This is a genomic window from Mycobacterium asiaticum DSM 44297 (assembly GCF_000613245.1).
GTDB classification, from domain to species: Bacteria; Actinomycetota; Actinomycetes; order Mycobacteriales; family Mycobacteriaceae; genus Mycobacterium; species Mycobacterium asiaticum.
The window spans coordinates 754,906-812,576 of sequence record NZ_HG964937.1 but is presented as its reverse complement, the minus strand read 5'-3'; the positions used below and the strand labels follow the sequence as shown (position 1 = coordinate 812,576).

The 57,671-nt window shown below is 63.1% G+C and carries 54 protein-coding genes and 1 tRNA gene (2 of these 55 only partly in view); 27 read left to right on the top strand and 28 right to left on the bottom strand.

The features are described 5' to 3' along the window. The 3 genes from BN972_RS14160 to BN972_RS14150 form a co-directional block, all read right to left on the bottom strand. Positions 1 to 1,359, bottom strand: the 5' portion of a protein-coding gene (locus tag BN972_RS14160; protein ID WP_036358935.1) for an aldehyde dehydrogenase family protein. It extends 165 nt beyond the left edge of the window; the window shows 1,359 of its 1,524 coding nt (coding positions 1–1,359); it begins with the start codon at positions 1,357 to 1,359; its stop codon lies off the left edge, out of view. A 15-nt stretch (positions 1,360 to 1,374) separates the two neighbouring features. Beyond that, positions 1,375 to 2,580, bottom strand: coding sequence for an amidohydrolase family protein (locus BN972_RS14155; protein ID WP_036358932.1), 1,206 nt, complete (start codon positions 2,578 to 2,580; stop codon positions 1,375 to 1,377). Positions 2,581 to 2,645: 65 nt separating this feature from the next. Continuing rightward, the gene (locus BN972_RS14150; RefSeq protein ID WP_200869731.1) at positions 2,646 to 3,866 is read right to left on the bottom strand and encodes a cytochrome P450; all 1,221 of its coding nucleotides are present in this window, start codon (positions 3,864 to 3,866) and stop codon (positions 2,646 to 2,648) included. A gap of 298 nt (positions 3,867 to 4,164) precedes the next feature. On the opposite strand from BN972_RS14150, the gene BN972_RS14145 reads away from it, so the two are divergent. The 4 genes from BN972_RS14145 to BN972_RS14130 all read left to right on the top strand — a co-directional run bounded on the left by BN972_RS14145 (position 4,165) and on the right by BN972_RS14130 (position 8,732). Continuing rightward, entirely contained in the window at positions 4,165 to 4,854 is a 690-nt protein-coding gene (locus tag BN972_RS14145) for a TetR/AcrR family transcriptional regulator (protein WP_036358929.1), read from the top strand. A 211-nt stretch (positions 4,855 to 5,065) separates the two neighbouring features. After that, positions 5,066 to 7,414 carry a CaiB/BaiF CoA transferase family protein gene (locus tag BN972_RS14140; RefSeq protein ID WP_036358926.1) on the top strand — a complete coding sequence of 783 codons (2,349 nt, stop codon included), beginning with the start codon at positions 5,066 to 5,068 and terminating at the stop codon, positions 7,412 to 7,414. Between the two features lie 5 nt (positions 7,415 to 7,419). Then, entirely contained in the window at positions 7,420 to 7,620 is a 201-nt protein-coding gene (locus BN972_RS14135; RefSeq protein WP_036358924.1) for a ferredoxin, read from the top strand. Continuing rightward, the gene (locus tag BN972_RS14130) at positions 7,617 to 8,732 is read left to right on the top strand and encodes an NDMA-dependent alcohol dehydrogenase (RefSeq protein WP_036358921.1); all 1,116 of its coding nucleotides are present in this window, start codon (positions 7,617 to 7,619) and stop codon (positions 8,730 to 8,732) included. Before BN972_RS14135 ends, BN972_RS14130 begins: the two co-directional genes overlap by 4 nt. A gap of 168 nt (positions 8,733 to 8,900) precedes the next feature. On the opposite strand, the gene BN972_RS14125 is transcribed toward BN972_RS14130, so the two are convergent. Then, complete coding sequence (locus BN972_RS14125; RefSeq protein ID WP_036358918.1) at positions 8,901 to 9,908, bottom strand: acrylyl-CoA reductase family protein; 1,008 nt, start codon at positions 9,906 to 9,908, stop codon at positions 8,901 to 8,903. Positions 9,909 to 10,350: 442 nt separating this feature from the next. On the opposite strand from BN972_RS14125, the gene BN972_RS14120 reads away from it, so the two are divergent. Continuing rightward, complete coding sequence (locus tag BN972_RS14120) at positions 10,351 to 10,926, top strand: TetR/AcrR family transcriptional regulator (RefSeq protein ID WP_051545448.1); 576 nt, start codon at positions 10,351 to 10,353, stop codon at positions 10,924 to 10,926. Positions 10,927 to 10,964: 38 nt separating this feature from the next. On the opposite strand, the gene BN972_RS14115 is transcribed toward BN972_RS14120, so the two are convergent. Both BN972_RS14115 and BN972_RS14110 read right to left on the bottom strand, forming a co-directional pair. Next, a complete protein-coding gene (locus BN972_RS14115) occupies positions 10,965 to 12,569 on the bottom strand; it encodes a class I adenylate-forming enzyme family protein (protein WP_235192451.1) in 1,605 nt (534 codons plus the stop codon). 127 nt (positions 12,570 to 12,696) lie between these two features. Then, positions 12,697 to 13,905 (bottom strand): MaoC family dehydratase, encoded by a 1,209-nt coding sequence (locus BN972_RS14110; protein ID WP_036358912.1) that lies wholly within the window; start codon positions 13,903 to 13,905, stop codon positions 12,697 to 12,699. 263 nt (positions 13,906 to 14,168) lie between these two features. Here BN972_RS14110 and BN972_RS14105 point away from each other — a divergent pair, with 263 nt between their 5' ends. The 7 genes from BN972_RS14105 (at position 14,169) to BN972_RS14075 (ending at position 22,449) form a co-directional block, all read left to right on the top strand. Continuing rightward, positions 14,169 to 15,167: an acyl-CoA dehydrogenase family protein gene (locus tag BN972_RS14105; RefSeq protein WP_036358909.1), complete on the top strand. Its 999-nt coding sequence runs from the start codon at positions 14,169 to 14,171 to the stop codon at positions 15,165 to 15,167. Beyond that, the gene (locus BN972_RS14100) at positions 15,151 to 16,323 is read left to right on the top strand and encodes an acyl-CoA dehydrogenase family protein (protein ID WP_036360837.1); all 1,173 of its coding nucleotides are present in this window, start codon (positions 15,151 to 15,153) and stop codon (positions 16,321 to 16,323) included. The genes BN972_RS14105 and BN972_RS14100 overlap by 17 nt, the downstream gene beginning before the upstream one ends. Positions 16,324 to 16,349: 26 nt before the next feature. Further along, positions 16,350 to 17,204: an enoyl-CoA hydratase/isomerase family protein gene (locus BN972_RS14095; protein ID WP_142277065.1), complete on the top strand. Its 855-nt coding sequence runs from the start codon at positions 16,350 to 16,352 to the stop codon at positions 17,202 to 17,204. Between the two features lie 56 nt (positions 17,205 to 17,260). Continuing rightward, positions 17,261 to 17,629, top strand: coding sequence for a nuclear transport factor 2 family protein (locus BN972_RS14090; protein WP_036358904.1), 369 nt, complete (start codon positions 17,261 to 17,263; stop codon positions 17,627 to 17,629). Further along, positions 17,626 to 19,281, top strand: coding sequence for an AMP-binding protein (locus BN972_RS14085; protein ID WP_051545446.1), 1,656 nt, complete (start codon positions 17,626 to 17,628; stop codon positions 19,279 to 19,281). The genes BN972_RS14090 and BN972_RS14085 overlap by 4 nt, the downstream gene beginning before the upstream one ends. A 61-nt stretch (positions 19,282 to 19,342) precedes the next feature. Further along, the gene (locus BN972_RS14080; RefSeq protein ID WP_158497695.1) at positions 19,343 to 20,596 is read left to right on the top strand and encodes a cytochrome P450; all 1,254 of its coding nucleotides are present in this window, start codon (positions 19,343 to 19,345) and stop codon (positions 20,594 to 20,596) included. Beyond that, the gene (locus BN972_RS14075; protein ID WP_036358901.1) at positions 20,593 to 22,449 is read left to right on the top strand and encodes a flavin-containing monooxygenase; all 1,857 of its coding nucleotides are present in this window, start codon (positions 20,593 to 20,595) and stop codon (positions 22,447 to 22,449) included. The genes BN972_RS14080 and BN972_RS14075 overlap by 4 nt, the downstream gene beginning before the upstream one ends. 119 nt (positions 22,450 to 22,568) lie before the next feature. Here the strand turns inward: BN972_RS14075 and BN972_RS14070 are convergent, their stop codons facing one another. The 5 genes from BN972_RS14070 to BN972_RS14050 form a co-directional block, all read right to left on the bottom strand. After that, on the bottom strand, positions 22,569 to 23,378 hold the full coding sequence (locus BN972_RS14070) for a mycofactocin-coupled SDR family oxidoreductase (protein ID WP_036360833.1): 810 nt from the start codon (positions 23,376 to 23,378) through the stop codon (positions 22,569 to 22,571). A 229-nt stretch (positions 23,379 to 23,607) separates the two neighbouring features. Then, entirely contained in the window at positions 23,608 to 24,039 is a 432-nt protein-coding gene (locus BN972_RS14065; protein WP_036358899.1) for a hypothetical protein, read from the bottom strand. Positions 24,040 to 24,060: 21 nt separating this feature from the next. Further along, the gene (locus BN972_RS14060) at positions 24,061 to 24,801 is read right to left on the bottom strand and encodes a hypothetical protein (protein WP_390176213.1); all 741 of its coding nucleotides are present in this window, start codon (positions 24,799 to 24,801) and stop codon (positions 24,061 to 24,063) included. Continuing rightward, positions 24,798 to 24,929: a hypothetical protein gene (locus tag BN972_RS30840; protein ID WP_036358893.1), complete on the bottom strand. Its 132-nt coding sequence runs from the start codon at positions 24,927 to 24,929 to the stop codon at positions 24,798 to 24,800. The genes BN972_RS14060 and BN972_RS30840 overlap by 4 nt, the downstream gene beginning before the upstream one ends. 294 nt (positions 24,930 to 25,223) lie before the next feature. Next, positions 25,224 to 26,441 (bottom strand): cytochrome P450, encoded by a 1,218-nt coding sequence (locus tag BN972_RS14050; RefSeq protein WP_036358890.1) that lies wholly within the window; start codon positions 26,439 to 26,441, stop codon positions 25,224 to 25,226. 471 nt (positions 26,442 to 26,912) lie between these two features. Between BN972_RS14050 and BN972_RS14045 the strand changes: the two genes are divergently transcribed. The 8 genes from BN972_RS14045 to BN972_RS14010 all read left to right on the top strand — a co-directional run bounded on the left by BN972_RS14045 (position 26,913) and on the right by BN972_RS14010 (position 35,799). Next, on the top strand, positions 26,913 to 28,025 hold the full coding sequence (locus BN972_RS14045) for an ABC transporter substrate-binding protein (RefSeq protein WP_036358887.1): 1,113 nt from the start codon (positions 26,913 to 26,915) through the stop codon (positions 28,023 to 28,025). A 4-nt stretch (positions 28,026 to 28,029) separates the two neighbouring features. Beyond that, positions 28,030 to 29,175: a spirocyclase AveC family protein gene (locus BN972_RS14040; RefSeq protein ID WP_036358884.1), complete on the top strand. Its 1,146-nt coding sequence runs from the start codon at positions 28,030 to 28,032 to the stop codon at positions 29,173 to 29,175. Next, entirely contained in the window at positions 29,168 to 30,181 is a 1,014-nt protein-coding gene (locus BN972_RS14035; protein WP_036358881.1) for an SDR family oxidoreductase, read from the top strand. Before BN972_RS14040 ends, BN972_RS14035 begins: the two co-directional genes overlap by 8 nt. Next, positions 30,174 to 31,658 carry an aldehyde dehydrogenase family protein gene (locus BN972_RS14030; RefSeq protein WP_036360832.1) on the top strand — a complete coding sequence of 495 codons (1,485 nt, stop codon included), beginning with the start codon at positions 30,174 to 30,176 and terminating at the stop codon, positions 31,656 to 31,658. Before BN972_RS14035 ends, BN972_RS14030 begins: the two co-directional genes overlap by 8 nt. Before the next feature lie 10 nt (positions 31,659 to 31,668). Beyond that, positions 31,669 to 32,883, top strand: a complete 1,215-nt coding sequence (locus tag BN972_RS14025; protein WP_036360830.1) for a cytochrome P450 — start codon at positions 31,669 to 31,671, stop codon at positions 32,881 to 32,883. A gap of 84 nt (positions 32,884 to 32,967) precedes the next feature. Next, entirely contained in the window at positions 32,968 to 34,233 is a 1,266-nt protein-coding gene (locus tag BN972_RS14020) for a cytochrome P450 (protein WP_036358878.1), read from the top strand. A gap of 12 nt (positions 34,234 to 34,245) precedes the next feature. Continuing rightward, on the top strand, positions 34,246 to 35,316 hold the full coding sequence (locus tag BN972_RS14015; RefSeq protein WP_036358875.1) for an NAD-dependent epimerase/dehydratase family protein: 1,071 nt from the start codon (positions 34,246 to 34,248) through the stop codon (positions 35,314 to 35,316). Between the two features lie 87 nt (positions 35,317 to 35,403). Then, the gene (locus tag BN972_RS14010) at positions 35,404 to 35,799 is read left to right on the top strand and encodes a nitroreductase family deazaflavin-dependent oxidoreductase (protein ID WP_036358873.1); all 396 of its coding nucleotides are present in this window, start codon (positions 35,404 to 35,406) and stop codon (positions 35,797 to 35,799) included. Between the two features lie 67 nt (positions 35,800 to 35,866). Here BN972_RS14010 and BN972_RS31210 read toward each other — a convergent pair whose 3' ends face one another. Next, positions 35,867 to 36,187 carry a hypothetical protein gene (locus tag BN972_RS31210; protein WP_342351924.1) on the bottom strand — a complete coding sequence of 107 codons (321 nt, stop codon included), beginning with the start codon at positions 36,185 to 36,187 and terminating at the stop codon, positions 35,867 to 35,869. 56 nt (positions 36,188 to 36,243) lie between these two features. On the opposite strand from BN972_RS31210, the gene BN972_RS14005 reads away from it, so the two are divergent. Continuing rightward, positions 36,244 to 36,807, top strand: coding sequence for an MFS transporter (locus BN972_RS14005; protein ID WP_036358869.1), 564 nt, complete (start codon positions 36,244 to 36,246; stop codon positions 36,805 to 36,807). Between the two features lie 75 nt (positions 36,808 to 36,882). On the opposite strand, the gene BN972_RS14000 is transcribed toward BN972_RS14005, so the two are convergent. Then, a complete protein-coding gene (locus BN972_RS14000; protein WP_200869730.1) occupies positions 36,883 to 37,509 on the bottom strand; it encodes a TetR/AcrR family transcriptional regulator in 627 nt (208 codons plus the stop codon). A 109-nt stretch (positions 37,510 to 37,618) separates the two neighbouring features. Between BN972_RS14000 and BN972_RS13995 the strand changes: the two genes are divergently transcribed. After that, positions 37,619 to 38,032, top strand: a complete 414-nt coding sequence (locus BN972_RS13995; RefSeq protein WP_036358866.1) for a limonene-1,2-epoxide hydrolase family protein — start codon at positions 37,619 to 37,621, stop codon at positions 38,030 to 38,032. Positions 38,033 to 38,125: 93 nt separating this feature from the next. Beyond that, the gene (locus BN972_RS13990) at positions 38,126 to 38,845 is read left to right on the top strand and encodes a hypothetical protein (RefSeq protein ID WP_036358863.1); all 720 of its coding nucleotides are present in this window, start codon (positions 38,126 to 38,128) and stop codon (positions 38,843 to 38,845) included. A gap of 242 nt (positions 38,846 to 39,087) precedes the next feature. On the opposite strand, the gene BN972_RS13985 is transcribed toward BN972_RS13990, so the two are convergent. From BN972_RS13985 to BN972_RS13940, 10 genes are all read right to left on the bottom strand, one after another. Further along, positions 39,088 to 41,256 carry a xanthine dehydrogenase family protein molybdopterin-binding subunit gene (locus BN972_RS13985; protein ID WP_036358859.1) on the bottom strand — a complete coding sequence of 723 codons (2,169 nt, stop codon included), beginning with the start codon at positions 41,254 to 41,256 and terminating at the stop codon, positions 39,088 to 39,090. Further along, positions 41,253 to 42,230: an FAD binding domain-containing protein gene (locus tag BN972_RS13980; protein ID WP_036358857.1), complete on the bottom strand. Its 978-nt coding sequence runs from the start codon at positions 42,228 to 42,230 to the stop codon at positions 41,253 to 41,255. Before BN972_RS13980 ends, BN972_RS13985 begins: the two co-directional genes overlap by 4 nt. Positions 42,231 to 42,233: 3 nt before the next feature. Next, positions 42,234 to 42,815 (bottom strand): (2Fe-2S)-binding protein, encoded by a 582-nt coding sequence (locus BN972_RS13975; protein ID WP_235192450.1) that lies wholly within the window; start codon positions 42,813 to 42,815, stop codon positions 42,234 to 42,236. 304 nt (positions 42,816 to 43,119) lie between these two features. Then, positions 43,120 to 43,193, bottom strand: a tRNA-Ile gene (locus tag BN972_RS13970). 62 nt (positions 43,194 to 43,255) lie between these two features. Beyond that, positions 43,256 to 44,014, bottom strand: a complete 759-nt coding sequence (locus tag BN972_RS29550) for a hypothetical protein (RefSeq protein ID WP_158086309.1) — start codon at positions 44,012 to 44,014, stop codon at positions 43,256 to 43,258. Between the two features lie 117 nt (positions 44,015 to 44,131). Next, a complete protein-coding gene (locus tag BN972_RS13960; protein ID WP_235192449.1) occupies positions 44,132 to 44,644 on the bottom strand; it encodes a nitroreductase family deazaflavin-dependent oxidoreductase in 513 nt (170 codons plus the stop codon). Positions 44,645 to 44,906: 262 nt separating this feature from the next. Continuing rightward, a complete protein-coding gene (locus tag BN972_RS13955; protein WP_235192448.1) occupies positions 44,907 to 45,659 on the bottom strand; it encodes a hypothetical protein in 753 nt (250 codons plus the stop codon). Beyond that, positions 45,631 to 46,401, bottom strand: coding sequence for a carboxymuconolactone decarboxylase family protein (locus BN972_RS13950; RefSeq protein ID WP_235192505.1), 771 nt, complete (start codon positions 46,399 to 46,401; stop codon positions 45,631 to 45,633). Before BN972_RS13950 ends, BN972_RS13955 begins: the two co-directional genes overlap by 29 nt. 88 nt (positions 46,402 to 46,489) lie before the next feature. Then, positions 46,490 to 47,863 carry a TldD/PmbA family protein gene (locus tag BN972_RS13945; RefSeq protein WP_036358849.1) on the bottom strand — a complete coding sequence of 458 codons (1,374 nt, stop codon included), beginning with the start codon at positions 47,861 to 47,863 and terminating at the stop codon, positions 46,490 to 46,492. Then, positions 47,860 to 49,377, bottom strand: coding sequence for a TldD/PmbA family protein (locus BN972_RS13940; protein WP_036358846.1), 1,518 nt, complete (start codon positions 49,375 to 49,377; stop codon positions 47,860 to 47,862). The genes BN972_RS13945 and BN972_RS13940 overlap by 4 nt, the downstream gene beginning before the upstream one ends. A 33-nt stretch (positions 49,378 to 49,410) precedes the next feature. On the opposite strand from BN972_RS13940, the gene BN972_RS13935 reads away from it, so the two are divergent. Genes BN972_RS13935 through BN972_RS13925 form a run of 3 tightly spaced genes read left to right on the top strand, consistent with a single transcriptional unit; the run spans position 49,411 to position 52,395 of the window. Next, complete coding sequence (locus tag BN972_RS13935) at positions 49,411 to 50,283, top strand: carbohydrate ABC transporter permease (RefSeq protein ID WP_036358843.1); 873 nt, start codon at positions 49,411 to 49,413, stop codon at positions 50,281 to 50,283. Continuing rightward, entirely contained in the window at positions 50,270 to 51,082 is an 813-nt protein-coding gene (locus BN972_RS13930) for a carbohydrate ABC transporter permease (protein ID WP_036358840.1), read from the top strand. The genes BN972_RS13935 and BN972_RS13930 overlap by 14 nt, the downstream gene beginning before the upstream one ends. Then, positions 51,079 to 52,395, top strand: coding sequence for an ABC transporter substrate-binding protein (locus BN972_RS13925; protein ID WP_036358836.1), 1,317 nt, complete (start codon positions 51,079 to 51,081; stop codon positions 52,393 to 52,395). The genes BN972_RS13930 and BN972_RS13925 overlap by 4 nt, the downstream gene beginning before the upstream one ends. A 95-nt stretch (positions 52,396 to 52,490) precedes the next feature. On the opposite strand, the gene BN972_RS13920 is transcribed toward BN972_RS13925, so the two are convergent. Genes BN972_RS13920 through ddaH form a run of 4 tightly spaced genes read right to left on the bottom strand, consistent with a single transcriptional unit; the run spans position 52,491 to position 56,886 of the window. Further along, entirely contained in the window at positions 52,491 to 53,369 is an 879-nt protein-coding gene (locus BN972_RS13920) for a universal stress protein (protein WP_036358833.1), read from the bottom strand. Then, on the bottom strand, positions 53,366 to 54,787 hold the full coding sequence (locus tag BN972_RS13915) for an amino acid permease (RefSeq protein WP_036358830.1): 1,422 nt from the start codon (positions 54,785 to 54,787) through the stop codon (positions 53,366 to 53,368). Before BN972_RS13915 ends, BN972_RS13920 begins: the two co-directional genes overlap by 4 nt. Positions 54,788 to 54,811: 24 nt before the next feature. Beyond that, positions 54,812 to 56,035 carry an ornithine--oxo-acid transaminase gene (rocD, locus tag BN972_RS13910; RefSeq protein ID WP_036358827.1) on the bottom strand — a complete coding sequence of 408 codons (1,224 nt, stop codon included), beginning with the start codon at positions 56,033 to 56,035 and terminating at the stop codon, positions 54,812 to 54,814. Then, entirely contained in the window at positions 56,032 to 56,886 is an 855-nt protein-coding gene (ddaH, locus tag BN972_RS13905; protein WP_036358825.1) for a dimethylargininase, read from the bottom strand. Before ddaH ends, rocD begins: the two co-directional genes overlap by 4 nt. A 124-nt stretch (positions 56,887 to 57,010) precedes the next feature. Between ddaH and BN972_RS13900 the strand changes: the two genes are divergently transcribed. Then, positions 57,011 to 57,457, top strand: a complete 447-nt coding sequence (locus tag BN972_RS13900; protein ID WP_036358822.1) for an Lrp/AsnC family transcriptional regulator — start codon at positions 57,011 to 57,013, stop codon at positions 57,455 to 57,457. A gap of 3 nt (positions 57,458 to 57,460) precedes the next feature. On the opposite strand, the gene BN972_RS13895 is transcribed toward BN972_RS13900, so the two are convergent. Further along, positions 57,461 to 57,671, bottom strand: the 3' end of a protein-coding gene (locus BN972_RS13895) for an energy-coupling factor transporter transmembrane component T family protein (RefSeq protein ID WP_036358819.1). It continues 638 nt past the right edge of the window; only the last 211 of its 849 coding nucleotides appear in the window; its start codon lies beyond the right edge, outside the window; its stop codon occupies positions 57,461 to 57,463.

Here is a 57,671-nt window from a genome sequence, read left to right as displayed (position 1 = left end):
TCCTAGATCGATACCGGGTGCGACAGTCTGCACCATGATGGTGCCGGTTCTGACCTGCCTCGCGACGTTGAATCCCTTCGCGGCGTTGCGAGTCATTACCAGACCCGCCAAACCGTAGATGGAGTCGTTCGCGATGCGGATGGCTTCGTCTTCGGAGCGATAGGTCATCACCGCCAGCACAGGCCCGAACACCTCCTCCTGACATAAGGACATGTCGCTGCGACAGTCGACAAATGCCGTTGGCTCGTAGTAGAAGCCACGTTCGAGATGTTCGGGACGTTTGCCACCGACCACCAGCCGCGCGCCGTCCTGCAGGCCCGCCGCTACGAAGGATTCAACTCGCCGACGCTGCTGATCCCTGATCAACGGACCAACAACAGTCGTGGGATCACGCGGGTCCCCGACCGTGATCATCGGAGCCATGGCTTTGAGGCCCTCGACATAGGCGTCGAGCAGATGCTCGGGCAACAGAAGTCGCGACGTGACGGTACATGCCTGTCCTGCATGCATCAGCACCTGCCCGAATCCTATTCCCGCGACGTCACTTTCGGTGAGATCGTCGAGGACGATGTGCGCGCTCTTGCCGCCTAGTTCCAGCTGTGCGCGTTTCATCGTTGCCGCCGATAGTTCACGAATCCGCCGCCCGGTCGCCGTCGAACCGGTGAACCCAATCATGTCAACGCCTTTGTGGGTACACAGCTCCTCTCCCACTTCCGCACCGCCGACAACCACATTGAACACACCGGGCGGAAGGCCGGCTTCCTCACTGACCTTGGCCAACTCCAGGGCGTTCATCGGAGTCCACGGGTGAGGCTTGAGCACCACAGTGCAGCCGACGGCCAAGGCAGCCAAGCACTTCTGAATGTTGATGGAGAAGGGAAAGTTGAACGGTGTGATGACGCCGACCACCCCGACCGGTTCACGAACCACCGTCACGCCGCCCAGGCCGGTCGGCGTAACTATAGGTCCGCCCGGTGTCTCCACCCACGCCACATCGTGTTCGACGAACTCGCCGTAGTAGTGGGCGGCCTCGATGGCACCGCCAACCTGAATCAGGTCCGTGATGAAGCCGGTCGAACCGATCTCGGCGACGACTAGCTGCCTTAGCTCCGCTTTGCGGTCATCGAGAATCTCAGCGAACCGCTTGATGATCTTCCCCCGCTCCCGCACGGGCATCCACGGCCACGGACCTTCGTCGAATGCTCGCCGGGCAGCCTCGATCGCCATCGCCGCCTGCTTTGGTCCACCGTCGACGACTCGGCCGATCACCTCTTCATTGGACGGATCGATAACATCGATGAGGCCGAGGGCGTTGTCGCTCAACCACTTACCGTCGATGAAGCTCTGGTACTCCCGCATCAAACGAGCCGTTGGCTACTTCAGCGTCGGATATGGGGCGGGCTCAAAGTCGAACACCCGGCGAGCATTACCCTGCAGCACCTTGTACTTGTCGAGGTCGGACCGGCCGTCGAGCGCCTTGTGAGCGGCCAGAAGGGAGTTGGGCCAGAGGCTGTCAGTGTGCGGATAATCCGTTTCAATCATCACATTGTCGACACCGATGGCGTCGAGGTTAGCTGCCCCGAAGTCATCCTCAATGAAGCAGCCGTACATGTGGTCGCGGAAGAGCTGGCGCGGTGACTCCGGAAAAACCTCGGGGTCGGTGGGCACCGGGGTCAAGCGCATCGTGGCCGGATCCACCGCCCAGTTGTTGGCGCGCAGATACTGGTAGTCGGTGGCGACATGCTCGGCACGCTCGATGAGGTAGGGGATCCAGCCGATACCGCCCTCGGCCAGCACGATCTTCAGGTCGGGATACTTCTGCAGCTTGCCCGAGAACAACCAATCCGTGGTCGAGTTCGCGAGATTGAGGTTGATGTTGACCGCCTGAACCCCAAAAGGTGCGTCAGGCGACGTAGTGGGGCTAACCGACGACGAGCCGATGTGTGTGCACAGCGGCATCTTCGTCTCGTTCACCGCCGCGAAGAAGTCGTCCCATGCCCCCGAGTGGATGGACGGAAATCCCAGCGGGTGCAGGTTTTCCGAGAAGGCAATAGCTTTGGCGCCCTTGCCGGCGCACCGTAGCGTCTCCTCGACGGCCAAACGGGTATCCCACAACGGAATGATGATCATGGGGATATAGCGACCGGGCGCCGCCGCGCACCACTCGTCGATGACGAAGTCGTTGTACGCACGCACGCATTTGAGACCTAGGTCGCGGTCACCGAGGTGGGCGAACATCTGACCACAGAACCTTGGGAAGAACGGAAAGTTCAGCCCCGCAATCACGTGATCCTCGTTCATGTCAGGGATGCGGGCAACCGGGTCGAAGTAGGCACGGGGCATCTCGTCGTAATTCACTGGCAACGGGGAGTACTCGGCCGGCCTCTGGTGAGCCGCGACCAAGATGCCCAAAACCGACGCGCGCGCTTGGTCGTATATCCACGTATCGATGCCGTCGATGCGCTCCACGCGCGGCACTCGATCGCGGTCGGCAGCCGACGCGCGGTCGACCCACAGGTTCGGGGGCTCGATGATATGGTCATCGACGGAGATCATCCATTGAAGATCTTGTTTGTCCACGGGTTCCTCCCTGATTTCGCTATTACGTTGGCTGCGAAAACGATTCGGCGGTCGCCTGCCGCCTCTCACCGGCCGATGCGGGCGCCCGGCGTGAAGACGACAGGCAGAGCGCGGTAGCCCCGAGTGACCGAATTCCCGTGGAAATCAACCTTTGCCCCTGGGGGGATGGAGTAGTCGGGTATGCGACGCAGGGTCTGTTCGACGCCCACCCGAAACTCGAGTCGGGCGAGATTGGACCCCAGACAGCGATGGACGCCGGCTCCGAACCCGAGGTGGCGATTTGTCTGTCGATCGAGAATGCACTTGTCCGGCTCGTCGAACTCGCGGGCGTCGCGGTTGGCGGCCGCATAGTTCACGACGACCGTCTCCCCGGGGCAGAACTTCTGGCCGCTTAGTTCAACCTCTTCCGCGACTGAGCGATGCAGTCCGTGGACCGAACCTGCGAACCGGATGAATTCTTCTATCGCTGTAGGCATCAACTCGGCTTCGCGTACGAGTCGGTCGCGCTCCGAAGCATGGGTGCCCAGATAGAAAAAGGCGAACGACATTGCACTAGAAGTTGTTTCAAGCCCCGCTTGCACCAGCAGAAGCGCATTCGCGACAGCGTCGTCGAAGCTCAACTTCTCGCCGTCGATCTCGGCGGCGAGCAAAACATCGATCAGGTCGTCACGGGGCGGTTCACTACGACGTTTGTCCATCTCGTCGCGCACGCGATGGTAGAGATTCGTCATCGCACCGATTCGGACCTCTTCGCTCTCACCATTGATTCCGAGGTCAGCCGCCTCGATGTAGAGCGGCACGTCCTCAACGGGCATGCCTAGCAAATGCCGGAAGAACACTATCCCGGGTTGCTGCCATGCGACGTGGGCGAGGTCGCCACGGCCCGATTCGATGAAGTTGTCGATCAACCCATCGGTGATCGCGCGCACCTGGGGCTCCAGGTCCTTCATCCGGCCCGGGGAAAAATATGGGTTGAGAACTTTGCGAAGCTGCTGCTGTCGTGGTGGATCCAAGTTGATCACGATGTCGCCAAACGACGTCGGGTTGCCCCCGACTGGCTTGCTGGAGAAGCTGCGCCAATCGCGCAAGATCTCGTAGCAGTCGTCGTAGCGGGTGGCGACCCACGCGCCCCCCGGAGTCTGTCCCAGGAAAGGGACATCCTGGTGACTGAACGGTCCGTTCTCGCGCATCACCGCGTAGACCTCGTAGAGGAATTCTTGGTCGTCGAAGTCTTCGTGACGAAGATCGAAGTTCCGCGCGTGCTCCTCCGGTGATTTGCTCACCATGGGTAGTCCTTTCCGCCCCCGCCGACCTCGATACACCGCCAGCGGTCAGCCTGGCTCGACAGCCAGCACCGAGGGACCGCCACATTCCAGGCACGCTGCATTGCGCCGGCCCTCGGATTTCTCGCACACGCCGAAATTTGCTTTGGCAGCACAGTAAATCGTCGACTGCGAGGAGTCAAGTCACACTCGATAACTACCGGAAAGCACTTGAGATCAACGGGCCCGCGCAGTGCGCGCGAACGCGCGGCACACATGCAGGCTTCCCCTCCGCCCACGGCTGCTCGCTAAAGTGTGTGTGATGACTGCAAGCGCGCGGCGACGAGTTCGCGACAAGGACGGCAAACAGCGAGCCCTCCTTGAAGCGGCTGCTGAGGTCTTTGCCGAAGCGGGATACGCGGCCGCGGCGACAAAGGAGATCGCCCGTCGCGCCGACTGCTCGGAGGCAATGCTGTTCCACTACTTCGGGGACAAGCAAGGCATTTTCGAGCAGGTTGTTTCCCGACAGATTGCGGACCTCGTCAGCGAGGCCGAGGAGCAGGTTGTGGCGGCCCTGCCTGCGCGCTTCGAGGACTATATCGAGCAGCTTTTCTTTGCGAGACTCAGGATCGATGACCGGGACACCGGTGTTCCCGGCTGGGACATTTCGGGTCGGGCGCTATCAGATCCGGACTTCTCGCTGCGCGTGCTGCAACCCAATCACGCACGCCGTACGGCCGTTATTGCCGAAGGTGTTCGCCACTACCAAGCCGCGGGGCAAATCAGGGCCGACGTCGACGCCGACCTGTTCGCCGAGCTGCTGGCCAATTTCATCATCTTCACAACGAGTCTCGGACCACGCTGGTTTGGTACCGGCGAATCAGATATCCGCGCGCAAATCGAACTGGGTTCGCAAATCCTCGCCAAAGGGGTAACCACGTCGACTGCGAAGCCACCCGCCAAACGCAGCGGGCGGGTCCAACGGTCCCCCCAAGTGCGTGCGGCCGACTGAAAGCCCCAACGACTCAACCCAGCCGGGCTTATCGAGTCGCACTTGACGCCTCAGCTTTCCCGTCGCTAGCGTCGTTGCCAAGCAAGCCGCCATTGCGCGGATGCAGAACACCCTGCTCGATCGGCACGAGCGTGAGGACAGGAAGTGGCATGTGTGCACTCATCGGGGCGGGTAACTCACTTCAGCAGACATTGACACGGAAAGCCGCACGATGATCGCTCTGCGTGGGGTTCGTGTCGTTGAGTGGGCGACGGAAATTTCGGGTCCGTACTGCACCAAGTTGTTCGCCGACCTCGGAGCGGATGTCATCAAAATTGAGAATCCGGACGGAGATCCTTTCCGCGGCAGAACTTTTGGTGACCGACACGACGCCGGCGCGCTGTTCAAATTCTTGAACGCCGGCAAGCGTTCGGTCGTTGGCACTTCGTTAACCGACCTGGAGCCTCTGATCGTTTCCGCCGATGTGTTCGTCGATTCTCTGGGCCCCGGAGCACTCGACCGCGAGGCCCTCCTACGGCGAGCGCCACACCTGGTGATCGTGGCGCTCTCTCCTTACGGGTTGACCGGACCGTACCGGGACCGACCCTCGACGGAGTTCACGATCCAGGCCGAGAGCGGAACCCTGGCGTTGCGGGGTCGTCCGGACCAACCGCCGATTCAAGCCGGTGGCCGAGTCTTCGAATGGGTGCTGGCCAGCTATGCCGCCGTCGCGGCGCTGGGCGCATTGCGGCGAGTTCAACTCGGCGGCGCAGGCGAAATCGTGGACTGCTCATTGCTGGAGACGTGTCACCTCAGCGCCAGCGGATTCGCTGACATTTACCACGAGTTGGCCGGTCGTCCGCCTTTGACCGTGCCGGGGCGACAGGTTGAAATCCCTTCCATCGAACCAACGGCGGACGGATGGGTGGGCTTCAATACCAATACCCGCCAACAATTCGAGTCGTTCCTGGCAATGATCGGCCGACTGGACCTGCTCGACGATGACCCGGCGTGGGCCCTCGCCACGACGCGGTGGGAACGGCGGGACGAGTGGAATCGGATTGTGCGGCAATGGACGACGCAACGTCCCACAGACGAGATCGTCGCGTTGGCCTCCGATCTGCGGATCCCCGTCTCACCCGTCAACAATGGCCAGACCGTGTTGGGCCACCCGCAATTCGCGGCGCGCGGCGTGTGGGGCACGTATGCCGACGGCAGCTTTACCCACCCGTTGGCGCCCTACCGGATCAATGGCCGACGACCGGCCCCCACCGCCGGTGCTCCCCCGCTCGGCGAAATGGCAAAAGTACCCGCCCACAACAGGATTACGACCGCGAGCGACCGTGCACCTGGGCTTCCTCTGGAGGGCATACGAATTATCGACGCGACAGCATGGTGGGCGGGTCCCTCCTCCACCCACATTCTCGCCGCGCTCGGCGCTGAGGTCATTCACCTGGAGTCGACGGACCACCCGGACGGCGCACGGATGGCGGCCGCGGCGTTCGCCGCCCAACCTCAGTGGTGGGAGCGGTCGGGGATGTACTTGGCGACCAACGCCAACAAGCGAGGGCTGACCCTCGACCTGTCTTCGCCGGAAGGGCGGGGGCTGCTTTTCGGCCTTGTCAAGTGCTCAGACATCCTGGTCGAGAACTTCTCACCCCGCGTCTTCGACAACTTCGCCATCACGTGGGAGGCCGTCAGTGAGCACAACCCCCGTATCGTGATGGTCCGCATGCCTGCCTTCGGTCTCGACGGACCGTGGCGCAACAACGTGGGTTTCGCCCAAACGATGGAGCAGATGACCGGAATGGCTTGGGTGACCGGTCACGAGTACGACCAGCCGCGAATCCCCAGAGGCCCGTGTGACCCACTGGCAGGAATGCACTCCGCATTCGCCATGCTGGCAGGACTCCGGCGACGCGACGAAACCGGCCAAGGGTCGCTCATCGAAGTATCAATGGTTGAGTCCGCGCTCAACGCCGCCGCCGAACAGGTTGTCGAATTCACCGCCTACGGGAATTTGATATCGCGATTGGGAAACCGCAGCCGCGACGCCGCCCCACAAGGGCTCTATCCATGCGCGGGAACCGAACGATGGCTGGCGATCTCGGTCGCCACGGACGAGCAGTGGCGCCTACTCAAGTCGGCTCTGCGCGAACCGGATTGGGCGAACGATCCCGCGTTGGACACTCGTGACGGGCGCGTGCGGGCACATGACGTGATCGATAAGCACCTCGAGCAATGGGCTGCCCAATACGATTCCGCGGCCGCCGCACAGTTGCTCGTCGAACATGGTGTTCCGGCTGCGGATTTGGCCGACGCCAGGGTCGGTTCGATGCACCCTCAGCTGGCAGCACGGGGCTTCTTCGAAAGCCTCGACCATCCCGTCGTGGGAACACATCATGTGCCGGCGATTCCCTTCAGGTACCGCAGCGTTGAGACGTGGTATCGGTCGGCAGCGCCGACTTTAGGGCAGCACAACGCGAGCATCCTCGGCGACCTACTGGGCCTCGACGCCGCATCGATTGCAGCGCTCACAGAAAAAGGAGTTATCGGGACCAGCCCAGGCGGATTGGATTAGACAACGTGAAACTTCATGTTGACAGGGAAACGTGCCAAGGCCACAGCCGTTGTTACGCGGCGCATCCCGAATTGTTCGACATCGACGACGAAGGGACCGCCTTCGTGACCATGGAAGATATCCCGTCCGGGTGGGAAGACCGGGCGCACAACGCAATCGCGAACTGCCCGGAGCGTGCCATACATATCCTCGAGGAGTCGCCATGAAGACCAAGGGAGCAGTTCTGTGGGGGCTGAACGAGAGGTGGTCGGTGGAAGAGATCGAACTCGATCCGCCACAGGAAGGCGAGCTACTCGTCGAGTTCGAAGCCACCGGCCTATGCCACTCCGACCACCACATCCGCACCGGCGACATGTTCGGGGTGAGTTTTCCCTTGATAGGTGGGCACGAAGGGGCGGGCGTCGTTCAGGAGGTTGGTCCGGGAGTCCGCGATATAGCGGTGGGAGACCACGTGGTCACGTCGTTCCTGCCGGCGTGCGGCCGCTGCCGCTGGTGCGCCACGGGCCGCCAAAACCTCTGTGATTACGGGGCGATCATCCTGGCGGGGGTCCAGGCCGACGGCACCTTCCGGCGCCGAGCCAGAGGACGGGGCATCGGCGCCCTTTCCGGTGTCGGCAGTTTTGCTCAATGGGGCGTGTTGTCGGAGACATCAGTGGTCAAGATTGACAACGATGTACCGCTGTCGCGCGCGTGCCTTCTCGGCTGCGGTGTCACCACCGGCTGGGGTTCGGCCGTCAATACTGCAAACGTCAGTCCGGGCGACGTCGTCGTGGTGGTTGGCTGCGGAGGCATCGGCAGTGGTGCCATTCAGGGCGCGCGGCTGGCAGGAGCGGAGCAAATCGTCGTGGTGGATATCGAACCGAGCAAGCGCGACAAAGCCTTTGAGTTCGGCGCCACGCACTTTTCCACCTCGCTGGAGGAAGCGACCCAGCTCGTCGCCGAGATTTCGCGCGGAGTCATGGCCGACTCGGCCATCCTCACCCCCGGCAAGCTCGAAGGCGCGATGATCAACGACGCCCTCAATGCCGTACGCAAGGGCGGTGCCGTTGTGGTGACCGCCCTGGCATCGATGTCCGACGTGACGCCGACGCTACCGCTGACGTTGTTCACCCTGTTCCAGAAACGCCTCTTGGGCAGCTTGTACGGCGAAGCCAACCCGCGAGCAGACATCCCACGACTGATCAGCCTCTATCGAAGCGGCAAGCTGTTGCTCGACGAAGCCGTCACCACCGAGTACAAGCTCAGCGACATCAATGAGGCCTACGAGGACATGCTCGCTGGCCGCAATATTCGAGGGGTAATAATCCATGAACACTGAGTCGCGTGGAACGAGGAGCCGTTCCAGTTGCTAGGCCGCGCAGTTAAACAACGCCGAACGTGTGCGCTGGGCTGCAATGGGCGCTTCGTTTGGAAGACACTGAATCATGTTGCGCGAGACAATGTCTGCCGTGCAAACGTTGGGGGTGCCGACACCGCGGACCCACGCTTAGAAGCCACCAGCGACCTGTACCACCGCGCGGCCGGAGAAACCTCCGACGCGCACCTGGTCGAGTACCTCCTTCACCTCCTTAACGGGTATTTCATGAACAACGTCCGAGAGATGCCGTGGCTTGCCAGTCCCGCCGAGCTCATTCCATAGTTTGCGGCGCGGACCGATGGGCAATTGCACGGAGTCGATGCCAAGCAAAGCCACACCGCGCAGGATGAACGGCATAACCGTCGTATGGAGTCCGGCGCCGCCAGTCAATCCACTGGCCGCGACCGCGCCACCGTATTGCACGGTGCTGAGGACATCGGCGAGCGTCGCGCCTCCGACGCAATCGACGGCCCCGGCCCAGCGCGTCTTGCCCAGCGGCCGCGGCTTGGCATCGGGATCTTGAGGCAGCCGTCCGATGACCTCGGCTGCACCCAGCGCTTTGAGTCGATCGGCGAGACCGGGCTTACCGGTCGACGCCACGACGTGGTAGCCCGCCGCGCTCAGTAGGTCGATGCTGACGGATCCGACGCCGCCGCTCGCGCCCGTTACCACTACAGGCCCGTCACCGGGCATAACCCCGTGCCGCTGCAAGGCAACCACGCTCATGGCGGCGGTGAAGCCGGCGGTTCCAATGGCGGCTCCCTCAAATGGACTAAGTGATCCGAGTTTGACCACCCATTCTGCGGGGATCCGCGCATATTCAGCGTAACCCCCATGCCTACCAGTGCCGATCTCATAACCGTGCGCCAACACCAGCTCCCCCACGGAGAAGTCATCGGAATCCGATTCCACCACCTCACCGGTGAGATCAATGCCGGGCGCGATTGGATAGCTGCGTACCACCCCACCTTTCGGGCTTAACGCCAAAGCGTCCTTGAAATTGGCGCTTGAATAATGCACTTTCACGAGAACTTCGCCCGGCGGCAGCTGAGACAAGTCTAGTGTTTCGACCGCCGCGTCGATGCGGTCTTCGTGCTGCCGTGCAACGAGCGCCCGAAAGGTGGTGTTGGGTCCCATAGAACGCTATGTCTCCTCGGTTGATTGCCATCGTCTTCAGCGCAGTTGTCGATGCGATCAGCGCGCCGAGCGCCACCCGCACGCCGAGACGGTCGCCAGCGCGCGCACGGCCGCTCGGCAATGACGATGTCTACTTACTGTCATATGACAATACCAGAAATGGGTAGTGCATATTTCCCGATATCGAGAGTACGATTCTCGCCAAAGTGGCTCAGCCGTCCGCCGAGGCCTGCTGACGCGCACTGTTACCTCGGTCCGCGAAGTAGGGGCAATATGGTGGTCTTATGGCGTTTTTCTGGATAGGCGGGCAACTGTGACTTCAGGTGAACCCCTCGCTGAGACCGCTGCGGCCACAGACAGCACAAAGAGCTGGCAGGAGCGAGCGATCGAGCGTCGCCTCGGGGAAGCTCGCGCTTTGGCGGTGGCACGCAGTACGCAATTCATGGCGACCGCCTTGGAATTGGTCCAGGAATCGGGCCAGGCGAACTTCACGTTGCAGGCTCTCGCCGATCGAGCGAATCTCAGTGTCCGAACCTTCTATCAACACTTCGCCGGCAAGGACGAACTTCTGCTGGCTTTGTACGAAGACGTAACCGCGCAGTACACCGAGGCCGTACGTGCTCAGGTGCAGGCTGCCGATGGCCCCATGGCGCAATTGGAGGCGTGGTGCCGGGCCGTCCTCTCGAGACCCGGTGCGTCGCAGGAGGTAGGCGCCCGTCTCGTGCTTATTTACAACCTGAGCCTGGAGCTGGATAACCCGGAAGCGTTTGCCAAAGTGTGGGAGCCACACCGTCAGTTGCTGACCCAGATCCTGACCGCATGTTCACAGGCAGACCTGATTCGACAAGACCTCACGGTGAAGCAGTTGACGTCTCTGCTGGGCTCGACGATGACATCTCTAGGACAGTACAACGCGCTGCACGGCGGTATCGAGGAGACCGAGTTGACGGAGGATGTCGTCTGGTCCTGGTGCAAGAAAGCGGTTGCCGGGACGACAGCGACGTCAGGCGACGGGTAGCGGCCCGCCGTCTTGTGGCGTCGGGCGTCGGGGTGGTGTCAACCTCCGACAGGGGCTGATCGCTGTTGCGACCGCAGACGCGCGGCTGCTAATTCACGTAACTCGCCGACTCTGACTTTGTCACTGCCGGTCAGCGAAATGTCGTCATCATCGAAGAACAGCACGTGACGTGGCACCTTGTAACTCGCGAGGCGCTCCCGAAGAAACGTTCGGATCTTCTCGGCCTCCATACTCGAGTGGTCTTGTGCGACAACGCAAGCAACGACGACCTCCCCGAGCGTCTCGTGTGGGACACCAACGGTTCTGGCCACCTTGACGGTGGGATACCGGGCCAAGATCTCGTCGACTTCCAGCGGCGAGACGTTCGCACCGCCCGTCTTGATGATCTCGGTAAGCCGGCCCGTCCAGAACAACCGCCCCACCTCATCGAGGTAGCCTCCGTCGCCGGTATGAAAGAAACCTTCGGCGTCGAGCGTCTCATCAAGCGGCGTGCCGATATAGCCAAGCATGAGGGTGGGCCCCTTCACACAGATCTCACCGCTCGTACCTCGCGGCACAACGTCGCCGGTCAGGGGGTCGACGATCTTCAACGTCACGCCTGGTAGCGCAACGCCCCAACTATTGGCGTGTTGCTCAGGTGGTGTGTTGAGGTCGAAAATGGTTGAAATCGTGAATGTTTCAGTATTGCCGTAGGCATGGTCGGGCAGATGCCATTCGTGGGAGACCGTTGGGTGACGTGCGATCGGCGTCTTGACGTCTGCGAATTTCATGCTGCTGAGATCGACACAGGACCAATTGGGGGCAGCCTCGATCTGGGCCCACTGGTGCGGCCATGCGAACGGGTAATTCACCTGCTCGGATGCCATCAACTCAAGCGCTTCGGTGGCAACGAACGTGGACTGCAGCACCAAGCATCCGCCGGCAGCGAGCGTCGCGCCCAGCGACATGACGAAATTTCCCGACCAGAAATAACCGTTGGCCGACCAGCAGCGAATGTTGTCTCCCGGTTCGAAGCCGCATACCCGCCGGAAACGCCACATCTGGATGGTCATGCCGCGATGCGCGTTGAGGATGCCCTTGGGCTTACTCGTCGAACCCGACGAAAAGAAGAGGGCGCCTGCGTCACTCGGCTTCGCCGACGTAGCCGTCGCCATGACCAGTTCGCGCGGTTGCCCGGCGCCCCGAGCCAAGAACGTGGCCCAGTCGTCGGCACCGGGACCCGGCTGACCGACCAGCACGAGATCCCGCAGGAACGGGAATTTCTCCGATTGCAGCGGCGCAGAGTAATTTTCAGCCAGCTCGGGCAGGAGGTCGGCCAGCACCGCGAGGAAGTCGGTCTTCAGCACCTGACGTTCGAAGAGCAACAGCGCAACATTGGATGCAGTGAGCAGATACTCGAGCTCGTCCGCTGTGGAAAAGGTGCTCAAAGCCACAGCAACACCGCCGGCCATCGAGATGCCGAAGAACGCAGCCACCCACTCGGGACGGTTGGTCATCAGCAGGCCCACCCGGGCGTCTTTCCCGACGCCACTCGCTCGCAGGGCGGCCGCCACCTGCATGGCTTGCTCCCACAGTTCGTCGTACGTCCAACGGGTTTCCCCCTCCGCCGAGTGGAACACCAGAGCTTCACGCTCGCCGTACATCGATGTGACGTCGCGCAGGAAACCGGGCAGTGTGAGTGCGCCGAGTCCGGGCTCCTCGCTCAGCGGCGGGCCTGCCGAGATCGACGGAGCTGGTGCAATGTTGGTCGTCATCAGGGGCCTGGGTTGCTCAGAACGGCAATTCGATCTCGGCCGTGCACTTCACGAGCTCTTCACCGTTCTGGTTCTTCAGGTGCACCCTCACCTGGACCAGCGGCATACCCCACGCCGACTCTGACTGCTTGTCGATGACCTCGCCCTCGAAGTAGGTCACGTCGCCTTCGAATGCGGGGCCGCGGAAGTCGGCTTTGCTGTGCCGCACCATTCCGTTGTGGCCTGCCCAGTAGGCGAGATAGTCGGTGCACCACGCGCCCATCGTCGCGCCGTACCCGTACGCGCGGGCCATACCCACTTCGCTAGCGCGATCAGCGTCGATGTGCCCTCGTGACGGTCCGAGGTAAAGGCCGTCACGCTTGCGCGGATCGATTAACGCGTCTTCCTCGTCGAACGCGAAGTCTTTCCCGAAACCGGGATCTTGATACACCCACGGGTCGTCGACACCTTCTGGCGCGACCCAGTAGAACGAGCCCCAGGTGTTGAAGACGAACGCGCGATACTCGGTGGTGAAAGTGGCGATGCTGTGGGGCCCGATGATCCGCCGCGGCAACGTATCCCCCACCTTGACCTCGTCAAAATGTGGTGAAATGCCGGACCGATTGGATTCCAGCCAGTCCCGGCGGATCCGGTCGACCTCCTCGAGTTCCAACTGCGTCCAGCGCTTGATCTCGCCGAGTTGGCTTTCGAACATCCCGCGCTTGGTCGCCTCTTCGTAGAGGTAGCGAATAGCAGTGGAACGTTCGCGGGCCACCAACACCCCGTGCTGGTTCTTGTGGACGGTGTCGCCTCTCGAAAACATCGTCGGTCCAGCGAATTTCGTCTCGACCACTTTGTAGTCGTGGAAACGACGCTGCTGAAAAAGCTGGTCCCCTGGGCGCACGGGACAGCCGTAGAACCACCACTCCTCGCCACCGAAGATCAAGTGACTCTTCGGGATATGACCGACACAGGCAGGTGCCGCACCGTGCCCGTAATCGAGTGCGACCGCAATGGACTGCGGAGCGATGAGGCCGCCGAAGGCCGAATCGCGAGCGAATCGCTCATCCCAATGCAACGGGTTCGGATAGTCCATCGCCATGACCCAGCGACGAATGTCTGACGAGCTGCACGGATCCCACAACTGTCCGCCACCGATGGGCTTTCCGACCCGATGGTCGACGTCGGACACATCCATCTCGACACGCGACTGTTCGTCCGCTGCCGAACTCGGCTGCCTTGCCATAATGCCTCTCCTGCTCGGTAGCGGTGGCCTCGATGACCGGCGGGTCGCCCGGTCGTGCACTTCGTGCTCGCACGACGTCCTCGCGCAACTGCTCAGAACCCACCTGCCAGGCGATATCTCCCAGCCGAATACACCCAGGACGAAGTCCGCTAACGCTGAATGCTGCTATCCGCTCACGGCGATTGTCAACACTTGCCTACGTTGACTTTCACTTCCGGAGAACATTATTCTCGCAGCAGACCATCAACTGAGACGGAGCGAGCGTGCTTCTTGAGCTCGATGACGACCAGCGCTTTTGGCGTGACACGGTCCGGGAAGCGGTGGACAAGCAGTGCCCGCCCTCCTTGGTCCGCCAGGTCGCCGAAGGACGTTCGACCCCCGACGACCTGTGGCAGTGGTACCGCAATCAGGGGTGGACGGAACTGGCCGATGCAGACAACATGATCGAACTCATCCTGGTCCTCGAGGAGCTGGGACGCGCGTCGGATCCGACACCGTTTCTTGCTTCGCTCACCCAGTTCGCGCCCTTGGCCGGGGACCACTACGACCCTTCCCAGGCCGGCACCGCGGTTTGGAAAGGGGTCACCACCCGCAGTCAACGCGACGGCTGGGTCCTTGACGGTGTGGCCCGATTCATCCTCGACGGTGATCGCGCAGATCGCCTCGCAGTCACCACCGCATCGGGGGTGTTCATCGTCGACCGAAACGCGGTGCTCACCCGCCGAGTCAAGACATTCGACCCCGTCCTCCATGTCGCCGACCTATGGTTCGATTCCGTCCCGGTCGACGAGCAGGACCGTGTCCGTACCGACGGCGAACGGGCGTTTCAGATCGCGCTCACTGGCGTCGCGATCACGATTGTCGGTGCGTGTCGACGCATTCTCGATCTGACCTTGGATCACCTCAAGCAGCGTCGGCAGTTCGGGGTCGTGATCGGGTCATTCCAGGCGCTCCAGCACAAGGCCGTCGACATGTACGTGGCGATCGAGCGCGCCCGTGCGCTGGCTTACTTCGCAGCGCTCACCATCGCCGCCGACGATCCGCGCCGTCGCCTCCTGACCCGAATGGCGAAAGCCGCTGCAGGCGAGGCACAGTCGCAGGTCGTCCGCAGCGGGATGCAGTGCTTCGGTGCGATGGGACTGACCTGGGAGAACGATCTGCAGTTCGCCGTCAAGCGTGCCCGGGCAGGCGAAGTTTTGCTCGGCAGCGCTGAGGAGCACCGCGCATTCATCGCGAAGGAGTATGGTGCAGCTGACTTTTGACGACGACGTCGAAGCCTTCCGGGCCGAGTTCGCGGCGTTCCTCGACGAACACACGCCATCGGAGGCCCTCACCCGGGAGCGACCGCGTTCGGTGTCGCACATGCCGCAGTGGGCCAGGGACTGGCAGCGCCTGCTGTTCGACCAAGGGTGGCTGCTGCCCGCCCAGCCGCCGGAGTTCGGGGGGCGCAATGCCACGGTACTCCAGCAGTTCGTCCATCTCGACGAACTGTGTCGCCGCAGGATCTTCCACAGCTTCAATCCGCAGGGCGTCAACATCGTTGCGACGTCGTTGATATCGTTCGGCACCTCCGAACAGAAGCAACAGTGGGCCGTACCCGTGTTACGCGGTGAGAAGACAGCCTCGCTGGGCATGAGCGAGCCCAATGCCGGTTCGGACCTCGCCTCACTGCGGACACGCGCAGTCCGCGACGGCGACGATTTCATCGTCACCGGCCAGAAGGTGTGGACATCGGGAGCCCACGACGCCGACTTTCTGCTCGCATTCGTGCGCACCGATCCCGATGCGCCCAAACACAAGGGCATTTCAGCGTTGCTGATCCCGACGGACAGTAAAGGCCTGGTCTGCCGACCCTTCGGCGATATCGCCAGCGCGGACAATCTCGATTTCAACGAAGTGTTCTTCACCGACGTCCGCGTCCCTGCAGCGAACCTGGTTGGCGAGCTGAATCAGGGTTGGCGAGTAGCCAACGGTTCACTTGGCCAAGAGCGGACGATGATGTGGCTCCTGTTCGCCGACCGGCTCGACAACCTGATCGCCGACTGCCGACCACGGTCGCCGGTCGGGCAAGACCAGTACGCGTCGATGATCATCGACTACCACGCCCTACGCGCGTTGGGTTCAGCCGCGCTGGGCCGGGCCGCGCGCGGTGAAGCCGACACCTCGTCGATCTCGTTACTCAAACTCCTGGGGTCAGAAGCCGAATGTCGCGCCGCTGATGTCGTGCTGTCGATGTCCGGAATCGACGGTTTGCTCCATCCCGTCACCGGTCGCTATCAGCACATGAACAACGACGAATATTTCGCCAGCAGCTTCGAGCGCTACACCCGGGGCGTGGCGGCCACCATCGCGGGCGGAACGTCGGAGATCCAGCGCAACATCATCGCTCAACACGTCCTCGGTCTTCCCCGTGGCTGATCACGTCGTAGGACAGGAGAAGCGCTGTGGCTGAGACTGATTGGCCAGCAATGGACTACCTGGTGGTGCGTCGGCTCGGTGGTATCGTCACGGTCCGCCTGAACCGGCCGGCGAAAATGAATGCAATCAACAGCGGCATGGAGAAGGAATTCTATTCCGTCCTCGCGGACTGCAACCGCATCGACAGCGTCAAATGCGTGCTGCTCTGCGCGGCGGGGCCCAACTTCTCGTCCGGACACGACATCCAGCAAGTAGCCAGCGAGACCGTCGGCGGACAGGAACCCGCGACAATAGAGGACAAGTACTGGGTCCACACCGGAGACCTGTTGCCTCCGTGGCGATTCACCAAAGGTCTCGTCGTTGCGGCCAAGGGCTTCGTCGGACCCCACGCGAACACATTCCTTCTCGCCGCCGACGTGGTCATCGCAGCCGAGAACACCCGTTTCAGCTGGGAAGAGTCTCGGGTGGGGGTCGGTGCTCCCTACGGACCCTACGCACTGATGCCGTTCCACTTCCCCATCCGAGTGATGAAGCAGTTGTGGATGACAGGGGGATGGCTGGACGCGCAAACCGCGCGCGACCTGTTCTACGTGAACCGCGTCGTCCCGCTGGGTGAAGAAGAAGCCGTCGCGATGTGCTTCGCCGAGCAGATCGCGCGAATGGAGACCGGCGACCTGGTCGCCAACAAGCGCGGTACACACCGGCTTTACGAGGCGGCCGGGCTGTCGGCGATGGTCGATGTGGGCCGAGACCCCTACGTGCCCGACGCGCAGGCAGCCGTCGCCAAGGAGCACCACCTCCGTCTCATCCACGAGAAGGGCGTCAAAGCTGCGGTGCGGGCGCGTGACTCGGGTTGGGACGACGAGGTGAGCAAAGTCTGACCTGGCAATGCCCGATCATGTTCTGCGCACCGAATCAATGTCGAGAGAGGTGACCAATGCCCGACGCTGACGCGATCGTCGCAGCGATCAACAATCACTGTGAAACGTTGAGCAATCACGACAAAGAGGGCTGGCTGGCGTTGTGGGCCGATGACACCGTTCTGGAAGACCCGGTCGGGGTCGACACCTACACCGGGCTCGAAAGCCTGCGAACCACATTCTGGGACATGGTGTCTGATCTGTCGCCGATGAAATTGTGGCTCGAGCGCGACATCGTCATCTGTGGCAACGAGGCGATTGCCATCCTGCAGGGTGTCGTCACCCGCAACGGCGCCTTGCAGCACGTCGGTCCACTGATCGACCACTTCACCTTCAACGACGTCGGCAAGATCTCGATGATGCGCGCGTTCTGGAAGTACGCGTGACCTTGCCGACCCGGGAAACGTTGCCGGCCATCGTCAATCGGATGGCCGCCACGGATCCGCGTCGGCACTTCGTCCGGACCGTCGACGGCGACGCGGCAACGTGGGCCGAACTACGGGAGTCGATGACGCTATGGTCGGCACGCTTCCTCGCACTGGGCGTCGGCCGCGGGGATGTCGTGGTCACCGTGCTCGACGCCGGCCTGGACTCGGTGGCCGTGTGGCTGGGGCTTGCGAGTATCGGCGCGATCGACGCGGCCACCAACCCGGAATTCCGTGGCCGTATGCTCGCCTACGCGATCAACAACTGCGCGCCAGCCCTGCTCGTCGTCGCCGCACGGCACCTCTGCGTAGTAGAGGCTGTCGCTGCTGAACTTCACACCGTCACAAGGGTTCTGGTCATCGGCGACCATGACGAGCTATCGATCCCGGCGACCTCGCTTCCTGCCCCGACTCGGCCGGCCGACATCGACGCAGACCTCACCGAGGCGAAGGGCGCGATGACCGAGCCGCAGTCCCACGACATTGCCTGTGTCACCTACACATCGGGGACCACCGGGCCCTCCAAGGCCGTGCGTCTGCCCTGGGGGCAACTCCACTCGATCAATTCTGGAACCTTCCCGCTCGAAGACCTCACGTCGGACGATGTCTTCTACTGCACGACGTCGCACGCCCATTTCGGCTCCAAATCCATCCCTTTCAACGCTGCGATGGTCGGTGGCCAGGTCATCATGCGACCACGATTCGCGCTCAGCGCTTTCTGGAGCGACATACGTGAGTTCGGTGTCACCACAGGCATGTTGGTCGGATCGATGGCGGACGTGCTGCTGCGCGATCCCAACAGTCCGGACGGCCCCACCACGTTGACCAACCTGTTCATGGCTCCGCTGGGCAACAGTTATCGTCAGTTCAGCGAGAGATTCGGTGTACGCATCTGCACCGTGTACAACAGCACCGAGGGCGGCGTGGCGATCCGGTCGGGGTGGAACCCCGCCAGCGAGCACACCGTGGGCCGGCTCCGGCGGGGTTATCCGGGTTTCGAGGTCCGGCTGGTGGACACCAACGATTACGAAGTTCCGGACGGCACCCCCGGGGAATGCGCGATCAGGGCGCGAGAGCCGTGGGTGATGAACGCCGGATATCTGAACAACGACAGCGCAACCGCCTCAGCGTGGCGCAACGGCTGGTTTCACACCGGGGACGCGCTCATCCGTAACGCCGACGGCGAGTACACATTCGTCGACCGGCTCAAAGACGTGATCCGGCGACGGGGAGAGAATATCTCGTCGTTCGAAGTCGAAGCTGACGTGCTGCAGAATCCGGAGATTGTCGAGTGTGCCGCGGTCGCGGTTCCGGCGGATTCGGTGGAAGACGAGGTTCTTGTGTTCGCGGTGCGCCGTGCGGGTTCGTCGATCACCGCGCCCGAGTTGGCAGCGGACCTTGCGAGCCGGATGACCCGTTTCATGGTGCCCCGGTACATCGAGTTCATCGACGAACTGCCGAAGACCCAAGCAACGTTGCGCGTGATCAAGGCCGATCTTCGACAACGCGGAATCGGGCCGCACACCTGGGACGGTCAGAACCAGACGGCTCGCGTTGTCGCTGAGCTTGACTGCCAACACGTGATCGAAAGTAGGCACACCCGTGACGACTGAACATTCCAATGGCGCGACGAACTGCCCTGCCAACGGCGGATATTCAGATCTCTTGGAGAAGGTGTGCTTCATCGACCCAGCCGTCCAGGAGAAGCCGTTCGACTACTATCGCGCGCTACGTAACTGCGACCCGGTTCACTTCGAGAAGGACCTGGGCATGTATTTGGTGTCACGTCACGAAGACTTGATGACGGTGCTTCGTGACCCTGTGGTGTTCTCCCAGGAGCTCGGCTACTACAAGCAAATGGCGAGCGGCCACCTCGACGCGATCAAAGAAGTGCTGGAGCGCGAGGGCGGCGGCTTCTTCCCCGACGTCGCCAACATCGATCCGCCCAAGCACACCCGGGTGCGCCGGCTGTTGTCCCAGGCGTTCAGCAGGAAGCGAATGAATTCCCTTCAGCCGCAATTCGAGGATCTCGTCAACGGCCTTATCGACGGTTTCGTCGACCGTGGACGCGTCGACGGGTTGCACGATCTCGCGCTGCCGATGGCGATCGCGTTCAGCCAGCAGCAACTGCATGTCGAAGGCCTGGACCAGGCCACCATCAAGCGTTGGGGCAGTGCCTACCTATCCCAGTTCAGTCTGCAGAACACTCGCGAAGACATGCTGGCCGCTGCGCGCGAACTCGCTCAGATGCAGCGCTATCTCATCGATCTGGTTCGCCGACGCGTAGAGGAACCGGAAGACGACATGCTCTCCGACATCATCACAGCGCCCGCTTCGGATGAGGAACCGCTGAGTTTCGACGAGCTGGTCGCCACTGCGCGCGCATTGCTGATCAACACCCACGATTCGATGTCGACAGCTTTTACCAACATCCTCTTCCAGGTCGCGACTAACCCGGAGATCAGCGAGCACTTCTACGCGGCCGGCCGCGACGACGCGCAGATGAGCAAACTGATCGAGGAACTGCTGCGGCTCGAACCTCCGGTTCGTGCACTGTCGCGGGTTACCACCGCGCCCGTGAACCTTGGTGGTGTCGAGCTTCCCGAAGGTGCACATCTGCTGATCTTGTTCGCTTCGGCCAACGACGACGATTCCGTCTTCCAATGCCCGCGGCAGTTCGACCTCAGCCGCATCAATCTCAGAAAGAGCATGACCTTCGGGGCCGGCACCCACTTGTGCCTGGGAATTCGCCCTGGCGCGCATGCAATTGCTGGTCGCGGCGCGCCAGGTCGCGCTGAGGCTTCCCGACCTGCATCTGGCGGTGCCGGTCGAGGACATCAGATATCTCCCCAACGCAGCGCTGCTGGCGATGGAGAGCCTTCCCCTGACATTCACCGCGGGACCGGCAGAGGGGAGCCACGCCCATGACGTGTGAACCGACAAACCTCCCCGATCCCGAAGATGTGGACATTCCCACCCTCCGACAGCGTTACCGCTGGGAGCGCGACCGACGGCTCCGGCCCGAAGGGCAGGCACAATACGCCGCCGCATCGGAGAGCAGCGCCGCCCTCGATTACAGCGATCCCCATATGCCGCGGGCCTCGCGCCCAGCCCTGCACGACGAGATGGACGTGGCGATTCTCGGCGGTGGGTGGGCCGGGGTCCTGGCTGGCTACCACCTTCGCAAGGCAGGCATCGAAGACTGCCGAATCATCGAGCAGGCCGGTGATTTCGGCGGCGTCTGGTATTGGAACCGATATCCCGGTCTTTCCTGCGACAACGACTCCTACTGTTATCTGCCGTTACTGGAAGAGATGGATTTCGTTCCGTCGAAGAAATTCGCCGACGGCATCGAGATCCGCAATTACTGCCAGAGCGTCGCCAAACGCTTCAACCTCTACCGGGGCGCGTTGTTCCACACCTGCGTCAACGCGTTGAGTTGGGACGAGTCCATCGGCCGCTGGCGCATCGGAACAGATCGAGGTGACGACCTTCGCGCCCGGTTCATCATCCTGGCCATGGGGCCGATCAACACCCCGAAGGTGCCGAGGGTACCCGGACTCGAAGAGTTCGCGGGCGCGATGTTCCACACCGCCCGTTGGGATTACGGCTACACCGGCGGCAGTCAGGAAGAGCCGGTGCTCGACAGGCTGGCCGACAAGCGGGTCGCGATCGTCGGTACCGGCGCGTCGGCGATCCAGGCGATCCCGTTCCTCGGCAAGTACGCACAACAGCTGTTCGTCCTGCAGCGCACCGCGTCGACGGTCGACGAGCGTCACAATGCCCCGACCGATCCGGACTGGATAGCCGGCTTAAAGCCCGGCTGGCAGCGGGAACGTCAGATGAACTTCCACCGTGCCGCCATCGACGGACTCTTGCCCGGCGAGCCGGACCGGATCTGTGACATCTGGACCGAGATCAACCGCAACCTCTCTGCGCAGTTCGTGCAGACCGGATGGCCGCAGACGCCCGAGGAGTTCCTCGCGGTCCGGGAGGTCATGGATTACCGCGTGATGGAGCGGCTGCGAGCCCGGGTTGACGCGTCGGTGAACGATCCCAAGACAGCGGCGATCCTGAAGCCGTGGTACCGCCACATGTGCAAGCGGCCGGCCTCGAGCGACGTGTACTACCCGACGTTCAACCGGCCCAACGTCACCCTCTTCGACGTGTCCCCGACACAGGGTGTGGAACGCATCACCAAACGTGGCTTCATCTTTGAAGGCGCCGAGTACGAGATCGACTGCCTTATTTTCGCCAGCGGCTTCGAGGTGACGAGCGACCTTCAACGTAGGTGGGGTATCGACAAGATCACCGGGCGCGGCGGCCGATCGCTCTACGACAACTGGGCACAGGAATTTCGTACGCTGCACGGCATGATGACGCACGGATTCCCGAACTCGTTCTACATGGGCTTTTTTCAAGGCGGATTCAACGCATCGACAACCGAGACGTTCAACAACCAAGCTCGGCACATCGCGTGGATCATCGAACAGGCAAGCAAGCGCGATGCCGCGACGGTTGAGCCCACATCGGAAGCCCAGCATGCGTACGTTGATCATGTCCGTAGTGTCGCTGTCGACACCACCGACTTCATCCGCGAATGCACACCTGGCTATTTCAACAACGACGGTCAAGAGGTCGCCGACAGGACCGGCCAACTACGACCACGCTCCTATACCGGCGAGCTGTACGGCCTCGGGTACTACGCATTCGAACAGTTGCTGCATGATTGGCGCGAAGCTGGTGATCTCTCAGGGATCACTATTACAACAAAAATGTGAACTCACACGTCTCTGATGACGTTCGAGAAGTGGTCGTGGGACGCGCCCTAGCGATCGATTGCACTGGGGGATTTGTTTCTCTCAGCTTCCAGGCCGTAGCGCCAACCAAGTCTGCTTACTCATTTGATCGTGACCCCCGCATCGACCTTGAACTGTAGGCCGGTGACGAAACGTGACTCATCGGAAATCAGGAAAAGTACCGCATTGCTGACGTCGACGGTATCGATGCACGGTGTCGGCATGGCGTTGACGAAGGTCGGGATCAGGTCTGCGCGTTCCCCGGCGAGCAGATCACCCAACGCTGTCGGGATCATACCCGTCGGGACCCCGGTGGGATGGACCGAGTTGACCCTAATATTCTGCGCGGCAAGCTCATTGGCCAGCGCCTGGGTAAGACCGACAACTCCTTGTTTGGCGGCCGTGTAGGGCAGCTGCAGCGGATATCCCTTGAGCGCGCCGGCCGAGCTGATGTTGACCAGACTGCCGCCGCCCTGCGCGAGCAGGTGCGGGATCGCCGCAGCGCACGTGTTCCACGTGCCGATCAGGTTCACATCGACCACCGTGCGCCACTGCTGTGCAGTCGTCTTGTCCCACGAGGCGATGGTGAGAACACCGGCGTTGGCCACCGCACCGTCGAGACCGCCGAGCTGATCGACACCGTCATCGACGGCCTCCCGCAGCGCGGTCTCTTCGCGGACGTCGACTATCCGGCTGACGCAGCGGCGGCCGTGCTCGGCCACCAAAGATACTGTGTCCGCAAGATCATCCTCTGTGGCCAACTCATAATCCAGATCTGTCAACGACCGGCAAATATCGACGAGGATGAGGTCGGCTCCTTCCTCGGCGAGCCGCAGCGCGTGGCTGCGCCCCAGTCCCCTGGCGGCTCCGGTGACCAATACCCGTTTACCGGCAGCCCGTCCTACACCCAATGCGGTCACAGGTTTCCTTTCCGATGGTGCGTCGGTGTTTTGGGGCCGATTCGGTCCTGGCTGTCCAACATCAGTCCAGCATGATCGGGAGAAAGCACGTCGCGCCGGCCACGTGATGCTTTACCAGCGACGGCCGAATCCCCTTCTGGCGAGTGACATTCAGAGCCTGACAAGACAGCTGCTCAACCTCTCAGCTGCCAGCAGTCGAACTCTCCAACGACGCGGAACATCACGGCGCAGAAGCGCCGTGTACATGGGCCCCTTTGCGCGCCTCCCGCTCTTGGTGGATCCGAACCAGTTCACGGAAACCGATACGTTTGTACTTCGGCACCGGCTGTATGCCCCAGACATCTTGCGCGGTCTGCTTGGGCGCAGCGCCCTCAGGCGCGTCGAACATCGGGTAGGGGACTTTGCACTCCAGGGTGTCGTCGGAATACCGGACCTTGAGGAGCTCGCTGCAGATCTCGGTGAGGCTCAAAGTCGGGTAGCCGTAGTAAACCGCCATGAACGGAAGCGTGAAGGCGCCTTCGATGACGAGGGCGATCAGGCACACGAGAACGGCACGTTTGATCCATTTGTGCATCCGCGCGTAGTACGGCGTCGTGCCGGGAGGCAGGTCGTCAGCGGGGTCCTTCGTCTCGGTAGACGCTGGAGTGGTCATTTCATGCTCCTCGAGGCCCTCTTAGTCGGAGAAGATTTCGCGATTGACGGTGTGCAAGTAAGGAATAGCCAGGAACGGGGTGATGTAGAAGATGTCGAAAGCCCACCAGCCCACCACTGGGAAGATGGTTCCTGCGTATCGAACGTCGGCGTACAACGTCATGTTGAATACGTAGGTCACCCAGATCACGACGCCCATCCAGCAGGTGATGATCATCCACTGATGGCCCCACCGCTTCATTTGCAAGAAGCCGATCGCGGCCGACACGCGCATAGCGAACACGGTCAAGATGAAGCCGAACACAAACGACTTCTCGCCCGGTCCGCCGGCGCCGCCGAGCCACAGCTCGTTGTAGTGCCAGAAGTAGCCGCCGTCAAATAGATAACCCCAGCCGGCGGTGAGCACGCGGTTGATGAGCGTGTGATTGGCAATCCAGTCCAAGCCCCAGCCGAGGGTGTTGAGCATCCCGTCGATCATCACCAGGTAGCCGATCAGAGTCACGATCATGGGGCGCATGGACAGTCCCGCGCGGGCGGCCTGGCGCTGTAAATAGATGCCCCGCATGAAGATCGGAAAGCCGAAGATGCCGGGTGCCCAACAGCCCATGAGCCCGGCACCGATGATCATCCATTTATCGGCACGGCGCTGCGCGACCCGCGACTCCTCGTCGTGTTCATCAAGGCTGCGTGAGCTGGCTGGGTCTAATCCGCTCACCGCCGATGATTTCGACCGTGAAAGACGTTCGATGAGAGGCAGATTCACAGGTCCCACCACCCCCGCGCGAAGGACATGTAGAGCTGGATGCCGAACATCAACGCCAGGTAGCCGTAAATCACCAGCTGGAAAATGATCAACGCCTTCTTCCGCTGTCGTTCCTGCCGGTCGACCATGAAATCCTCCTTCGGGGGATGCCGGTTGTGTTCGATATGCTCAGACCGGCGCCAGCGGTCTCATGTATCCCGCGCGAGATCTCCGACACGAGCGCCGGCTCCGAATCTCTGTGCGGCGGTTGGTCAAAAGGTGCCAATGTTGGCGAAGATCCAATACCAGAACCAAATAACCAAAACGACTCCGCCCCAGGCGAAAACGTATCGCGCGATCTCCCAGATCCAAGCCAACATGCTCGACCTTCTCTCATGTTCCAATGCCGCGGCACGTGATGACGCAATGCGCCGTTTCCCGGGTCATCTTTTTCTCGGAGTGAATACGACGGGCAGGGCGCGGTAGCCGCGTGTGACCGAGTTGCCGTGAAAGTCGACTGGTAGTTCGGGTGCGATGGTGTAATCAGGGAGGCGCTTGAGAACCTGTTCGATGCCGACCCGAAATTCGAGCCGCGCCAGATTCGAGCCCAGGCAGCGATGTACGCCGGCGCCGAACCCGAGGTGGCGGTTCGCTTGCCGGTCCAGGATGCAGTTGTTTGGTTGGTCGAACTCGCGCGGGTCGCGGTTGGCGGCGGCATAGTTCACCACGACGGTCTGCCCAGGACAGAACTGATGGCCGCTGAGTTCGACCTCCTCTGTGACGGAGCGATTCAGTCCGTGGATCGAACCGGCGTAACGGATGAACTCTTCGATTGCGGTGGGGATCAAATCGGGGTCGCTAACCAGCCGATCGCGGTCGGTTGCCTTAGTGCCGAGGTAGTGAAAGGCGAATGACATTGCGCTGGACGTTGTTTCCAGTCCCGCTTGTACCAAGAGCATGACATTGGCGACGACGTCGTCGAACCTGAGTTTCTCCCCGTCGATCTCGACGGAGAGCAACACATCGATCAGGTCGTCCCGCGGTGGTTCGTCGCGACGTTTGTCGATCTCTTCGCGCACCCGCAGATACAGATTGGTCATCGACGCGTTGCGGATGTCTTCGGTCTCACCATTGACCGCGATGTCAGTCGTCTCGATATAAATCGACACGTCCTCCACCGGCATGCCGAGCAGATATCGAAAAAACACGATCCCGGGTTGCTGCCACGCGACGTTGGCGAGGTCGCCACGACCCTCCTCGACGAACTCGTCGATCAACCCATCGGTGACCGCACGCACCTGAGGCTCCAACTGCTTCATCCGGCCCGGTGAAAAGTACGGATTCAAGAACTTCCGCAGCTGCTGCTGGCGTGGCGGATCGATAGTGATCACGATGTCGCCGAACCACATTAACGAGCCATCCATCGTCAATGGTTTGCTGGAGAAACTCTGCCAATTCCGTGCGATCTCGTAACAATCGTTGTAGCGGGTGGCGACCCACGCACCTCCCGGCGTCGGGCCCACGAACGGAGAGTCCTGATGAGTAAACGGCGCTCGCTCGCGCATCACCTCGTAGACCTCATACAGAAGCGCCGGGTCGTTGAAGTCCTCGTGACGAAGATCGAGGTTGCGCGCATGCTCCCCGGGTGACTTTTGCCCCATGACCAGTCCCTCCCGCCCCGCAGAGGGCCGCCGACCTCGTTCGACGCCACTGGGCAACCCGGACGGACGTATCCCCGGAGAGGCCCGTCGACACCGCAACTGCACCACACCGGCAGTGCCGTCCACGCGCATTCGCGCCGGCCCTCGATATTCCCTCGCATAGGCCAAGCCGGCGTAGCCAGCACAGTAGGTCTTTGCCCGCCGCGAGTCAAGTCGCACTCGATAAATCTCCCAGTTCATCGCGGCCCGCCCCGCCGCGGAACCAAAACCGCTGCGGCGGAGCCAGTCCCGCAGATCCGCTTTTCGTGAGACGGCATGCGGCGTCTTGTGATGCACACCTCCCTTGACGAGAGGGTTAAGCCTGAATCCTGCTCCAGTCACATCAAGGTTGTCAATAACCGACAACGTTGACTTTCGTCAGAAGAGAATACTATTCTCGTCTGCATCTGCGACGGAACCGGTGGAGGTGACGTGTCCTACGAGAGCAGAGCGCATCCGATCAAAGTCGGATATCTGATGGACTTCACGCTTGCTGCGGATTTTCCAAAGGAGTTGCTGGATTCGTTTGTCCAGTCCTTAGACCTCGTGTTCGAAGACGCCCTTGAGAAAGGGCTGCTGGATCGGCCCGTAGAGGTGATCTATAAGGAGGTCGAGGGCCTACCCAAAGGGACAGTCAAAGCAGTGATCGATGCCTACGCCGAACTCGTCGATGAGGGTTGCCTAGTTGTGTTCGGCCCCAACATTACTGACAACGTAGTGCCGATGCGTGAGGCGATCGAGGAGCGTTTCAAGGTGCCGGCGATCAGCGTCACCGGGACTGACGACTGGCTTGGTGAGTGGACTTTTTCATTCCCTCAAGGCTCGATGACCGATGAGCCCATCTTCCTTGCTGACCTCATCGCCAAGAGAGGGTTAACCTCAGTCGGTGTCTTGGTCGAGCAGAACCTGATCGGCGAGACGTATCTGGGCAATTTCCGGCGCGCATGCGTGCGCAAAGGTCTGCGGATTGTTGCTGAGGCACCGATTGCGCAGACAGCGCAAGACATTCATGCCGCGGTCGGTTCCCTTTATGAGGCGCGGGCCGAGGCGATCGTCCACTTCGGTTTTGGCTTCGGCATCGTTTTCATCAATCCGGCGCTGGAAGCTGTTGACTGGGATCCGCCGCGCTTCTCGACCACCGCCTGGCAGAACGCTTGGATCAATCCGGTGATGTGGCAGGCGTTCATGGGCTGGGTCGGCGTCGATCAATATGACGAAGCCAACCAACTTGGGCAGGAGTTCCTCGACCGCTACGAGGCAAAGCATGGCAACCGTCCCGAATATTGCGTTTCCGTGGTCAACCACGACGTCGCCTCAACCCTCGTGCGCGCGTTCGCCGATGCCCATCCGCTGAGTCCGCGTGGAGTCAAAGAGGCGCTCGAACGAGTGAAGATGATGCCTGCGGCCTCGGGTGCGCCCGGTACGCGGGTCTCATTCGGCAAATGGACCAGGCGGGCCTGGATGGGCGCAGGCTACCTCGTCGCCCGCACATTGGACGCCGACGGCGTCAACTCGCATCTTGTCGACCGATTTGGTCAGGAGTAATCCCATGAGTACCGAAGAAGCCACGTCGCGCCTAGTTAGCGCCGAGGAGCAGTCCCCTGCGGGGCGGTCACGCAGTGGCAACCTAGGTGCATGGCTGGCCGGTATCGGCCTGCTCGCGTTCGTCGGGTTGTTCATTGCGGTTTCCCGCACGGAACTCGATCCGCGAGTGGCCAACCCGAACACCGTCGGGAGGCCGCGACCCGTCAAGTACCTCTTCGGATTCACCGGCTGGATGGATGCCATCGAAGTCGGTGTCGTGCTGATGCTCACGGTCCTGGTAGTCGTCTTCATCATCGGGTGGCGTCGAAACCCCGGCAGCCCAGTGATGCTGATGTTCTTGGTCACCACATTGATTGTGTGGCAGGACCCCATCATGAACTGGGCGCCCTACGCCGTGTACAACCCGGACCTCCTACACTGGCCGGAGTCCTGGATTCTGATCATGATGTCACCGACGGTGGAACCATTCATTGTATTCGGTTACGTGACATTCTATTTCGGTCCTTACTTCGTGGCGGTGTGGGTGCTGCGCAAGTTGCAGGCCAAGCGCAGTCCCGATGCTTTCGTCAGCCGGCACCCGCTAGTCAGCTTGGGCGGTTTAGTACTCGTCATCGGATTCGTATTCGACGCAATCCTGGAAGTCGGTTCCATCGCGACCGGTCTCTACATCTATTCGCAAGTTATCCCGTTCGGGTCGATCTTTACCGGAACAACGTTGCAGTTCCCACTGATATGGGAGTCGTTCAGTGTGACCTTCGTGATGATCCCGGCGGCGATACTGGTCTACCGCGATGACACGGGAAAGTCGGTGGCAGAGAAGCTGGCTGCGAAGGCCAAGCTGTTCCCGACGAGGCCCGTGCTGGGCACCTTCTTGGTGATGTTTGTGATCATCAACATCTCGTACTTCGCCTACGGTGCTTGGTTCTGGGCAATCAAGGCCAGCGGTGCCGCGACGTCGGTTGCGTGTCCATGGCCATATCCGGAAGCCAAGGTCTTTGACCCGCAAGGTTATTACGAGGAGAACGGAGCCAAAGGGCCCTACTCGGTGGGTAAGTGGTCCACCTGGCAGTACGCCCTGCCCGATGGTCGCCCTGACGTGCAGTTGGGCTCCAAGAGCAATCGGTGCGCGACGCAGGGCTCCAGTGGTTGATCGTCGTAGCGTCGTTATCACGGGTGCCTCGCGCGGGCTCGGCTTCGCCTCGGCAGTACGCCTCTACCGCGAGGGATGGCAGGTGGTCGCCGCAATGCGGACGCCCGAGCGGGGGATGGCGCAGTTGCGGGAAGCGACGGGCGCGGCCGAAGACGACGATCGGCTCCTCGGTGTCCAACTCGATTTGATGGATGCGGCGTCAATTTCAGCGGCTGCCAAGGTGATCGAAGAACGTATTGGCGCACCGGACGCGATCGTGCACAACGCCGGAATATCGGCAGCCGGCATGGTCGAAGAAACTGACACAGCGTTGTGGCAGAAGATGTTCACCACCCATGTAATCGCACCTGTTGCTCTGACCAAGGCGCTACTGCCGTCGATGCGGACGGCGGGGCGGGGCCGCGTCGTGCTTGTCAGCAGTGCGGCGGGCGTGCGCGGCCAGCCAGCCACGGGACCGTACTCGGCCAGTAAGGGAGCGATGGAACGGTGGGGTGAATCGCTCGCATTCGAGGTAGCGCCCTTCGGGATCGGTGTGACGGTTCTGGTCACCGGTACCTATGACACTGAAATCATCACGGACGCAGGCACCACCGACGATCGTGACTTCACCGGTCCTTACGCGCGTCACCATCAGACGATGAACAGGCGCGGCCGGTACGCGATCAAGTTCGCTCGCTCCCCCGAGCATTTCACCGATGGATTGGTGAAGGCACTGGCCGACCACGGCGCCTTCCGCCGTCATGGCGTCGGCCCCGACGCGTTGATGTTGCTGACCTTCAACAGGCTGCTCCCTGCTTCCGGAATGCACCACATGTCGCGGATTGTCCTCGGAATTCCTCGCTTCGGCTCCATGCGCGACGGAGCATATCCGCTGACAACTACGCAGCGCGTGATGGTCGCTGCCGCCAAAGTGCTCCCGCAGCGGATCCTTACTCAGTCGGCGTCGCTAGCGATGCGATTTTCGCGGAAACAGTCTGTACGAAAGGAAGGTGGAAGCGATGACTGAGGCAACGACGGTCACGTTCGAGTCGAGGATGATGATCGATGGCGAGCTCGTCGACGGTGAGTCAGGCACGTTCGCCAACATCAATCCCGCCAATGAGGACGTGCTCGGTGAGGTTGCGGATGCGTCCAAAGCCGATATGAATCGTGCGATCGATGCGGCGCGGCGATCGTTCGACGAGACCGACTGGTCGACCAATCGGGCGCTGCGGAAGCGCTGCCTTCTGCAACTGCACGACGCCATTCACAGCGAGTTGGAAGAACTGCGCGAAGAACTCATCCTCGAAGTCGGCGCGCCGAGATCGGTGACGCATGGTCCGCAGCTGGACGCGCCCCTGGAGGACGGGTTGAAGTTCCCGGCCCGGTTAATTGATGCCTTCGACTGGGAAATCGATCTTGGCGACGCGGTGGTGTCGTTGACCGGTGTGAACTCCGCCCGCCGAGTGTGGCACGAGCCCGTGGGTGTGGTCGGCGCGATCGTCCCGTGGAACTTTCCGTTCGAGGTGACGATCAACAAGCTCGGGCAGGCGCTCGCCACCGGCAACACCGTGGTGCTCAAACCCGCCCCCGATACCCCGTTCAACGCCACCCGGTTGGGACGATTGATCGCCGAAAAGACCGACATACCAGCCGGAGTCGTCAACGTGGTGACAGCTTCGGATCATCTCGTCGGTGAGGAGCTGACCCTCTCGCCGAAGGTCGACATGATCTCATTCACCGGATCCACGGCAGTGGGTCAACGCATCATGGAAAAGGGTGCGGCCACGATGAAGCGATTGTTCCTTGAACTCGGGGGGAAGTCGGCGACCATCGTGCTCGATGATGCCGACTTCGCTACTGCCTGCTTGATCGGCATCGGCCCATTAATGCATGCCGGCCAGGCGTGTGCGGCGCCGACACGAATCTTGTTGCCGCGCAGTCGTTACGCCGAAGGTGTAGCGATTCTGCAGGGGATCTACGAGAACATCCACGCTGGCGATCCCCAGGACCCGGGCACCATTTGCGGGCCGGTCATTTCAGCTAAACAACAACAGCGCATCCTGGGTTACATCGGCAAGGGTGTCGACGAGGGCGCGACCATGCTCGTCGGCAGCACCGAACCGCCGAAAGCATTCGACAAAGGGTTCTGGGTCAGCCCCACCCTGTTCACCGATGTCGACAACGCCATGACCATTGCCCAGGAAGAGATCTTCGGACCGGTGCTGGCCGCGATCCCCTACGACGACGAAGACGACGCGGTCCGTATCGCGAACGACAGTGCTTACGGTCTGGCCGGCATGGTGATGTCGGGATCGACGGAGCGGGCATTGGCGGTAGCGCGGCGATTGCGTGCCGGGTTCATCGGGCTCAACGGCACCGCGGGGTACGGCGCGGATATGCCCTTCGGGGGCTACAAGCACAGCGGTGTCGGACGCCAGAACGGACTGGCGGGCTTTCGCCAATACACAGAGATCAAATCCGTGGCTTACCCCGCGAATTGATAGGAGCATGATGTCAGAGCTATTCGACGAACTCGAAGACTTCGCGGCCTTCGACGACGTCGTATCGGGCGATGTCCGCGACCCCTACCCGGAATTGGCAAAACAGCGTCGCGACACTCCGATCCAACGAATCGATATGTCGACGATGCCCGGTGAGCAGGGCAAGCCGGTCTTCATCGTCTACCGTCACGAAGACATTCAGGCGATGCTGCGTGATCACGAGACTTTCTCCTCGAACGCCGTGATTCAGATATTCGGGGACGTTCTGGGCCACGGGGTGATGCTGGGCATGGATGAGCCCGTCCACGGCCGGCTGCGTTCGCTGGTGACCAAGGCGTTCACCCAAAAGGCTTTGGCGCGTTGGGAAGACGAGATCGTCGGTCGCATCGGCAACGAACTGATCGACGAGTTTGCCCCCTACGGCTCCACCAACCTGGTGAAAACGTTCACGTTCCCGTACCCGAGCCGCATCATTGCCGCACTCCTCGGCCTCCCGGAGGAGGACTTCCCGCAGTTCCAGCGCTGGTCGGTTTCGATGTTGAGTTACACCATCAATCCCGAACGAGGATTGGCGGCGTCAAAGGCCCTCGTCGAGTACTTCACTCCCATTCTGGAGGCTCGGCGGGCGGAGCCTCGCGAGGATCTGATCAGTAGCCTCGCAGCCGCCGAAATCGACGGCGAAAAGCTTGCTGACGAAGACATTTACTCCTTCATCCGGCTATTGCTTCCGGCTGGCGTGGAAACTACGTACCGTTCCCTGGGCAGCTTGCTCTTTGCGCTACTCACCCACCCCGACCAGCTTGATGCCATCCGCGCCGACCGAACTCTGATACCGCAAGCGATCGAAGAAGGTGTTCGATGGGATGCGCCTCTGCTCAACATCACTCGCGTCGCCACTCGTGACACGGAACTGGCCGGAGTGCCCATCCCGCAAGGATCATCGGTGATGCCCATGCTCGGCGCAGCGAACCGCCAAGAAGATAGGTACACCCAACCTGATCACTTCGATATCTTCAGACAGGCGAAGGTACCCATCAGCTGGGGCTACGGAGTCCATGTCTGCCTCGGGATGCACTTGGCCCGACTCGAGATGCGCACCGCCATCAACCTGTTGTTGGATCGGCTACCCAACCTCCGCCTCGACCCTGACGGTGACGACCCGCACATTCGCGGCATGGTCTTCCGTTCACCGACGTCGCTGCCGGTGTTGTTCGACCCGGCCTGAGAAGTCCGTTGCTCTGTGCCGGTGCGGACGACGTCGCTCCCTCCGTGCTGATCGCGGCTGATCATCAATGAAAGGAAGAAGCGCATGACCGACTTTGACACAGTCGACTTTTTCACCGATGAAGATCTGGTGTCGGACCCGTACCGGTACTTCGACTTCCTACGGTCCCAATGTCCGGTGTCGCAGGCAACTGCGTTCAATGTCATGGCCGTCACGGGTTACGAGGAAGCTCTCGCCGTTTACAAAGACCCGGCCTTCTCGTCGTGCAACTCGCTCGCGGGCCCGTTTTCTGGATTTCCTTTTGGTCCCGACGGAGCCGACGATGTCTCCGACTTGATCGAGGAGTATCGCCACATCGCCCCGATGGCCGAGCACATCTCAAATCAAGATCCGCCGCTGCACACTCGGACCAGAAGCCTGATGAACAGGTTAATCACCCCTAAGCGCCTCAAAGAGAACGAGGAGTTCATGTGGCGGCTAGCGGATGAGCAACTGGACACATTCATCGAACGAGGGAGTTGCGAGTTCCTCGCGGATTACGCAAAGCCCTTCTCCCTGCTTGTCATCGCTGATCTCTTGGGGGTCCCTCAAGAAGATCACGAGGAGTTCAAAGCGCAATTCGGTACTCAAGTCGCGGGCGAGCTCGGGGAGGGAACAACAGCGCACAATCCCCTGCAATGGCTCAACGAGAAGTTCTACGCCTACATCGAGGACCGCAGGCGCTCGCCGCGTGGTGATGTGCTGACCGAGTTGGCCCAGGCGAAGTACGAAGACGAGTCGACGCCCGAGATCGAGGACGTGATGAACTTATCGACGTTCCTCTTCGCCGCGGGAACGGAGACGACTACCAAGCTCGTCAGCGCAGCAGTACGTGTCCTCGGCGAGAACCCAAAGCTCCAGCTGTCCCTTCGCGAGGACCGGGCGAAGATTCCGGCTTTTCTCGAGGAAACGTTACGCATGGAAAGCCCTGTCAAGGCTCACTTCAGAATGGCCCGCAAGACGACCACGGTCGGCGGAGTGGAAGTGCCGGCGGGGACGACGGTCATGCTGCTGCCGGGAGCATGCAACCGTGATGAACGAAAGTTCGACGCTCCCAACACATTCGATGTCAATCGATCGAATGTTCGCGAACAGATTGCCTTCATTCGCGGTGTTCACTCTTGCCCCGGCGCTCCGTTGGCGAGAGCGGAAGGCCGGATCTCGATAAACCGAATCCTCGACCGTATGGCGGATATCGGACTTTCGGAGGCGCATCACGGCCCAGCGGGCGAGCGCCACTACGAGTTTGAGCCGACCTTTATCCTGCGTGGCCTCCGCGAACTGCACGTGACCTTCACCCCTGTCGGCTGAATCGAGAGACCCATGTCGAAAACTGTTCTGGTCACGGGCGGGTTGGGGCTGGTGGGCTCAGAAACCGTACGGAGATTAGTCGAAATCGGTCAACGCGTGGTGGCCACAGATCTCGACACGAAAGCCAACCGGAAGGCCGCTGCGAAACTGCCGACAGGTGTCGAATTCCGGCCAGCCGACCTCACCGATTCCGCGCAAGTGCAGCGTCTCCTCTCCGAGGTCGCCCCAGACGCGATCATCCACCTCGCAGCGGTGATCGCACCCGCGATCTACCCGATACCGAAGGTCGCGCGACGGGTGAACGTGGACGCCACTGAAAATCTGGTCCGCCTCGTCGAGGCGTTGCCAAAGCAACCGCGATTCGTCCATGCCTCGAGCATCACGGTAATGGGTCCCCGGAACCCGCACCGCACAACGCCTCCGCTGAGGGCGGACCAACCGATGCGGCCCTACGACGTCTACAGCGGCCAAAAGTCCGAGGCCGAAGAGATTGTGCGGGGATCAACGCTGGAATGGGTGGTCCTGCGACTGGGAGCAGTGCTCAGCCCGGACATGGGGGCATTGCCGGTCACCACTGACGCGATGTACTTTCAAGCAGCGCTGCCCAGCGACGGTCGGGTTCAGACCGTCGACGTTCGCGACGTTGCATGGGCTTTCGCTGCGGCAACCACCGCCGACGTCGCTCGCGAGATCTTGTTGATCGGCGGTGACGATTCTCACCGACTGACCTATGCCGAAGTCACCTCGGGCCTGGTGGCGGCTCTGGGCATACCGGGCGCGATCCCTCAGGGCCGGCCCGGTGATCCGAACAGCGACGATGACTGGTTCGTCACTGACTGGATGGACACCACCCGCGCTCAGGAGGCGTTGCAGTTTCAGAATCATTCGTGGCCCGGTCTGAAGGCCGAGTTGGCGGAGAAATACCGGTTGCTGCACTTTCCAGGCCGACTGATCGCCCCGATCGTGCGACTGTTCATGGCGCGCCACTCGCCGTATCGCAACGCACCGGGTCAGTATGCCGATCCGTGGGGGGCGATACGCGCCAAATTGGGTGAGCCGGCGTGGGATCGACCTCAAACGTGAATCCACCGGAGGGTCGGTGCACGCTCTGACTCAGGGGCGTAATTGAATTGCCAAGGGCGATAGAAACGATTCGAGGAAAGGACATTCATGCGAGTGCCTCGCGCCGTTGCGAAGTTTCATCGCCGTGCCACCAATCCGGTGGCTCGCTCACTGACACCGTGGCTTCCCTGTCTGGGGACCCTGGAGCACACCGGCCGTAAGTCCGGCAAGCGATACCGAACACCGCTCTTGGTTTTCAGGACCCAGCGCGGGTTTGTCATCCTGATCGGGTACGGACTCGGATCGGACTGGCTGAAGAACGTGTTGGCCGGCGGGCCGACAGTACTGCACAAGCGGGGCAAGGCTATCCCTCTGGTCAACCCTCAGATCGTTGAAAAGGCCGAGGCCGCACCGCTCGTCAGGCCGGCGCCCCGGCTGTTCTACCGCGTGTTCCCCTACAACGAAGCAGCATTGGTATTGACCGAAACTGCCGATACTCAGTGATGACTCCCAGACGCCTCGGCCGTCCTCGCGTTTAGCATCTCTCGCCCGCGCGGGATCATGTCGGGTGCTAGCGCGACCGAAGTCCGTCCAGTAATGCGCTGAGCGCGCGAACACTTTCGTTTCGCGCAGCCTGCTGATCGGGTGCGTTCGCAATGAACATCGCTGCTTCCTCCGCGGCGGCGAGAAGCACATGCGCAAGCAGCAACCGGCTGGCCCGCCGCCAGGTCGCCCTCCTCAGAGCATTGGCTTGAATACCTCCCAATCCGTAGCGGCTTTCCAACTCGCGCCATCTCGACCAGCCCAAGACGGCGGGTCCGTCGATTAGAAGAATCCGTTGGACTTCGGGCGTCAGTGACGCATCGAGGAATCCAATCAGCCCCTGCCGCAATTGATTAAACGCACCCTTCGCAAGAGGCTCCGCTTCACGGATGGAGCAATCCCACTGTGTATGGCTGCCTCGCCGGCGGCATTTTGCTCACCGTCATTTTCGGTTTTGTGGAGCTTGGCCGCAAGCATCCATTGCTTGACATCCGTGTATTCAGAAGACCCGACATGCTGACCGGGTCCATCGGCATGACAACCTTGTTGGGCATTTGCAATGCGCCGTCAACCACCGCGATCACGGGGGCAGTCCCCCTAAGTAAGCAAGGCGTAGCGTCGGCAATCAACGACACGACGAGGGAGGTGGGCGGCGCCCTGGGCATCGCTCTCGCCGGTTCCATCCTCGCTGCCGGATACAACCACGCACTCGTCTCCTCCATCGCGGCATTGCCGCCGACGATCAGAAACCCGGCTCTCGGTTCCCTGGCTCAAGCGCTGACGATCGCCGACCGCATGGGACCGCAAGGACGTGATTTGTCCAGGCACGCGAAAGACGCCTTCATGCTCGCGATGCATTCGTCGCTACTGATGCTGGGTACGGCTGTGCTGATTTCCGCTGCCGCCGTTGTCATCTATGGACCGCGGACGCGCCGGACGACAACTGCGAATCATCCGGCGCTTCACTGACAAACGCACCCATTCGGGTCGACGCGTTCGATGAGAGCTGTTGCGGCGTGCAGTGTTTCACTGGCGTCGGCCAGGCTACTTCGCTCGCAGCCCATCCAGCAGGACGTCCAACGCCTGTACTCCGGCATCCCGCGCCGCTTGCTGATCTGGTGCATTCGCAATGAACAGTGCGGTCTCATTGGCAGCTGCCAGCAGGATGTGCGCCAACACATCCACGGGCCGGCCCGGCGCGATATCGCCCTCTTCGATTGCACGCTCCAGCATCGTGCGAATGGCCCCGAGTCCGTAGACGCTCTCCAGTTCACGCCACCTCGACCAGCCCAACACGGCTGGCCCGTCGATCAGAAGAATCTGTTGAACGTGTGGGGCGAGTGAAGCGTCGAGAAAGCCAATCAAGCCCAGGTGCAATTGATTTAGGGCGCCATCGGCAGGATCGGCGAGGCTCTGCGCAGCTGCCATGACGAGGTCTTCTTCCACGGCGATGAAGACGGCTTCGAACAACGCTTGCTTGTCAGCGAAGTGGTGGTACAGCGCACCGCGTGTGCCGACTCGCGCCTCAGCGACGACTTCCTCGGTGCCCGTCCGGTGATAGCCCTTCTCTACGAAGAGACGCCTGGCGGCGGACACCAACGCGGTACGCGTTGCCACCGCTTGCTGGGCACGCCGCGCCTTGGTGTCCAGCTCCTCCTCGGCGTTCGGCACCGCTACAGCCTATTGCATACATCCTGTAGGTCACCTAGGCTCGACTTCACATACAGCTTGTAGGTGATGCTCAGCTGGGGTCATCTCTACGCCGTGAAGGGATTCACTCATGTCTTCGCCAGCCGATGTAGTCCGCAAGTTCTGCGCCTTGATGGAGCAGCGAGACGCCGAAGCGTTGCGTCCGCTCCTCGCCGAGGGGGCTGTCTATCAGAATGTGGGTATGCCGGCCTTCACCGGACCGGACGCCATCGTGGAGAACTTGGCCGCCCAGTTCTCGATGTTCCCGGATGCCTACGCCTTCGAGATCGTCAATCTCGCCAGCGACGGTTCCGTGGTGCTCACCGAACGGCTTGACTACATCCAGACTCCGGACGGAGGCAAGCCGGCCATCCCCGTGATGGGTACCTTCGTCGTCGACGACGACGGAAGGATCACTCGCTGGACCGACTATTTCGATCTGAATCTGACGATCAAACTCCTTCAAGGCGAGGACATTAGCGCCCTGGTGCCCACGACCGTGTGAAATGGGACGTCGTCCGCTATGTGGACTGAAATCTGACTGGGCGCGGAATGAATTCGCCGGTACGGAAGCGGCACTGAGCCATACACTTGCCGCGTGAACATCACCGAGCTGATTGTCGGCGTAGCAAAAGCCCCTGTCCGGGCCGGCGTCAAGGTGGCGGACGCCGGGCTCGCCGCGGCGGCCATGGCGCTCGGGGCGGTGAAGCAATCGTTGGGCGAGGACGCCCCGAAGACGGTGGACCCACTTACCGATCTATTTCCGTTGCGCGGCGCGATCGTCGGCGCGAACCGGGTTGCCGAATTAACCGAAAACGACAGGGCGTTGGGCCGCGCTCTGGTCCGCGGCGGGCCGGCAGACAAGCTGATGCGTCCGGGTGGGGTGGTCGATATGTTGGATGCGCCCGGCGGGTTGCTCGATCGGGTAACCGCTGGAAGTAGCTCCTCGCTCGAGCGGATCCTGGCGCCTGGTGGGCTCGTGGACCGACTGCTCGCGGAGGACGGGCCGTTGGAGCGGATGTTCGCCGAGGACGGCATCATCGAACGGATATTTGTTGAGGACGGCATCATCGACAAACTGCTGGCGAAGAATGGACCGCTTGAACAATTCACCGAAGCCGCTGAAATCTTGAGTCGGCTCCAGCCCGCCGTGGAGAGGTTGACGCCCACCGCCGACACCCTCGAGTCTGCCGTCGATACCCTCAACAGGATGGTCAACTCGCTGAGCGGGATCATCGACCGCCTTCCACGTCGGAGGTCGACGCGGCCGGCTGTGCGCGCGAAGCGCACCGTAGACCAGGATGCCGTCGACGAGTGAGCTGACGGCCACAAACCCCCGGCTTATCCGGAGGTTCCGCTTGCGGTTGACCAGGCGTTTGAGGTCGAACCGCGCGAGCGCGGGTTGCCCAATTGCTGAAGGTCGGCTAGTGCGATCCCACGGATTGGCGGGCCGTGCAGACCGCATTCCAGGGGCGGCTCCGTAGCGCCTCGCGTATCATTTTCTGCTGCAACGTGATTGGGGTTACGACGCGCCGACTTCTGCAGTCTCGGGAACAGCGGTCACAGCAGCTCCTCGACCGTGATGGGCAGGTCGGTGACGCGCTTACCCGTAGCGTTGAACACCGCGTTGGCGATCGCGGCCGGCACCCCGACAATCACCAACTCCCCAAGCCCCTTTACCCCGATTGGGTCGGCAATAGGATCCTCAGCGGCCAGGAAGTCCGCATTCAGCGCCGGGACATCGGCGTTGACCGGCACCAGATAATCGGCCATGTTCGCGTTGACAATGCGGCCATCACGATGATCGAGCAGCGTTGCCTCGAGCAACGCCATCCCGATTCCGCCGACCATGCCTCCGATTGCTTGGCTGTGGGCCAGTTTGGGGTTGATCACCCGGCCAGCGTCATAGCAGGCGTGAATCCGTCTGATCCTGACGGTGGGCAGCAACGGGTCGACCGCGACTTCGGCAAACACCGCCCCATAGGCGTACATCGAGTAACGCTTATCGGCATCGTCGGGTGTCCAGGTCTCTTCAGAGTCCAGCGCCCCCCAGCGGCGTCGCCTCAGCAGTTCCTGGTATGTCTCGCCCCGCTGAGCTGCGTCGGTCGCCGACATGCGCCCGTCGCTGACGGCAACATCATGTGGGTTCAGCCCGTGCAGGGGCGAGCCCGGATCAGTTATCGCAATACGGATAAACTTGTCCCGCAACATGTTCGCCGCAACGAATACCGCCGATCCGACGCTGGCCATGGTACGCGAACCGGAGTGCGACGGCGCGGGCGGCAACGTGCTGTCCCCGAGACGGAACCGTACTCGGTTCAGCTGCAAGCCCAAGGCCTCTGCCGCCACCTGCGTCATCGAAGTGTAAGTACCGGGACCCATGTCGCTGGTGCCACTGAGGATCTCGGCCGTGCCGTCAGCCAGAACCGTTGCCTTGGCGGCGCATTGAGAGCGCTGCGTGTGATAGGCGGCCGCGGCCATACCGATACCGATAAGCTGATCGCCGTCCCTGATTGCCCCGGGTGTGGCATTGCGCCGCGACCACCCGAAGCTGGTCGCGCCCTGGTGCAGACAGTCGGTGAGCCGGCGCGTGGAGAACGGTTTTCCGTTCATCTGATCAGTTTCAGGCTCATTGCGTAACCGCAACTCGATAGGGTCGATCTGCAGCCGGTGCGCGAGATCGTCCATCGCGCACTCCAGCGCAAACGTACCGCTCACCGCGCCCGGACCCCTCATGTACGTGGGCAGATTGACATCCAGTGGCACCAACCGATACGTCGAGCGCAGATCAGGGACGCGGTAGAGGAACCTCGGATTGCCAACCAAGCCGTCTTCGTAACTGCCGTATTTTGCTGTCTCCGTGCGCGCTTCGTGCACCATCGCCGTCAGGGTGCCGGAATGGTCGGCACCGATGGCGAACCGCTGCCGACTGGTGGGCCGGTAGCCGATGCCGCTGTACATCTGCTTGCGGGTGATGACGAGCTTGATCGGATGGCCGATCTTGCGCGCGGCGTAGGCGGCCAACAGTTGGTGCGGCCAGGTCTGTCCGGCGCTGCCGAACGCACCGCCGACGAACGGAGAGATCACCCGCACGTGGTCGGGCGGAATACCCAGCGCGGTGGCGTAGGCCTGGCGCGCCGAGCTGATGCTTTGCACCTTGTCCCACACCGTCAGCTGGTCACCGTCCCAGCGGGCGATGGTGGACGGTAGTTCCATCGGGTTGTGGTTGTTGCGGGCGATGCTGTATTCGAGGTCGGTAACCACCGCGGCGCGGTGCAGAGCCGCGTCGGCGTCGCCACGGGCATAGTCGTGGTTGTTGCGCCCGGGCTGCGGAACAGCTTGTACCGCATCGATACTTGTCACAGACGACGCTGTCGAGTACTGGATCCTCACCGACGACGCCGCGTGCGCTGCCGCTTCGAGAGTACTGCATACGACGACAGCGACCGGCTGACCGAAGAACGCCGACCGTGTTGGATCGAACGGCAGTTTGATCCCGCTGAAATCCGTGAGTACCGCCAGCACATCCGGTGCCCGGCGCGCGTCGGCGCCGTGCACCCTGACGGCCACACCGCCGGCGGCCGTGCTGCACACTATCGCGGCGTAAACCAACCCGGGCACCTGATGGTCGGCCGCGTAGGTCGCCTTTCCGGTCACCTTGAGCTCACCGTCCACGCGACTGACGGGCTGGCCGGTGACTGGCAACGCGCGTGGCAGCGGATAGTTCATGGCAGCGCCGCTACCCGCGTCAGTTGGCGTTCGACCGTGCGCTTGAGCAGCTCAACCTTGAACCCGTTCTCTCGCAACGGGTGTGCACCGTCAGCGGCGAGTTCGGCCGCCTTGCGGAAGGTGGCCGCGTCTGGACGTTGCCCGCGCAGCGCTGCCTCCACCGCGGGCAGCCGCCATGGCACGGTGCCGACGCCTCCGGCCGCGACCCGCGCGCTGCGGATGGCGACCGGACCGATGTCCAACGCGACTGCAGCCGAGGTCAGCGCGAACTCGAAGGATTGGCGGTCGCGCACCTTCAGATATCCGCAGCGGCGGACCTCCGGTCCGAGCGGCACCTCGACCGCGACTACCAGCTCGCCGGGCCGCAGGGTGGTTTCACGCTGAGGCGCATCTGCGGGCTTGGCGTACAAGTCGGCCAGCGCGATGCGCCGTTCGCCTGCGGTGTCGCGGGTCAGCACAACGGCGTCAAGGGCAAGTAGGGCCACCGCAAGGTCCGACGGGTGGGTGGCGATGCAGGAGCTGCTGGCGCCCAGAATCGCATGCGTGCGGTTGCGTCCGTCGATTGCCGCGCAGCCGGCGCCAGGAGTGCGCCTGTTGCAGGGTGCCGAAACGTCCCGAAAGTACAGGCATCTGGTGCGCTGCAACAGATTTCCGCCGATGCTGGCCATGTTTCGCAGCTGTGCCGACGCGCTGAGTTCCAGCGCTTGTGATATCACCGGAACACGCTGACGTATCTCCGGGTGGGCGGCAAGATCGGACATCCGTACCAGCGACCCGATCCGAATCATTTCGGGTCGAACGTGAATCTCGGTGTAGGGCAAAGCGTTGATGTCGACCAGCGCATGGGGCCGTTCCACGGCTTCGCGCATCAGGTCGACAAGTGTGGTGCCTCCGGCGATATAGCGGGCACCGGCCGCGCCGGCCCGCAATGCCGACTGCTCGTCGCTGGCCTTGGTATAGCGAAACGGATCCACGGGCTATGGGTTCCGGGCCGCTGCAGCAACGGCGTTGACGATGTTGGTGTAGGCGCCACAACGACAAATGTTGCCGCTCATCCATTCTCGTATCTCGGCGGGCGAGCCGGTATGCCCTTCGGCAATGCAACCCACGGCCGACATGATCTGGCCGGGCGTGCAATAGCCGCATTGCAGCGCGTCTTCGCTAATGAAAGCTTCCTGCAGCGGATGCAAGTCGGTGGCGCCAGCCAGGCCTTCGATGGTGGTGATTTGCGCCCCGTCGTGCATGACCGCGAGCGTCAGGCAGGAATTGATCCTGCGACCGTCGACCAGGACCGTGCAGGCGCCGCACGCGCCTTGATCGCACCCCTTCTTGGTCCCGGTCAGTCCTGCCCGCTCCCGCAACATGTCAAGAAGCGAAGTGCGGTTGTCCACGGCGATCTCGCGAAGCTCGCCGTTGAGGTGAACCCGTGCCACCATTGCGGTTTGGGTCTCGAGGTACGCGCGGTCTTCGACACCGGGGCCGGCCGCGACGGCGCCTCCCACGGCCAAAGACGCGCCGACGAACGTCCTGCGGCTGATTTCGGCACTGCTGTCCCCCACTTGTTCGAGTGTAGAGCGCGTCATGCGGTGAGCGCGCGGACGTTCGCCTTGCCGCGACTACTTCAGAGGTGCCCCGGAATGCACAAGAAGTTGGTGGGGCGGGTCGCTAGAGCCCGCAACGAGTGGCTTGCGAGTCGTGAGCCCGCTCGCGGGCAACCAGCGAAAGCTAGCTGGGGTTAGCCGACCGGCCGTTTTCACGGGTCCGCCGACCGGTCCGCCACCACAGTGTCAAGGATCAACCGAAGTAACTGTCAAGGATCAGCCGAAGCAGGATCGGTCTAAAGACCAGTTCAGGACGCAATAGTGGGGCGGGCGGGGCTCGAACCCGCGACCAACGGATTATGAGTCCGCGGCTCTAACCAACTGAGCTACCGCCCCAGGCGCGCCGCGCACGACCAGTGCGCGTCGCAGTAGACACTAGCGTGGGCGTCGACTAGGAATCATTGCCGCCCGGGCCACTGCTGCGGCTGCGCGGGAAGGGTCGGTTGCCGGGCGCTGCGACTCCGGCGAATGCCTGTTACGGCCAACACGATAAGTCCGGCGATCACGAATACGGCGCCGATTCCGCCGACCACGAACACACCCACAACTGAGTGCGCGACTTGGCTACCGGTGACGTGCTCGCCGACGCCGTAGCTGGCATCGGACGGGCCGGAGCAGCTGATCGAGTACTCACCTGCGTCCTGGACGGTCAGTGTGAACAGCGCTCGCCACTGGTTGACGGTGACATCGCTCCGATACTCGGTCAGCGTTGGTTTGCGTTGCCCCTCGGTACCCCGTGCGGTGCAGGTCAGGTTTCTGCGCGGCGTGCGCTGGGTGACGTAGATCGTCTTCGACTCGCCGGCGTCGATGTGCACCGTGGTGGTGCCTTTGTTACCGAATGTGTGGTCCGCGGTGGGTGCGCCGGCAGTGAGGTCGCTAACCTCGCCAGCCAACATGGTGGCGGCACCGATGCCGCCGCCGAGCACGCCGAGCGCGACGAGGACCCCGCCGATTGCGTACCAGAGCTTTCGAGGTCGTCGCTCTGTCGCATCCCGCGGCGGCGAGAATCCTGGCGGCGGTGGCCCCGCCGGTTGCCCCCAGCCCTGACCCGGCGGGCCGCCCGGTGGGGTGGGCCCTCCTGGCGTTGGATATCCCGGCGGGTTACCCGGGACGGATGGTGCGCCGGGATCGCCGGCGGGATGCTGCTGGAAAGACACGATGTTTGCTCCCTCGCGAGGTAGCCAAGCGTATCTGACTCATCGCTCGTTGCCCAGAAGATCGCACCGCCCTGAGCGGAACAAGCGGCAACCCGAGTGGAGGTGCGAGCTTTGTCCTCAGTTCTCGGTCGGCCGCAGCCGGAACACCCTGATCTCGCGCGGCGCGGCACGCTCCCGATAAGCCTCGTAACCGGCGTAGAAGTCCACGGCCCTGGCCCACGCCGCCTCGCGTTCCGCCCCAGCCAGCAGTTCGGCCCGATACCGGCGCGGCGGTCCGTTGAACTCGATCGTGCATTCCGGATTCGCCTTCAGGTTGGCGCTCCAGGCCGGATGCTTTGCACGTCCGTAGTTGGACCCGATCGCCAGCAACCCGTCCGAGTCCGGGATGAGCGTCAACGGATGCGTGCGCTCCTCCCCCGACTTGGCGCCAACGGAGGTGACGAGCCCGACTTTGCCGAAGCCCATTGTGCCCAGCCGGCCACCCGTCCATGGGATCAGCCGCCGGTCAATGTGCGGCGCCACATGAATCGCCATCTGGTAGCCGAACTTGCTCATAGCTATTCGCTCACCCAGGGCTTCGTGCAGCCGCAGCCGCCGCCCACGAAGAGGACTCTCCCGCCGAAAGGACACAGCTGGACGGTACCCGCCACCGGTCCCGCTAATCCTCGTCGCGCCGGGCCTCCCACGTGTACTGCTTATATTCGTCCTGCACATCGGTGTTGCGGTGGTTGCCCGGACACAGCCACTGGCGGTCCATCCGGTCGCCGTTGCCTGTCATGTCAATGATTTGATACTCCGCGTCGACGCGGCAATTCAGGCAGTAGCGGTGCCGGTCTCCAAGATCTCCCCGATCACTTATCGGCTCTCCCTTGGAATGTCCTGCGCGACAACATCAGTACAGGTACACCACCGCGGAGTCCCCACCGCTGCACACCACCAATCCGCTATCCCCCGAACAGCTCATCGAGTAGTGGCGCCGCGTCACCGGGCTCATGGCATCGATCTGGCGCGTCCCCGGCGTGACTGGGCCGGCCGCCGCATACGCCAGCCGCACCGCTTCGGCGAACTGGCAGGTGGTATCGGTCGACCCGACTGCTGATGACGTCAACCCGCCCGCCGGCGCGGCGGTCGCGGGGCAGACCATGGCACCCGGGGGCAGCGTCACGGCCTTCGTGGAGGTGGTCGTCGTTGGGGGCGCGTCCGCCGCGGGCACCCAGGTCGGGCAGTGCTGGGTCTTGAACGCCGTGTCCGTCGGCATGATCTGCACCAGCTGCGGCCAGTTGCCGGCCCCGTTGGCGATGGTGTCGGCCAGCGTCCCGGACATCCCGCGCAGCCGTTCCCAGTAACAGTCGTGCGCGCCTTCCGACCGGTAGGTGCCGGGAGCGATGTCGCTGCCGACCTTGAAGACGCCATCGCCTGGAAAAGTCGCAGGGGCCCCGGCCACCGGAGTGGTCGACGACGGCGGCAGCGGCGGCACCGTCGTCCCGGGATAGATCGGCGGCAGATAAGAGGTGGGATCGGTGCGGCGGGTAACCGACGGCGCGGCGGTCTTCGGAACGCCCCCCGAACAGCTGACCAGGACAAACACCAGGATCAGCAGGACAGCCCTGCGGCCGTCAGCTGAAAACCGTCTGACCGTCGACATCGATCAGATACCGCTCGGTTCCGGACTCCACCCGCGCCGCGTCCGCGCCCAGGGCCACGGCGATCTTGTTGCTGGAATTCCGCATCACGTCGAAGGTCAACTCCACGGCCTCGGCTTCGCTGAACCGGGAGCGCACCTCGGCGGCATCGTCGACGGCGAGGTGCGCAGGCGTCCAAATTAACCCATCTACATACCGCAGCGCTGCCTTTGCGCGGTCGTCGAGCACCCGTGACGTCTCGAACCGGGCGATCTCGTCGTACAGCGACTCTGTGCCGCCGGCGTCCAGCGCGTGGCCCTCCCGCAGTGATTTGCAGAGCCGGCAGTTATGTGCGTTGGCCACCTTTAGCCGCACCAGCTCCGAGGTGATCGGGTCCAACGCGCGCATCCGGGCCACCGCGGGTGCGAACTCGTTCAGCAACACCTGCGACGGCTCGCTGTCGTGGTCCCACACCAGCGGCTTGCCCACCCACCGCAAATATTGCGCACCGACATCCAGAGCTTCTAGCCCGGCGCGGACCCGCGGCACGAAGTCGGCGATAAAAATCGATATGACCGCCCGAAAGGCGCTGTCGCCCAACACCTTCAGCAACTGTGACCGCTGCTCGACGGTGATCATCGAGACGTCGACGCTGAACTGCTCGGCGAACGCGGCCACCACCGCCTCGGCTTCCGACGGAGCCTCGGCATCGCCGAAGGGCAGCGCCGGCAACCCCAGCACCGAAGCGCACACCTGGCGCACCATGCCCGCCAGCGACGCATTACCGCAGGACAGGGCGACCAATCGCGCCAGTTGGTCAGGTTCCAGTGCTCTCACGCACTACACGGTAAACCTATTGAGCCTGACTAACCGAGGACATGTGAAAGTCCGGTATACGCAGCGACGGCATTGCCGCCCGGGTGGCCCAGTCGCCCCATTCCCGGGGCAGCGTCTTTTCGCTGACGCCGGCCTCGGTCGCGCGCCGCAGCAGGTCCAGCGGGCTCTCGTTGAACCGGAAGTTGTTCACCGCCCCGGTCACCTCGCCGTCCTCGACCAGGTACACCCCGTCGCGGGTCAGGCCGGTGAGCAGCAAGGTTGTCGGGTCGACCTCGCGGATGTACCACAGCGTCGTCAGCAGCAACCCGTGCTCGGTGGAGGCGATCATGTCGGCCAGGTCCGCCGATCCGCCGGTCATCACCAGGTTGTCCGCACCCACGGCCACCGGCGCACCGAACCGGGCGGCCGTTGCCCGCGGATACGCCAGGGCATTGATTACGCCCTCGCGGATCCACTCCACCTGGCCGATCTCCATGCCGTTGTCGAACACCGATGCCGTCTCCGACGAATTGCTCACCGCCACAAACGGCGTGCACGCCAGTCCGGGCGCCATCGGATCGGAGAACAACGTCAACGGCAGCGAAGTCAGCCGCTCCCCCACCCGCGTCCCGCCGCCCGGCGCCGACAGCGCCGTCCGTCCCTCCTGGGCACCGCGCCCGGACATCTTCCAGTTGAGGTAGATCATCATGTCGGCCACCGTCGATGGCGGCATGATGGTTTCGTAGCGCCCCGCTGGCAGTTCCACCGACCGCGACGCCCAGGCCAGCCTGGTTTCCAGGTCGGCGAGCAGTGAATCTATCGGCACATCAACGAAATTCGACGTTCCGGTACCGGCCCATGCGGACGCATCCCCCCGCTTCGCATTGAGCTCGATCGCGCCGGTGGGCTGCGTGTAACGCCGGCGCAGGCCGGTCGAGGACGCCAGCAACGTCGTCGAAAGACTGTGGTGCGCATAGCCGAACAGCCGGTCCGTGGACCGGAACGCCTTGCTCAACGGCGCGGAGATCCCGCTGAATGCCGCGACCCCGGTACCCGGCACCGGCGCGTCCCAGTCGGCGGGCTCCCCCACATCGGTGAGCAGCGGCGCCGCGTCTCCGGCCTCCGGCGCCGAACGGGCCGCGTCCTGGGACGAGATCACCAATCCCGGCAGCGCCGACGGGTCGGCGTCACCGGAGACGACGGACCCGACGTATGCACTGTCGCCTTGGCGCACAATGGAAATGACGGTGACGCTGCGGCTGACCGCGACCCCGTTGGTGGTCATCGTGTTGTTGGCCCAGCGCAGGGTGGCCTCGACCTTGTCGGTGACCAGCACCATGGTCTCGTCGGCGCGCCCGGCCTTGGCGGCCTCGGCCAGGACGATCTCGACGACGTGCTGCGGGGTGATCATCGGCCGCCCTCGGTGCGGGTGTTGAGTATGTTGACGCCGCGGAACAACGCCGACGGGCAGCCGTGGCTGACCGCGGCCACCTGGCCGGGTTGCGCCTTGCCGCAGTTCAGCGCACCGCCGAGTCGCCAGGTCGATTGTCCGCCAACCGCTTCCATGGAATTCCAGAAGTCGGTGGTGGTCGCCTGGTAGGCCACATCGCGCAACTGGCCGTACAGGGCGCCGTCACGGATGCGGTAGAACCGCTGCCCGGTGAACTGAAAGTTGTACCGCTGCATGTCGATTGACCAGGATTTGTCGCCGACTATGTAGATGCCGTCGTCGATCCGCGAGATGAGATCGGCGGTGGACAGATCTTGAGGCCCGGGTTGCAGCGACACGTTGGCCATCCGCTGGATCGGCACGTGGTGGGCCGAGTCTGCGTAGGAGCATCCGTTGGAGCGTTCCTGACCCAGCCGCGGGGCGAACACCCTGTCGAGTTGGTAGCCGACGAACACCCCGTCGCGCACCAGGTCCCAGCTCTGCGCGGCGACGCCTTCGTCGTCGTAGCCGATGGTGGCCAGCCCGTATTGCACGGTTCGGTCGGCGGTCACGTTCATCACGGGCGACCCGTACTGCATCGTCCCCAGTTTGTCCGGGGTGGCGAACGACGTCCCGGCGTAGGCGGCCTCGTAACCAATGGCCCGGTCGTATTCGGTTGCGTGGCCGATGGATTCGTGGATGGTAAGCCAGAGGTTGGACGGGTCGATCACCAAGTCCGTCGGTCCGGGCATCACGCTGGGCGCCCGCATCTTCTCGTACAGCAAGTCCGGGATTTCGGCGAGCTCGGACGTCCAGTCCCACACCGAGTCACCGGCCACCGCTTCCCAGCCGCGCGCGGTCGGCGGGGCCAGCGTGCGCATCGAGTCAAACCCGCCGGCCTTCGCGTCGATGCTCACCGCCTCCAGCGAGGGCTGCAAGCGCACCCGCTGCTGGGTGATCGAAGAGCCGAAGGTGTCGGCGTAGAAGGTCTGCTCCTTGACCGCGGTCAACCCGGCCGCCACGTGGTCAACCCCCTCGGCGTCCAGCAGCCGCCGCGAGTAGTCCTCGAGCACCCCGATCTTCTCCGACGCCGACACGGTGAAGGGGTCGATCTCGTAGTCCGACACCCAGGTGGCGTCGGCGTAGACCGGCTCGGCCGCCAACCGGATGTGCTCGGTGTTCAGCGCGGCCAGCACGGTAGCCACCTGGGCCGCGTGCCGCGCGGTGCGGGCCGCCACGTCGGGAGCCAACTCGGCGTGCGAGGCGAACCCCCACGTTCCCGCCACGATCACCCGCACCGCCAGCCCGACCTCGCGGCTGACGACGGCAGTCTCCAGCTCGCCGTCACGCAGCTGGATGATCTCGGTGCTGATGCGGTGAATCCGCAGGTCGGCGTAGCTGGCCCCGGCCGCTCTGGCCGCCGAGAGCGCGGCGTCGGCCAGCTCGCGGCGCGGCAGGTCCAGGAAGTCGGAATCGATCCCCCGGTTCGATGTCACGGGTCCACCGTAACGACCGGCTTTAATACTTTCATGTCCACCACGCCTCGCCGTTCTACGGCGTTGGCGTACGGCTTGCTGGCGCCCAGTTTGTTCGGTGTGGTCGCCTTCCTGCTGCTGCCGATCCTGGTGGTGGTCTGGCTGAGTCTGTACCGGTGGGACCTGCTGGGTCCGCTGCATTACGTCGGCTTCGCGAACTGGCGCTCGGTACTGCGCGACGGCGACTTCGGCGACTCGCTGGTGGTCACCGCGATCTTCGTGGCGATCGTGGTGCCCGCCCAGACGGTGCTGGGGCTGCTGGCCGCGATGATGCTGGCGCCCAAGCTGCCGGGCACCGGACTATTCCGGACGCTGTACGTGCTGCCGTGGATCTGTGCCCCGCTGGCGATCGCGGTAATGTGGCGCTGGATCCTGGCGCCGACGGACGGCGCGGTCAGCACCCTGCTGGGTCGGCGTATCGAATGGCTGACCAATCCCGACCTGGCGCTGCCGATGGTATCGGCCGTGGTGGTGTGGACCAACGTGGGCTACGTGTCGCTGTCTTTCCTCGCCGGGCTGCTCGCCATCCCCGAGGACATCCACCACGCGGCACGCACCGACGGTGCCACCGCCTGGCAGCGGTTCTGGCGCATCACGCTGCCGATGCTGCGCCCGACCATGTTTTTCGTGCTGGTCACCGGAGTGGTCAGCGCCGCACAGGTTTTCGACACGGTTTACGCGCTGACCGGCGGCGGCCCGGAGGGCAGCACCGATCTGGTGGCTCATCAGATCTACGCGGAAGCATTCGGCGCGGCGGCCATCGGGCGAGCCTCGGTGATGGCGGTGATCCTGTTCGTCATCCTGGTCGGCGTGACGTTCGTGCAGCACCTGTACTTCCGTAAACGGATCACCTATGACCTCACGTAACGCGCTGATCTACGTGGGCCTGGTGGTGGGGGCGCTGATCACCCTGGCACCGTTCGCACTTGGCCTGCTGACCTCGTTCACCTCCGCGCACCAGTTCGCCACCGGTTCGCCGCTGCAACTGCCGCGCCCGCCCACGCTGGCCAACTATGCCGATCTGGCCGGCACCGGTTTCGGCCGGGCCGCGGCGGTGACCGCGCTGATGACGGCGGTGATCCTGCTGGGCCAGTTGACCTTTTCCATCCTGGCCGGCTACGCCTTTGCCCGGCTGCACTTTCCGGGTCGCGAGGCGCTGTTCTGGGTGTACGTCGCGACGCTGATGGTGCCCGGCACGGTGACGGTGGTGCCGCTGTACCTGATGATGGCCCAGATGGGGCTACGGAACACGTTCTGGGCGTTGGTGATTCCCTTCATGTTCGGCTCGCCGTACGCGATCTTCCTGCTGCGCGAGCACTTTCGCCTGATCCCCGACGACCTGATCAACGCCGCCAACCTGGACGGCGCCAACACGCTGGACGTGCTGGTGCACGTGATCCTGCCGTCGAGCAAGCCGGTGCTGGCCGCGCTGACGATGATTACCGTGGTCTCGCAGTGGAACAACTTCATGTGGCCACTGGTGATCACCAGCGGCCGCAAGTGGCGGGTGCTGACGGTGGCCACCGCGGACCTGCAGTCGCGGTACAACTCGCAGTGGACGCTGGTGATGGCAGCGACGACGGTCGCAATCGTGCCGCTGATCGTGTTGTTCGTGGCGTTCCAGCGGCACATCGTCTCGTCGATTCTGGTGTCGGGGCTCAAGTGAGACGGCCCCGCTTTTCGACGCTTTCGGCGTTGGCGCTGGTTTCGGTCTCAGCTTTGCTGTTCGTTTTTGCCGTGCTGTTGGGCCGGTCAGACGACGACGGCAAGATCGTGGTGACGGTGCGACTGTGGGCCGAGCCGATCGCGCTGGCGTATCGGGATTCCTTTCAGGAGTTCTCCCGACAACACCCCGACATCGAGGTGCGCACCAACATGGTCGCCTTCTCCAACTACTTCGACACCCTGCGCACCGACGTCGCCGGCGGCAGCGCCGACGACATCTTCTGGCTGTCTAACGCCTACCTGGATGCCTACGCCGACAGCGGCCGGCTGATGAAAATCGATCAGGTGGATAAGGATTGGGAACCGGCCGTCGTCGACCAATTCACGCACAACGGCACCCTGTGGGGGGTGCCCCAGTTGACCGACGCCGGGATCGCCGTGTTCTACAACGCCGACCTGCTCGCGGCCGCCGGCGTCGACCCCGCGGTGCTGGACAGCATCCAGTGGAGCCCCGGCAGCGACGACACGCTGCGGCCCCTGCTGAAGAAGTTCACCGTCGATCTCGACGGGCATCGCGCGGACTCCCCCGACTTCGAATTCCTGCGCGTGCGCCAGTACGGCTACAACGCGGCCAACGACCCGCAGGCCATCTACCTCAATTACATCGGCTCGGCTGGTGGAATCTTCCAGCGCGGCAACCAGTTCGCGTTCGACAACCCCGAAGCGGCGGCGGCCTTCCGCTACCTCGTCGGCCTAATCAACACCGACCACACCTCGCCACCGGCGTCTGACACCAATGACAACGGCGACTTCTCCCGCAACCAGTTCCTGGCCGGCAAGATGGCGCTGTTCCAGTCCGGCACCTACAGTTTGGCTCCGATCGCCCGCGACGCTACTTTCCGCTGGGGGGTGGCCATGCTTCCGTACGGACCCCGGGGTCGGGTCAGTGTCACCAATGGCATTGCCGCCGCTGGCAATTCGGCGACCCGGCATCCCGAGGCGGTGCGGCAGGTGCTGCAGTGGATGGGCAGCAGCAAGGGCAACGCGTATCTCGGCCGCGAGGGTGCCGCCATTCCGGCGGTGTTGTCGGCCCAGCCCGGCTACTTCGCCTACTGGAAGGCCCGCGGCGTCGACGTCACGCCGTTCTTCGCCGTCCTGGACGGTCCACGCATCCCGGCACCGGGCGGAGCCGGGTACGCGGCCGGAAACGAGGCGCTGCAACCGTATTTCGACGAGATGTTTTTGGGGCGCGGCGATATCGGGACGACTTTGCAGCGTGCGCAGGAGGCGGCCAACGCCGCCGCGCGCCGTTGACGGTCACGCTGGCGTGACGCTCGATGCTCACCGCCACGCTGGCGTGACGCTCGGCGAGAAGACGCTGGCGTGACGCTCGATGGCGAGACAGCAAGTTAGCCGGGCACCACCAGCACCGGCACCGGGCTGTGCCGAATGATCTTGGCGCTGCGCGTCCCGAGGAAAACCCGCCGCACGTCGCCGCGCGGCGACGTGCCCACCGCCAGAATCTCGCCGTTGATCCACTCCGGCTTGCTCAACGCTTCCATCCAGCTGTGGCCGGTGACGACTTCCACCACGACGTCTGGCCCCACAACGCCCTCGTCCTTGAGGGCCTGCAGGCTTTCCATCGCCTGTGCCGCCCAGGCGTTGAGGATGCTGTCCTCGGCGTCCAGTCCCACCTCCGGCGGGTACATGGTCCGGCCGCGCACCGCAAAGGTGATCACCCGCAGCGGCACCTGATACCGCTCGGCGGCGTTGGCGCACCGGCGCACCAACGCCAGCGACTCCTCGCTCGTGGAATAACCACAGCTGAGCCGACGGAACCCGCCGCTGTGCACATGAAATCCGGGGGAACTGATCGCGATCGGTACCCGCGAGGCGTGCAGCAGCCAGTCGGCCGTGGAGCCGACCGCGATCTGTGCCAGCCCGGTGCTCGGCAAAGATCCGAGCACGAGGATCCTGCCGTTCACCTCGTCGACGATCTCGACCAGTCCCGTCGCCACCGAGCGGTGGGCCCGGTGGGTGAAGTGGACTTCTATGCCTTCGGCCAGCGGGAACAGGTAGCGCTGCGCCTCCCGCGCGGACTCCTCGGCCAGGTTCTGTGCCCAGTGCTCGTACTCGGCGTCGACGCGCGCGAACGACGGTGTCGGCCATGGCTCGGGCACGACGGTCGCGACCGTCACCGATGTCTGCAGCGTCCGTGCGGCCCCGATCGCCAGATACAGCCCTGAGAGGCCCACCCTGCTCGCCCGGTACCCGACCACGACGGTCATTGCCGGTCCTTATTGAGCACGCTGTGGTGGCGGCCCCACCACAGGTAATACGCGAGCGCCACCACGATCCAACCGCTGAACGCCAGCCAGGTATACCAGTGCAGACTGAGCAGGATGTACCCGCACGCCAGCACCGAAAGCACCGGCGTCACAGGGTAACCCGGCACCCGGAAGGCGCGATCCAGGTCCGGTTCGCGCACCCGCAGGATGATCACGCCCACCGACACCACGATGAACGCCGTCAGCGTCCCGATGGACACCATGTCGGCCAGGCTGGCCAGCGGCACCAGCGCGGCGAGCAGGGACGCGACGATCGCCACGATGACGGTGTTGTTCACCGGCGTCATGGTGCGCGGATTCACCGCGGCGAACCGCGCGGGCAGCAAACCGTCACGGCCCATCGCGAACAGGATGCGCGTCATCCCGTATAGCGTCACCAGCGTGACGGTGAAGATTGAGATCACCGCGCCCGCCGCGAGGATGGTGCTGGCCCACCTGCTGCGCGTGACGTTGTCCAAAATGGTGGCCAGACCGGCGTTTTCCTGCGTCTTGAAGTTCTGCCAAGGCTGGGTGCCCAGCGCGGCCAAAGCGACGAGCACGTAGACGGTGGTGACGATCAACAGCGCGGACACCAGCGCGCGCGGCATGGTCGTCTGCGGATTCTTCACCTCGTCACCCGCGGTGGAGACCGCGTCCAAGCCGATGTAGGAGAAGAAGATCGTGCCGGCCGCTGATCCGATGCCGGCCACGCCCATCGGGGCGAAGTCCCTGAGATGGTTTGCGTCGTACGCGGTGAACGCGATGACGACGAACATCCCGAGCACGCCGAGCTTGATCAGCACCATGATCGTGTTGACCTTGGCCGACTCGCTGGCCCCGCGGATCAGCAGCAGCGCGCACAGCACGATCAGGATCACCGCCGGGAGGTTCACCCACCCACCGGGCACCTTGTCCCAGGGCGCCGCCGACAGGGCGCGCGGCAGTTCGAACCCGAACAGGTTGTGCAGCAATTTGTTTACATAGCCGCTCCAGCCGACGGCTACCGCGGCGGTGGCCACCCCGTATTCCAGCAGCAGGCAGGCCGCCACGATGATCGCGACCGCCTCGCCGAGCGTGGTGTAGGCGTAGGAGTAGGACGAGCCGGAAACCGGCACCGCCGAGGCTAATTCGGCGTAGCACAAAGCCGCCAGCCCGGCGGCGATGCCGGCGATGATGAACGAGGCGATCACCCCGGGACCCGCCTGGGGCACCGCTTCGGACAGCACGAAGAAGATGCCGGTGCCGATCGTGGATCCGACGCCGAACATCGTCAGTTGGAAGGTGCCGAAGCTGCGCTTGAGTCCGGAGTCGCTGCCCGGGTCGCCGACCGGGCGGCGACGCAGCATCTGCTCTTTGAGGCTGATCGATGTCGCCGGCAACTGCGCCTCCCGTCGGTGGGTCAGCTAAGTATGTGCCTCCCGCAGCACTTCGGCGAACTGATTCACGAGGTAGTCGATCTCGTCGGTCGTGATCACCAACGGCGGGGCAAACCTGAGCGTCCAGTCCTGGGTGTCCTTCACCAGAACCCCGCGCTCGGCCAGACGCAGACTGACATGCTTACCCGTCGCCACCGCGGGGTCGATGTCGACCCCGGCCCACAGACCCAGCCCCCGCACCGCGACGACGCCGCACCCGATCAGCGCCCGCAGCCTCTCGTGCAGATACCCACCGAGGTTCGCAGACCGTACCTGGAATTCGTTTCGGGCCAGCAGTCCCACCACCGTGGAGCCGATCGCGGCGGCCAATGGGTTGCCGCCGAACGTCGAGCCGTGTTCGCCAGGGTGTAGCACGCCCAGGACGGCGCGGTCGGCGACCACCGCGGACAGCGGAACCACACCACCGCCGAGCGCCTTGCCGAGCAGGTACACGTCCGGCACCACGCCCCAGTGGTCGCAGGCAAACGTGTAGCCGGTGCGGGCCAGTCCGGACTGGATCTCGTCGGCGATCATCAGGACGTTGCGTTCGGTGCATAATGCCCGCACCGCGGGCAGGTAATCGTCCGGCGGCACGATGATGCCCGCCTCGCCCTGGATGGGTTCCAGCAGTACGGCGACGGTGTCGCCATCGATGGCCTGTGCGATTGCGGCGGTGTCGCCGAACGGCACCGAACGGAAGCCCGGGGTGAACGGGCCGAAGCCGGCGCGGGCCACCGGGTCGGATGAGAAGCTGACGATGCTGATGGTGCGACCGTGGAAGTTGTTGTCCGCCACGATGATATTGGCCCGGCCGTCGGGAACGCCCTTGACGTCGGATCCCCACTTGCGCGCGACTTTCAGACCACTCTCCACCGCCTCGGCTCCCGAGTTCATCGGCAGCACCATGTCTTTGCCGCAGAGGTCGGCCAGCGCGGCGCAGAACGGTCCAAGGCGATCGGAATGGAACGCGCGGCTCACCAAGGTGACCGTGTCCAGTTGGGCGTGGGCGGTCGCGATGATCTCGGGGTGGCGATGTCCGAAGTTGACCGCCGAATAGGCGGCCAAGCAGTCCAGGTAGCGGCGGCCGTCGACGTCAGTGATCCACGCGCCCTCGGCGCTGGCGGCGACCACAGGCAGGGGTGAATAGTTGTGCGCAGCATGGCTTTCCATCAGCGCGATCGCGGGATCGGTATGGTCGGCGAGAATGGTCATGGGTGCACCTCTAGCGTGCAGCACTTCACCGAACCGCCACCCTTGAGCAATTCGGACAGGTCAACCCCGATCGGCTCGAACCCGGCGTATCGTAGCTGGGCCGCGAAACCTGTTGCGCCGGCGGGCAGCACGACGTGGCGGCCGTCGGAGACAGCATTCAACCCGAACGCGTAGGCGTCTGCGGTGCCGACCAGGATGGCGTCTGGGTAGAGCGTTCGCAACTGGGTTTGCGCTGCCGCGCTGAACGCCGGTGGGTAATAGGCGATCGTGTGTTCGTCGAGCACGGCCAGTGCGGTGTCCAGGTGATAGAAGCGCGGGTCGACCAGTTCCAGCGAGATCACCGGCATCCGCACCGCGGCCGCGATCTCACTATGGGCGCGCAGGTCGGTACGAAATCCGTAACCGGCCAACACCATGTCGCCGATTTGCAACAGGTCGCCTTGTCCCTCGTTGACGTATCGGGTGGACACCGGGCGGTAACCGAGCGACGACATCCACTTTGCATAGACCTTGGACTCGTCGGCCCGTTGCGCGAACCGGAACCGGGCCAGCACCGCGACGTCGCCGCAGACGAACCCGCCATTGGCGGCGTAAACCATGTCCGGCAATCCGGGCACGGGCTGCACCACATCCACCCGGTGTCCCAGCCGAATGTAGGTCTCGCGCAAGCACTCCCATTGCGCCAGCGCCCGCTCCACGTCGACCGGTGCGCCGGTGTCCATCCAGGGGTTGATCGCGTATTCGACGGCGAAGAATGATGGCGGCGTCATCGCGTAGTGCCGCATCGTTGCCGCGCGACTGGGCACTTCGGCGTGCCGCCAGGCCGAAGCACCCACGAAATAGTCGGTCATGAAATCAACGATATTTGCGGCTCTGCGCACAATCAAACGATCTTCATTGCGCATTTAGCATTAATATATTGTGCTAGATCCGAAACAACGGGGATTTATTGCGCGAGGAACTGAGAGTGCCGAGATGGACCGCTTGGACGAGACCGACGAACGCATCCTGCTCGAGATGGCAGAGCATGCCAGGGCGACGTTTGCCGAGATCGGCGCGAAGGTGAATCTCTCTGCGCCTGCTGTGAAGCGCCGCGTCGACCGGATGCTGGACAGCGGCGTCATCAAGGGCTTCACAACCGTCGTCGACCGCAACGCGCTGGGGTGGAACACCGAGGCCTACGTGCAGGTGTTCTGCCACGGCACCATCGCGCCGGAGAAGTTGCGGGATGCATGGGTGAACATTCCCGAGGTCGTCAGCGCGGCGACCGTGACCGGAACCTCGGACGCGATCCTGCACGTGCTCGCGCGCGACATGGGCCACCTGGAGCGTGCGCTGGAGCGCATCAGGTCCAGCGCCGACATCGAACGCAGCGAAAGCATTGTGGTGCTGTCGAATCTGATCGACCGGATGCGGCCGTGAGGTTCAGCGGGCCGAGATGATGGTCTGGATTGCTATGCCAGCGCCGCTGGCCACCAACGTGATCGCCAGCGTCACCCAGTCGCCGAGCCTGGGCCGGCGGGGGTTAGCTGAGAGCTGACCGGTGCCGCCGCGGGCGGTGATTGCATCGCCCATCTCGTCGGCGCGCCGCAGCGTCACCGTGATGGTGGCGGCCAGCAGATCGATGATCTCCAGC

Coding starts and splice junctions, on each gene's coding strand:
- BN972_RS14150 (WP_200869731.1), bottom strand. CDS start 3,866: ATGGTGAGCAAATCACCGGAGGAGCACGCGCGGAACTTCGATCTTCGT.
- BN972_RS14145 (WP_036358929.1), top strand. CDS start 4,165: ATGACTGCAAGCGCGCGGCGACGAGTTCGCGACAAGGACGGCAAACAG.
- BN972_RS14140 (WP_036358926.1), top strand. CDS start 5,066: ATGATCGCTCTGCGTGGGGTTCGTGTCGTTGAGTGGGCGACGGAAATT.
- BN972_RS14130 (WP_036358921.1), top strand. CDS start 7,617: ATGAAGACCAAGGGAGCAGTTCTGTGGGGGCTGAACGAGAGGTGGTCG.
- BN972_RS14125 (WP_036358918.1), bottom strand. CDS start 9,908: ATGGGACCCAACACCACCTTTCGGGCGCTCGTTGCACGGCAGCACGAA.
- BN972_RS14120 (WP_051545448.1), top strand. CDS start 10,351: ATGGCGACCGCCTTGGAATTGGTCCAGGAATCGGGCCAGGCGAACTTC.
- BN972_RS14115 (WP_235192451.1), bottom strand. CDS start 12,569: ATGTACGGCGAGCGTGAAGCTCTGGTGTTCCACTCGGCGGAGGGGGAA.
- BN972_RS14110 (WP_036358912.1), bottom strand. CDS start 13,905: ATGGCAAGGCAGCCGAGTTCGGCAGCGGACGAACAGTCGCGTGTCGAG.
- BN972_RS14090 (WP_036358904.1), top strand. CDS start 17,261: ATGCCCGACGCTGACGCGATCGTCGCAGCGATCAACAATCACTGTGAA.
- BN972_RS14075 (WP_036358901.1), top strand. CDS start 20,593: ATGACGTGTGAACCGACAAACCTCCCCGATCCCGAAGATGTGGACATT.
- BN972_RS14065 (WP_036358899.1), bottom strand. CDS start 24,039: ATGACCACTCCAGCGTCTACCGAGACGAAGGACCCCGCTGACGACCTG.
- BN972_RS30840 (WP_036358893.1), bottom strand. CDS start 24,929: ATGGTCGACCGGCAGGAACGACAGCGGAAGAAGGCGTTGATCATTTTC.
- BN972_RS14050 (WP_036358890.1), bottom strand. CDS start 26,441: ATGGGGCAAAAGTCACCCGGGGAGCATGCGCGCAACCTCGATCTTCGT.
- BN972_RS14040 (WP_036358884.1), top strand. CDS start 28,030: ATGAGTACCGAAGAAGCCACGTCGCGCCTAGTTAGCGCCGAGGAGCAG.
- BN972_RS14030 (WP_036360832.1), top strand. CDS start 30,174: ATGACTGAGGCAACGACGGTCACGTTCGAGTCGAGGATGATGATCGAT.
- BN972_RS14025 (WP_036360830.1), top strand. CDS start 31,669: ATGTCAGAGCTATTCGACGAACTCGAAGACTTCGCGGCCTTCGACGAC.
- BN972_RS14020 (WP_036358878.1), top strand. CDS start 32,968: ATGACCGACTTTGACACAGTCGACTTTTTCACCGATGAAGATCTGGTG.
- BN972_RS14015 (WP_036358875.1), top strand. CDS start 34,246: ATGTCGAAAACTGTTCTGGTCACGGGCGGGTTGGGGCTGGTGGGCTCA.
- BN972_RS14010 (WP_036358873.1), top strand. CDS start 35,404: ATGCGAGTGCCTCGCGCCGTTGCGAAGTTTCATCGCCGTGCCACCAAT.
- BN972_RS13995 (WP_036358866.1), top strand. CDS start 37,619: ATGTCTTCGCCAGCCGATGTAGTCCGCAAGTTCTGCGCCTTGATGGAG.
- BN972_RS13985 (WP_036358859.1), bottom strand. CDS start 41,256: ATGAACTATCCGCTGCCACGCGCGTTGCCAGTCACCGGCCAGCCCGTC.
- BN972_RS13955 (WP_235192448.1), bottom strand. CDS start 45,659: ATGTCGACGGTCAGACGGTTTTCAGCTGACGGCCGCAGGGCTGTCCTG.
- BN972_RS13950 (WP_235192505.1), bottom strand. CDS start 46,401: ATGGTGCGCCAGGTGTGCGCTTCGGTGCTGGGGTTGCCGGCGCTGCCC.
- BN972_RS13945 (WP_036358849.1), bottom strand. CDS start 47,863: ATGATCACCCCGCAGCACGTCGTCGAGATCGTCCTGGCCGAGGCCGCC.
- BN972_RS13935 (WP_036358843.1), top strand. CDS start 49,411: ATGTCCACCACGCCTCGCCGTTCTACGGCGTTGGCGTACGGCTTGCTG.
- BN972_RS13930 (WP_036358840.1), top strand. CDS start 50,270: ATGACCTCACGTAACGCGCTGATCTACGTGGGCCTGGTGGTGGGGGCG.
- BN972_RS13920 (WP_036358833.1), bottom strand. CDS start 53,369: ATGACCGTCGTGGTCGGGTACCGGGCGAGCAGGGTGGGCCTCTCAGGG.
- rocD (WP_036358827.1), bottom strand. CDS start 56,035: ATGACCATTCTCGCCGACCATACCGATCCCGCGATCGCGCTGATGGAA.
- ddaH (WP_036358825.1), bottom strand. CDS start 56,886: ATGACCGACTATTTCGTGGGTGCTTCGGCCTGGCGGCACGCCGAAGTG.
- BN972_RS13900 (WP_036358822.1), top strand. CDS start 57,011: ATGGACCGCTTGGACGAGACCGACGAACGCATCCTGCTCGAGATGGCA.